Here is a 51484-nt window from a genome sequence, read left to right as displayed (position 1 = left end):
TCCTATCTGATCCAGGATGCTGGCCACCAGGCCCAGGTGGCCCAGGTCGTACACCTGTAGGTTGGGTGTGGTTTCCATCCCAAAATCCTAAGGCCAAGGGAGAGGGGTGCGGAATGTCGGTTACACTGCCGTCAGGGAGAAAAGGAATACCCCCGGAAGCATTTCCGGGGGTATTGCCGTGGCATTGAGGTCTACCAGGTGCACCGGGGGTTGGTAACCAGCTTTAAGGGAACGGGAATGAACTGGGTTTGTGCAGGTGCCCTACCCCCCCGAATTAGCTCAGCCGCTTTTTCCACCGCTATCCGCCCCATCTCCGCAGGTTGTTGGGCCACGGTGGCTGCCATCTCGCAAGCTTCTACTGCCTTCACCGCATCGGGGGTGGCGTCAAAACCGACCACGGGGATCTTGCGGCCACTAGCCTTAATGGCCTGAAGGGCGCCCAGCGCCATTTCATCATTGTGGGCGAAAACTGCATCGATCTCCCGTTGCGCCTGCAGGATGTTCTCCATCACCGTAAGCCCTTGAGCCCGGTCAAAGTTCGCCGTCTGCCGGGCCACCACCGCGATGCCGGGACACTTTTCCTTGAGATAGGCGTTGAAGCCCTGGCCCCGGTCCCGAGCCGCCGAGGTTCCAGGAATACCTTCAAGCTCCACAACCTTCCCTTTCCCCTTGAGCAGGTTGCAGATAAACTCCGCTGCCATTCTTCCCCCAGACACGTTATCCGAGGCGACGTGGTAAGCCACCCTCCCACCCGATGCTGCCCTGTCCACAGTAATGACGGGAATCCCCGCTTGGTTGGCCCGCTGGATGGCCGGAACCACGGCAGCGCTGTCGGTGGGGTTGACCAGGAGGACACGCACACGGCGCTGAACAAGGTCCTCAATGTCGGCAACCTGCTTATCCACCCGATCTTGGGCGTCCAGGACCACCAACTGGATCCCTGCCTTTTTCGCCGCCTCCAACGCCCCGTCCCTCAGGGTGACGAAGAAGGGGTTGTTAAGGGTGGAAAGCGAAAGCCCTACCACCGTCCCTTGGGCGAAGACCAAGCCCAACAGCCACACCGAAGCCAACAATCCGAAAACCCCGATCCGCCTTGCCATCTGCCTCACCTCCTTCTAACCAGCCGATCCACCAAAAGGGCTAGAACAATAACCACCCCCTTGGCAATCAGCTGGTAAAAGGCCGATACGTTGAGCAGGTTCATTCCGTTGTTCAGCACGCCGATAATGAGGGCTCCCAAAAAGGTTCCCCAGGCCGTTCCCCTCCCCCCCGCCAGCGAGGTTCCCCCAACCACCGCGGCAGCTATGGCGTCCAGCTCGAACCCCGTACCAGCGGTGGGCTGCGCAGAGTTGAGCCGCCCTGTGAGCACCAGGGCGGCTAGGCCTGCGGCCAGTCCCGAGTAGGCGTAGGCAAAGACCTTGATGCGGGCCACCGGCACCCCGGAGAGCCGGGCCGCCTCCTCGTTACCGCCGATGGCGTAAAGGTAACGCCCCCAGGCAGTGTAGCGGAGAAGGACATGTGTTAGGAAGAGGAAAAGGAGCATCACCAAAACCGGCACCGGAATCCCCAGTAGCGTGCCATTTCCCAGGAAAAGAAAGGGGTCAGGAAGTCCGGTGAGGGGCCTCCCGTCGGTATAAACCAGCGTGAGTCCCCGGAAAGCGGTCAGGCCAGCTAGGGTCACGATGAAGGGGGGAAGACCAGCGTAAGCCACAAGTAGGCCCTGCAATGCCCCCAAGATCACGGCTAACCCAACCCCCATCCCCATGGCCAAGGCTGGAGGGTAGCCCGAAAGGGCAAAGCCAGCCGCCACGGCTCCGGCGAGGGCCAAGAGGGAGCCTACGGAAAGGTCAATCCCCGCCTTGAGGATGACCACGGTCATTCCCAGGGCCAGAATGGCGTTAACCGACACTTGGCGCAGAATGTTCAGTAGGTTGGAGGGCGTTAAGAAATAAGGGGACAGAAGGCTCAGGGCTAGAATCAAAAGCCCAAGGGCCCAAAAAAGGCCATAACGGGAAAAGAGTTCAAGCCTGAGCCGCGCCCACCACATGGGAAACCACCTCCTCACGGCGGTAGGGAGGGCGAAACTCGGCCACTACCCGGCCTTTGCGGAAGACCAGGATACGGTGGCACAAGAGGAGAAGTTCCTCCGTGTCCCCGCTGGAAACGATCTGGGCCACTCCTTTCCTGGCCCATGCCGCCAGCTGGCCGTAGATCTCCTGGCGTGCAGCCACGTCCACACCCCGGGTGGGCTCCGCCAAAAGGAGGAGGCGGGGCCTAGTGGCCAAGGCTTTGGCCAGGACCAACTTCTGTTGGTTTCCCCCGGAGAAGGTGCCAGCAAGCCGCTCAGGGTCCTGTGGACGGATTCCCAGGGCTTGGAACCACCGCTGGGCCAAGGCGACTTCCTTAGGGGTGGATAGGAATCCCCTACTGGCGAGTTCGGATAGGACAGGAAGGCTGATGTTGGCCCGGGCGCTCAGGCTCAGGATGAGGCCCTGGGCTTTTCGGTCGGCGGGCACCAAGAATACGCCGCGCCGGATGGCGTCCAGAGGAGAGCGGATAGGCTCGCCGTTCACCCTTCCTTCCCCTCCCAGCCCGAAGAGGGCTTCCACCACCGCGCTCCGCCCCGAACCCACAACCCCCGCAAGCCCTAGAATCTCCCCGGGGTGGAGGTGAAGCGCTAAGGGCTCCATGCCCTTTCCGCTCACCTCCAGGTGTAGCGGAGGCCCGCTCCCCGGAGCCAAGAGGTTCAAATGCACTTCCTCTCGCCTCCCCACCATGAGCTCCACCAGAGTTTCGGGCTTTAGTTTTGAAAGGGGTACTGTGGTCACCCGCTGGCCATCCCGGAGAACGGTTACGCGGTCGGCCAGGCGGAAGATTTCCTCGAGTCGGTGACTGATCCAGACAACCCCCAACCCCCGACTCCGGAGTTCTGTCACCAGCCGGAATAGCCGCTCAGCTTCCCGGGCGCTCAGCGCAGCCGTGGGCTCATCGAACACCAAAACACGAGCATCCTGGCTTAACGCCTGGGCTACCGCCACCAGGGTCTGCTGCCCTACCTCCAAGGATCCCAAGGGAACCTCAGGGGGAATATCGAGGTCCAGGGCTTTTAGGAGCGCCCGGGCCTTGGCATACAGCTCTCGCCAATTTATGCGAAGGGGAAAGGTACCAAGGAAGAGGTTTTCCGCTACGGAAAGGTTCGGGACCAGGTTCAGCTCCTGATAGACCATAGCGATGCCCTGCTGCCTAGCTTCTTGGACGCTCCCTAAACGAAGGCGGTGCCCTGAAAGCCAGACTTCCCCTTCATCCGGGATTAGGGCCCCAGAAAGGATCTTCATCAGGGTGGATTTCCCCGCTCCATTTTCTCCCACGAGGGCGTGAACCTCCCCCTCCTCCACCGCGAGGTCCACCCCCTTGAGGGCTTCCACGCCCCCAAAGTGCTTACGGATCCCCCGCATCTCTAAGAGGGCCATTAGAACACCACCCCCGCCTGGAGAATGAGGTTGGCGTAGGGCGTAAACTCCCCTGTGCGCACTACGGCTTTTGCCTTTACCACAAGTTCTTTAAACCGCTCGTGGGATACGTAGGTAACCTCTGCTCCAGAGATTTCTCGGAGGGCCTTCTCCACACGATGGTGAAAATCCGAGCTTCTTTCCCGTAGCTCCTGGGCTAAGACCGCCCTTTCCACTTGAAGTTCCTGCAAAAGTACCTGAACAACATCCAGGAAAGGGGGCTTTCCCGGCGCGTAGGCCAAGTCGATGCGCAAGGGACCTTGGGGTATGGGAAGCCCTGCATCCGCTACCACAAGCAGGTCTCCGTGGCCGAGGGAGGCTACCACCTGGGCCAAAACGGGGTGGAGAATACCGCTCTTCTTCATCTTTCACCCTCCAAAAGAGCTTCCACCTCTTGCCGGAAAGGCAGGGAAGACTGGGCCCCGGGCCGGGTAGCGGCCAAAGCGCCCGCGGCGTTGGCGAAGCGGAGGGCGGCCCGCATTTCCCAGCCCTCGGCCATCGCCACGGCAAGGCCCCCCGCGAAGGCGTCTCCCGCCGCCGTGGTATCCACCACCCTAACAGAGAAGGCAGGGAGATGTCCCTCCTCGTCCCCCGACCAAACCGCCCCCTGAGCCCCCAGGGTAAGAACCACCTGAGCCCGGGGCACCAGGTGCCGAAGGTGGCGAGCAAGGACCAAGGCCTCCTCCGGGGTTCGGGGGGAAGGAAGTCCCGCCAATTGCGCCGCTTCCAGCTCGTTGACCAGAAGGAGGTCAATCTCCTGCCGTATTTCGGGCGGTAGAGCTTGAGCCGGAGCGGCGTTGAGGAGAATCCGGGCTCCAACCTTACGGCCCAAGGCTACTGCCCGGGCCACAGTTTGCAAGGGAACCTCCAGTTGGAGAAGAACCACTTTGGCTCCCTTAAAGGCCGTTTCGGGAAGGTCCTCCGGGGTCAGATGGGCGTTGGCTCCCGGCGCCACGGCGATCTGGTTTTGCCCTTTGGGGTCCACCAGGATGAAGGCGGTTCCGCTGGGTCCTGGAGTTTCCCGTACCCAAGCCGCATCCACACCCTCTTGGGCCAACCTCTCTCTCAACGCCTGGCCAAAAGCGTCTTCCCCCACCCGGCCAATCATCCGCACCCTTCCCCCGAGCCGGGCCGCAGCCACCGCTTGGTTGGCTCCTTTACCGCCGGGAAAGGCCTCATAAGCTTCCCCGAGAACAGTTTCCCCCGGGTAGGGCAGGTGGCTTACCCGTATGACGAGATCCATGTTCAGGCTACCTACCACTAGGATCATCACCGCACCTCCCGGGCGGACTCCCGAGGGATCAAGGTCACGGGCAGGACAACCCGTACCGCCTCAGCTGTTGGTTCCCGGAGACGGCGGAGCAGGAGAGCCACAGCGGCCTCGGCCATCTCTTTCACCGGCTGGCGGATGGTGGTGAGGGACGGAAAAGCCAGTGTGGACCAGGGGATATCGTCATAACCGATGAGGGAGACTTCCTCGGGTACCCGAATACCTGCCTCCCGCAGGACTCTTAGGGCGGTTACCGCTATGACGTCGTTGGCCGCTACTACCAGCGATACTTCATCCCGGGCTCTCCTCAAACGAGCCTGAGCACCGGAACTTAGCTCCAGTCCAAAGGGAACCTCTTCTTCCCAGACCACTTCCAGACCCCCTAGTTGGGCCTCAGCCAGAAACCCCTCCCGACGTAAACGAGCACTTCGTAGGCTCTGGGGACCTATGAGGAGGCCTACGCGTCGATGGCCCAGCGCTAGGGCGTGGCGAGCTTGCAGCCTTCCCCCAAGGTAATGGTCCGCCTCCACACCATCCGTTCCTTCCACAGTACGGTCCACCAGGACCACGGGAAAAGGAGGGGGCGTATAAACCCCGACAGGCACCCAGATCGCTCCTGCTACCTGTTCCTCAGCCAGACGGTGCAAACCCTCCTCTTGCACTCCCTCATCCCCGAGCGAATCCACCAGGGTAAGGGTGTACCCTGCCTTGCGCGCAGCCAAGCCGATAGCCTGAGCCAGGCCAGGGAAGAAGGGGTTGGTTAGGTCGGGTAGCACCAAGCCTAGGGTGTGGCTGTGGCCCCGGCGGAGGGCCTGGGCTTGACGGTTCAGGCGGTACCCAAGGGTCTCTACTGCCGCCCACACCCGGTCAGCCACCTCGGAACGGACTTGCTTGGTTCCGTTAAGCACGTGAGAAACCGTGGTGTGGGAAACCCCGGCCAGTCTGGCCACATCCCGTAAAGTAGGCATAGTTTAACGTTCAACCTCCGCTTGACTACAAAGCTAACATAGATTTCGATGGTTGTCAAGGCGTCAAGTCGCGATTTTTGTGGGTTCGCTTTCCGCGGCCCAGAGCAGGCCCATGTCCCTGTAACGCCTGAATGCCCAATCCTGAAGCCTCACCACCGTGTCCAGGTTGGCCAAGCGCTTTTTGTTCGGGAACACCCCTACCCCCTCGGTCCCGCAATTCACCTCCCTAGAAACCCACTCCAGCACATTCGTGCTCTTGAGGTGCCTCTGGTGGCCCCGGAGAAACTCTAGAACTCTAGGTGGGTCCAAGCCCCCCTCCGATTGCGGCACGTGGGCCAATCCCTTGCGCGCAACGTGCACCACGCACCGCTGCCACCCCACTCCGGAAAGCTCGGCCATCACCGCCGGGCGGAGGGAAGGGTGGTCGTGGGAAATCCCCTCTCTTACCCCGCGAAGCCCGCCTTCCCTCAATCCTTTGAGTCGGTTTCGCCAGGCCTCCTTCCGTTCCCCGCCCGCGGGTTCCACCGCCAGCACTTCCTGGTAGCCCCCTTGGTTCACCCCCACCGCCACCAAGAGGACCAAGTCCACTACCCGCCCGCCCCAGTTCACCTGGAAATCCCTCGCGTCCAGGTAGAGGTAGGGGTAAGCCAGCTTCAAGGGCCGTTCCCGCTAGGCGGAAAGTTCCTCTTCCAGACGCTGGGCAATCCGGGAAATCGTCTCCTTCCTGACGCGGATTCGAGAGAGCCCTTCCGTGATGGCTGCGATCTTGCGGGTGGAGACCCCCTGCAAGCAGATCTCCAGGACGGCCTCCTCCACCTCCCCCGTCCTTATCTTGTGGCGCTTGAAGACCTCGGTGAGGAAGACTCCCTCGCGATTGCGTGTCACTTTGAGTTGCTCAATCCTCCCTAACGGCGTAATCAGGTTCCGGGTATAGGCGTTCGGCCATCTCCTCCTCAAACACCTCCTCAATAGCAGGGATGGTATACTTCTCGTGGCAGTGCGCAACGCCGAGGCACTGTGCAAAGCGCAAAAGCTAGAACGCTTCAGTAAAGGCTTGCGCGGGGATCTTGACAAGCAAACTCCGGAATAGCTCCCTTTTAGATACTTAGAGGGGGGTCAGGCGGGGTTTTTAGCGTCCTGGTCAAGTGTAGTCCCCACACGCGTGGGGATGGACCGCCGTGGTCAGGGCGGCCACCCCCGCGATGGCCGTAGTCCCCACACGCGTGGGGATGGACCGACCGTGACCATCCCCATCCAGGTAGGGGAGCAGTAGTCCCCACACGCGTGGGGATGGACCGTGGCGGAACGGCTTGACGTTGCGGCCAACGCCGTAGTCCCCACACGCGTGGGGATGGACCGGAGCCGCCCGAAGTTGTTCTCCGCCAGGACGAGTAGTCCCCACACGCGTGGGGATGGACCTGGGGCATGGGCGCGGGCTCTTGTGGCCCTTGCGTAGTCCCCACACGCGTGGGGATGGACCTGGGGCATGGGCGCGGGCTCTTGTGGCCCTTGCGTAGTCCCCACACGCGTGGGGATGGACCGTCGGGGCGGGAAGCGAGGCCCTCGAGGGCCCCGTAGTCCCCACACGCGTGGGGATGGACCGGTAGTGGATCAAGGCTTGGTGCGCGAGGTCCTCGTACGAGTGAGGATGGACCCTGTTACAGGCCTCGTCCTCCCCTCTCTCAAACGTAGTATCACATTTCTGTAGAAACTTCATATTTTTCTAGAAAACCATAACCCACGGAGGAAGGTTTCCAAGGGAACCTACTCCCGGGAATGGGGGCTCCTTAAGACTAGAGGCCTACAACCCGGTCCTGCCCGCAAACCTCTGCGCCTACGGCCACGGGCTAGACGGCAAGGCTTAGAAGGAGAAAGATCGAGGTGGAGCATGGAGCCGATCCGAGGGTGGATTAAAGGGCGGTTTCCCGACCTGGTGGCCCTCCTGGTGGCCATGGGCTTTTTCCTCACCCTGTTGGAACTCCTCCTCCTAGGGCACACGGAAGGGATCCAGCTCCTGGCGCCCATGGTGGCGGGACTGGGGGTCCTCTTGGCCGCCTTGGGCCTCCTAAGCCCAAGCCTCCGCATGGGGGCGGCGGTGGCCCTCCTCCTCCTGGGAGGCGCTGGCCTCCTGGGGCTCGTGGAGCATATGGAGGAGGGACTTCCAGGGGAGGCCCTCCGCCCAGGTACCCTGGTTCTGGTGGACGAGGAAGGTGAGTATGGGGGCGAAGGGGAGCAAACGGAGGCCTCCCCCCCTCCCTTGGCTCCCCTAAGCCTCTCGGGCCTCGCCCTCCTTGGGGCCTTGGCCCTGTACGCAAAGGAGCCATGAGGGTACTGGTGGTGGAGGACGAAGAGGGCATCCTCGAGCCCGTGGTGGCCCTGCTGCACCGGGAACGGTACGAGGCCGTGGGGGCGCGGAGTCTAGAGGAGGCCTGGGCAAGGCTGGCCGAGGGGGAACCCGATGTCCTGGTCCTGGACGTGATGCTCCCCGAAGGGGAGGACGCCGGCTTTCGCTTCGCCGAGGCCCTGCGGGAAAGCGGCTACAAGGGGGGAATTCTCTTCCTCACCGCCCGGGACGCCCTCGAGGACCGCCTCACGGGTCTGGAGCTGGGCGGGGACGACTACCTGGTGAAGCCCTTCCACCTGGAGGAGCTCCTGGCCCGGGTCCGGGACCTGGCGCGGCACAACGCCGAGTTCAAGGGGCGGGTCCTGGTGCGGGGGCCCCTGGAGGTGGACCTGGCGGCGCGGCGGGTCACCTTCGGGGGGAAGGAGGTGCGCCTCTCCCCGAAAGCCTTCGCCCTCCTGGAGCTCCTCGCCCTCAACCCAGAGAAGACCTTTTCCCGAGAGGAGCTCCTGGTCCGGCTCTTCCCCGAGGCGGAAAGCGAGGCCGTTCTCCGGGTCTACGTGCAGAAGTTGAGGCGGCAACTCGCCCCCTGGGTGGTGGAGCGGGGGCCCGGGGGGTACCGTCTGGGTACGCCATGAGTCTGAAGAGCCGACTGGCCTGGGCCTTTTTCCTAGTGACCGCCGGCACCGGCCTCGTAACCCTCCTTGGAGGCTACGCCGTCTTCCGGAACCTGGTGGAGCGGGACATCGCCTTGGACCTCCAGGAGGCCTCCTCCCGGGTGCAACGGGCCTTGGCCCTCACCCCCTCGGGCCCCCGGCTGGTTTCCGCCGAAGCCTTCGGCGGGAGCCACTACACCTTTGGCTTCCGGCTCCTGCGAGGCGGGACAGTGGTCCTGGAAGGGGGCTTTGCGCCGCAACCCCAGGAAGCCTGGCGCACCGCTCGATTGCCGTGGGAAGGGTACCAGCTGGAGGTCTACCTGCGCACAGAGGAGTACGCCCGGGCCCTCAGGGCCTACCTGCGAAGCGGCGCTCTCCTCCTCCTTCCCTTCCTGGCCCTGGCGAGCCTCCTGGGGTACGCCTTCGCCACCCTCCTCCTGAAGCCCCTGGAAACCCTGGCGGAGGCGGTGGAGGCCCTCTCCGCCCTCCATTTCCCCCAACCCCTCGCCCCGGTACGGGAGCGGGAGATGAACCGCCTGGTCCAGGGCTTCAATCGCATGGCGGAGGCGGTGCGGGGGGCGCTGGAACGGGAAAGGCTGTTCACGCATCACGCCTCCCACGAGCTCCGAAGCCCCTTGGCCGTGGTCCGAAGCCAAGTGGAAGCCTTACAAGGCGGGCTGGTGCCCCTGGAGCGCGCCCTTCCCAGGATGGCCCAGGCGGTGAACCGCATGGAGGCAGTGCTGGAGGGCCTCCTGGCCCTGGCCCGGGCCGAGGCCACGGACCTGAAGCCCCTGGAGCTTTGCGCCTTTTTGCGGCAAAACCTGACGGGGTGGGCCGGGGTGGAAGCCGAAGTGCAAGGTCCCGCTTGGGTCCTGGCCCACCCGGGCCTTGTGGAGCGCATCCTGGACAATCTCCTGGAAAATGCCCTGCGATACGGCGCCCCGCCCGTGCAGGTTCGCCTCGCAACCTCGGGGGACGAGGTTCACCTCGAGGTGCGGGACCACGGGCCCGGGGTGGCCCCGGAGCTCTTGCCCAGGATCACGGAGCCCTTTTTCCGGGGCCAAAGGGGCGAGGGGCTCGGGCTCGGCCTGGCGCTGGCGGACCAGGCGGCCAAACGGCTTGGGGGGAGCCTCGAGGTGGAAAACGCCCACCCCGGGCTACGAGTGCGGGTGCGGTTGCCGAGGTGGAAGGATGACGCGGCGGCAACTCCTCGCTAGGCTTGCCCTCTGGCCCCTTGCGGCCCAAGGCCTGGCTGGGGCCTCCGGGGAGGGGGAAAAGCGGCGGGAGGAAGGCAAGGAAGCGCCGAAGAAGGAGGAGAAGGGTGAGAAAAGGGGCGAGCGCCCGGTGTACTACGGCCGGGTGGAGGCGGTGGAGGCAGGGACGTTGTGGGCCGGGGGCCGGGCCTTGCCCAGTTCCTCTCCCCTCCTCCCCTACCTGGCCCCAGGCATGGTGGTGGAGGTGGCCCCGGAAGGCCTCCAGGTCTTGGTGCCCGAGGGGTGGGCCTACTACGAGGGGCCAGGAAGCCTCTTCGGGCTCTCCCTGGCCTGGGCAAGGCTCTGGTGGGTAGAGGGCAAGGTATGGAAGGTCCTGCCGGGGGCCGGGCAAGAGGCCATCCTAGTGGCCCGCTACCACGAGGGGAAGTGGCGCGGGGTTCCCCCGGGCTTGAGCCTTCCCCGGCCACCGAAGGAGGGGTGGTGGCTCGTGCGGCTGGAGGGCCTAAAGGGTAGGCTCGAGCGCTTCCTCCAGTGAGGTGGTCAGCCAAGCCTCTGTGGACAATAGCCCCCACGCCCATACCCACCACGCCAAAAGGACACTGTGAAGACTAGGTTTAGCCGAGGGGCGTGTCTGCGAGGTTGGTTTACCCCCCTACCTTCATCCACCACCCCCAACCACACCTGGCCTCATAGGAGGGTGTGGGCGACTAAAACCCAGTTCCCTTGCACCAGCAAACCCACCGCAACTGGGCCCGGCATGAGCGAAGGAGAGCGTGGGCTGGGTGGCCTTGCACTTCGAGTAAGGGTTTAGGAGCGTGGGGGCTTTAACGCCCCAGACTGGAACTCGCGGAAAAAGAGACCCCCACAAGCTCCGAATGGGCCCAAATTTTGGAAAAGTCCCTAGGCATCTTGAAAGGCAAGGTAAGGGGCTTCGGCAACGAAGGGTTGACCTTGCGAAAGGTGGGGGACGTGCGGAATCGGGGAGTTAGCTAGGGGCGCCACTTTCCCAGTTGCACCGCAGGCACAAACTCTTCGAGAGCTCTTTCGGGCAGTCTAACCGTAGTCCCCGTTTCAGCGGACAAATAGGCAGCCATTAAAAGCTCGGTTACAGCTATCCCCTCCTCTAAGGTAGTTAATGGCCTCCTACCACTTAAGAAACATTCGACCATGTGCTGATCCTCATTCACATACCCGTAGGTGAAGGCTTCTTCGGCCAAGAACGGCATGAGCCCCTGTTCTGCATTTTGCTTTTCCACCAAGTCTTCCCCTGCTTCGCCTTGCACACGTCGGCTATAGAAGACCTTGGCTTCGCCCTCGAGCGTGTTGACCCATAAAGCGTATTCCGGACCCAAAAGCTCAAAGGTAAGCCGCAAACCAGGCCCCACAAAGCTCCAGGATGTGCTCGCCTCCACCAAGACCTTCTCTCCAGCGGGGGTTCGGAAAACCACCCGGGCCGCCGCATAGTCCTCAGCAGGGGCCTGGCGATAGTCCACTTGCCCCCCTGTAATCCGGAAAAGCTCCTCTGCGTAGGAGGGGCGAACCCACTTTAGACCAGCAACCTGTGCCGAAACTGCCTCAGGGCGCAGCCGGGCCATGGAGTCCCCGGGTGGGGTAAGGAGGAACCATCCCGCCGCCACACTGTGGCACATCATGTCCGAAAGCACACCACCTCCCTGGAGATCCCCTCGCCAGAACCACGGACGATGAGGCCCACTGTGCTCCTCAGCGGCTCGAGCCAGGTAAGGAGGGCCAGCCAGGGCTGCGCCTCGCTTCCAGATCAATTCCTTACCCCGGGTCAGGGAAGGGGCATAGATCTGGTTCTCCAAGTACCCGTGAGGGACGCCAGCTTCCTCCAAGGCCTGGAGGATCGCCCGCGCTTCCTTGAGGTTACGGGCCATGGGTTTCTCCCAGGCCACCCCGCGCAGGGAAGCACGCCCAGTCCGGACTTCATCCGCAATGGCTTCGGCCACCTCCAACCTCAGATGGTTAGGGATCCCAACCCACACAGCTTCTACCTGGGGATCCCGCAAAAAGGCCCGAAGGTCCGTGTAGACACGAGGCTCTCCAAGCCCCCAAGCACGGGCCTGCTCCGCCAAACGAGTAGCCCCCGCCTCTGTACGGCTACAGACTGCGGTGACTTCAGCCCCGCGCACATAGCGGAAAGCCTTGAGATGAAACTCATTGATGAAGCCGCTACCCAAAAGCCCGACCCCGAGAACCTCTGCCTCCTTGCGCATACCATTCACCCCCTCACTACCGAAACCCCTTCTCCCTCCCGTACACGGCCAAGAAGCCCAAAAGGATGAGTCCAAAGGCAACCTGACGGCCAAACTCCTCAATGCGGAGGGTCAGAAGAACACTTTGCAGGAGCGTGATCAGGAGAGCCCCTGCCATGGTCCCCCAGTACGAACCCACACCCCCCGTGAGAAGGGTTCCTCCAGCCACCACGGCTACCACCGTGGGGAGGGTATAGGCCTGACCTAGAGTAAGGTGCATAAGCTGTACATGCCCCAAAAGGACGACTCCACCCAGAGCGCTGAAGAACCCGCTCAGGGCATAAGTTAAAACCAGGTACCGCTCTAACCGAACGCCAGATAAGAAAGCGGCCCGCCTATTGCTTCCCAGGGCGTACAGGGCCTTGCCGTAATAGGTTCTGTGAAGCAAAAGCGCTACGCCCAAGGCCAGAACTGCCCATATGAAGAGAATTCCAGGGAGTCCAAACGCCCAAGTCCCTGAAACGGCCTCCACCAAAAGGGGCGGTACCGCTCCCCGTTCCCGACCACCAAGCCAAACAATAAGACCCTGCACCAATGTGCCTACTCCCAGGGTGGCCACCAACGGGGGAAGTCGGCTATAGACCACTAACCCTCCGTTGAGGCACCCAAGGATGAAGCCCACCGCCAAGGACAGGGCGAGGGCGAGGAGAAATCGGTCGTCCTGACCCCGCGTCAAGTTATACACCAACACAGCGCCGAAGGTTGCCACGGCTCCGACCGAGAGATCCACTCCCTCGTTACCAGAAAGGATCACTAAGGTTTGGCCGATGGCCAAAATCCCTAGAACAGCCGCAATCTTCATCAGGTTAGCCACCTGGGAAAGGGTGAGAAAGCCAGGCTGAGCCAACCCCTGGATCACCAAAAGAAGGGCGCAAAGAAACAGGATCATGCCGATGGCGCCTACTCGTGGCCCCGGAAACCGCTTCACGCCCCCCTCCGCAACACGTAACCTGACGTGGCAAGCGCCAACAGTACCACAAGGCCTTCCGCTAAGACCTGGAGGTCAGAAGGAACCCCTAGAAAGAACACCAGGTTTCGGAACAAGACGAGGAGCAAAGCGCCCAGGATCGATCCCTCCAAGCCACCCGTACCCCCGGAAAGCCGGGTCCCTCCCAAGACCACGGCCGTGATGCTCCCCAGCAACATCGGTTGCCCCACAAGCGGATCCCCTGTGCCCGTTTCCACCAACAAAAAAAGGGCCCCAAAGGCAGCGAGGAGGCCAGCTCCCATATAGCTGAGCACACGCACCCTGGCCACAGGAACCCCGTTGGCGTAAGCTGCACCCGCTTGGCCGCCTGTGGCGTATAGGAGTACCCCCCAGGGCCTCCTCCGGAGATAAACCCAAACGCCAAGGAGCAACAGATAGGGAATTAGAGGAGCCCACGGAGGGTCTAAGAGCTCCCGTAGCCCCGGAGGGACGGTCCCTCCGGGACGAGGAAGAACCCAAAGGGCTAAACCTCCGAAGAGAAAGCCTGTGGCAAATGTAGCCACAAGGGGCTGAAGGCGAAGGTAGGCCACGGCAACCCCGTTGATGGCGCCGCCGATGAGCCCTGCGACCAGCCCTGCGAGCAACCCGACTCCGACAGCAACCCCATCGAAAAGCACCACCATTACCACTAAGGTGAACGTGAGAAGGCTCCCCAGGGAGAGGTCTATGCCCCCACTAAGGACCACCAGAGTTTGACCTGCTGCAAGGAAAACCATCGGCAAGGCGCTGGCAAGCAAGCGGGACAGATTAAAGGGGTCTAGAAGTCCGGGGGCCAACCCTCCGCTGAGAAACAGGACCAACACGGTGAGCAAAAGGGCGGGTGCATAATAGGGCAAGGCGCGCTTAACCACGGTTTTCCCTCCCCACACCTAGACTCGCTGCCAGCAGAGCCTCCCGGGTAAGGGTGACTCCTTCCAAAACCGCAACCACCCGCCCTCGCAGCAACACCAGGACCCGGTGTGCGTGCCGCAAAATCTCCTCCTCATCGCTGCTATAGAGGAGGATGCCTAACCCTTGCCCAGCAAGTTCTTGTACCCGGGCATAAAAAGCTGCCCGAGTAGGGGGATCTACTCCCACAGTCGGATCGTCCAGGAGTAGAACAAGGGGATGAGCTAGGAGGGCCCGCCCTAGAAAGACCTTCTGCTGGTTCCCCCCTGAAAGGCCACTCAGGGGTGCATCCAGACCTGCATAAACGAGCCCAAGCCCGTCAGCCATGCGGAAGGCCTCCTGACGGGCTCTATGCAGGTCTAACCAGGCTCCCCCGCCACGGGCAAAGCGGGGCCAGGCAGCAATGAGCAGGTTTTCCGCTACCGATCGTGGGAGAAAAGCCATCTCCTGACGATCCCCACTCACCAAGGCGAGGCCCATACGCAGCGCCTCAGCAGGGCGCAAGGGCGGTAAAGGGCGTCCCCCAAGCCAGATACGCCCTTGAGCAGGGAGGGCCCCCGCAAGCGCCATAAGAAGCTCACGTTGTCCCTGCCCCTGGAGGCCACCCAATCCCACGACCTCCCCCTGGCGAACCACCAGGCTAACGTCGTGTACCCCCTTGGTACGAAGCCCTTCCACCCGTAAAAGCTCCTCACCTGTTGAGACGGGCAAAGTGCTCCGGACTCCGGCACCGAACCCCTCCACCATGCGGGCCAGAAGTTCCTCAAAGGGGGTTTTGGAGTTCGCCTCGTATACCACCCGCCCTCCCCGCAAGACGAGAATTCGGTGGCAAAGAGATCGCACCTCGCTTAGGCGATGGCTTACGAAAATACACCCCGTGCCCCGCGCTGCAAAAGCCCGTATCTGGGTAAAAAGCGCCTGCACTTGTTCGTGGTCTAGGGCAGCGGTGGGCTCGTCCAACAGGAGGAGGCGGGGCTCCCACAGCAAAGCTTTGGCCACTTCGGCGATCTGGCGCTCGGAAGCTGACAGTTGTCCCGCTTGAACTTCTAAGGGAACCGCAAGCGTTAAGCGATCCAGAAGTTCCCGGACACGAGCCTTGGCGGGCAGGGGCTTACCCAAAGAACGATGGGGAAGAGTTAGGTTCTCCCACAACGAGAGGGTGGGAATCAGGCTGGTCTCCTGGTGGGCCACAGCGATGCCCGCCCTCCACGCTGCTAGCGGGTTCGACGGCAAGAACGCCTTACCTTGCCATCGTACCTGCCCTCCATCGGGACGGACCAGACCAGCCACCACCCGGATCAGGGTGCTCTTCCCACTCCCGTTGGCGCCCACCAGACCAAGGATCTCCCCTGCCTCCAAGGAAAGCTCGGCCCCATCCAAGGCAACCGTGGGGCCGAACCGCTTGACAAGACTGCGGACCTCTAGGAGGAGCCCCATCCTACTCAAAGTAGGAATCCGCCTGCTGATCAGAGATAATCCCGTCCAGAACGTAGGTATCGGGCCGCCCTTGTATTTGCCGCAACGCTTGTTCTAATGTGGTATCGGAAACTTGGCAGGGGATAGGGACGTAAATGGTATTGTTGAAAGGTCCCCGGAGAACCCCATCTTTTAGCTTCCTGCCCTGGAGGAATCGGACCAGAACCTTGAGGCCACTGGCCCCTACCCCCGGAGGATTGCAAACACCGAAGGACTTAAAGTCAGCATAGCGCCGCTTAGCTTCGGCCCAAAGCCGCAGATACCCGGCCCGGGCCTCCCCCGCCATAATGGGAAGCCTAGGTAAGTTCGCCGCCAGGAGGGCCCGCAAGGCTCCCTCGGCCATGCCGTCCTGAGACCAAACGCCATCGATGTTGGGGTAGGAAGCGATCAGCCGGGACATAACCTCCTGGCCTTTAGCCTGGTCCCAGTCGGCGTTGGAAACATTGAGTACCCGCAGATTGGGGTACTGGGACAACACTTCCTTCACACCCTCGTAGCGCGCCTCGTTGGCCGGATGCCCGGCGATACCATTGATGATGACAATGTTCCCCCTACCTCCGAGGGCTTCGGCTAGCCAGCGCATGCTGATCTTGGCCCACTCCTTCTGGTCTATGGTTACGTTCACGGCCTCGGGAGCCGACACCTCCTGGTCCACGGAGATCACTCGAATCCCCGCCCGAACCGCGTCGCGGATGGCCCCATTCAGACCAGACTGGGAATTGGGGTTAATGATGATCCCCTGAACCCGCCGGAGCACCAGGTTGCGGATCTGGTTAATTTGGCCCGCCACGTCCACGTTAGCACTTTGAATAACCAGATCCCGGGTAAGCCCCTGCTTCTTATACTCGTCGTTAACCGTGCGCATGTTGTCCAGCATTTGAACACGCCACTCGCTCCCGATAAAGCCGTTGGAAACCCCTATGGTGTAGGGAGGCCTGGCACCGCTTTGCTGAGCCCACACGCCCAGGGCTGCTAGTGCACAAACCAAAGCCCAAAGCCCCATCGTGGTTCTTTTCATGCGACACCTCCAGCCACCTCGTCGGCTTCCGTGAGCGCACGTTGGAATGCACAGTCAAGCTATACCCGACAAAGATTTCCAGTCAAGAAAAAACTTTGTCTTCGTAAAGACAAACTTTGTTTTCTTATTCATTTGGTTTGTATAATAGAAGCATGGACTCACGACGTGGTATATGGGAGAACCTCTCCCCGGCAGAAGCCCGAGTCATGGACCTACTTCTCTGGAAAGGCCACCTTACCCGCCGGGAGATCGCCATCCAGACGGGTTTCTCTAGAAGTAAAGCCTATGAGGTCGTGGAGTCGCTCAAAGAGCGGGGCCTCGTTGAAGAAGCCGAAGTTCAAGCCTCCATAGGGGGGCGCCCGCCTATGGCATTGCGGCTCCGGGACGAACTCGGCGTACTTGTGGGCGTAGACCTGGGTGCCACAAGTCTGGATGTGGCCCTCCTTACGCCCAACCTTCGGGTTTTGGCTCACCACGGGGAAGATTTGGATGTCCGCCTGGGACCGGGCCCGGTCATGGCCCGGGTGCGCGGGGTTGTCCTCCAACTGTTGCAACGCGTCGGTAGAAGTCCAGAAGAAGTGGTAGGTATTGGGATGGGGGTGCCAGGCCCGGTGGAGTTCAAAAGCGGCCTACTCATCAATCCTCCCATCATGCCAGGGTGGGAGGGCTTTTCCATAAAAGAGTACCTATGGGAAACCTTCCCGTGCCCAGTTTTTGTGGACAACGACGTGAACGTGATGGCACTCGGTGAGCTGTGGCACGACCGCAAGGCGCACGCTAACTTTGTGGTGATCAAGGTAGGCACAGGCATTGGTGCTGGCATCGTCTGCCGAGGGGAGATCTACCGGGGAGCGGATGGCGCAGCCGGGGACGTGGGCCACATCTGCGTAGATCCCCAGGGCCCCATCTGCCACTGCGGCAACATAGGGTGTGTGGAAGCCATGGCAGGAGGCCCGGCCATTGCCCGGATGGCCCTTCAGGCGGCAGAACGCGGAGAAAGTCCCCTCCTTGCCAAACTTTTCGAGGAACGAGGCTTTCTTACCCCAATGGAAGTGGGCCAAGCTAGCCGCGAGGGAGATCCTGTGGCTAACCGCATCATCCAGCAGGCAGGACAGCTTATCGGCCAAATGATAGCGGCCCTAGTTAACTTCTTTAACCCTTCGCAAATCCTGGTAGGAGGCGGAGTGACCAAAATCGGCCCCCTACTCCTGGCCTCTATCCGACAAAGCGTCTACCAACGCTCGTTACCTCTATCCACCCGCCATCTATACATTGGGTATACTCGCCTAGGAGAGCTATCCGGCCTTTTGGGGGCAGGAGCCCTAGCCTTGGCGGAAATCATCCGGGACGCAGCGGGACCTAATGGACCCTACGAGGGCTCCCCTTCCGCAAACCACTCGCTGAGCCGCCGGTAAAGCTCCCGGTACCGGACATATCCCCGTCGGTACCCATCGCCCCCTTGCGGAAGAAACCGCCGCTGCTCCAGCTGGCCAAGCCACCCCGATAGGGCTTCGGGCTTTTCCATCCCTAGGCCCACCGCCGCTACCATGGCATCCCCAAACGCCGCTTCCCCTCCTTCTGGCATGGCCCGCACCGGGCGCCCCGACACATCGGCTAGGATCCGCATCCAAAGCTGGCTCCGCGCACCGCCCCCACGGCCCGCATCTCCCCCTCCACCGGGTATCCCGCTTGCACTGCGGTGTCCACGTTGTGGCGCAGGGCGTAGGCCAGCCCCTCCAACACCGCCCGGTAAAGATGGCCCCGGGTGTGGGTCAGGGAAAGCCCAGCCCACACGCCCCGCGCCTTGGGATCCCAAACCGGACTCCTCTCCCCCATGAGATAGGGCAGGAAAACCAAGCCCTCGCTACCCGGGGGGACACCCTCGGCCTCCTGCTCTAACGGTCCTAAGGAGAGTCCCTCCCCCACCAGGCCACGGAACCAAGCCACAGCCGCCCCCGAGGTAGCGGCCCCACCGAACCTCCATCTGGGCGTCACCTTGGCCCAGGCGAAGGCGGAAGGGAAAGAAGGGAAGGCCCTCCTAACCCTTCTGGAACGCCTTGGGGCCGAGGGCTTAGAGGGGAAGCTCTTGGTAGGGGACGCAGGGTACCTGTACCCGGAGGTGGCCGAGGCCATCCGGGAAAAGGGGGGGACTACCTCTTCGTCCTGAAGGGGAACCGGGGGGGCTGTTGAGGTGGGCGATGGAGGGGTTCAAGGGGATGGAGGCGAAGCGGCTTGGGGAGCTCCTCCTTTCCCGGTGGGCGATAGAGAAGCGGTCCTTTTGGGTGCGGGACGTTCTTTTCCGCGAGGACGCCTGCCGGGCGGGGGGGTGGGGGCGTGGGTCTTGGCAGCTCTAGAAACCTTCTCTTCCATCCCCTCTGCGTCCTCAGGTTCCTGGGGCTGCATGTGGAATAACGGTCAAGTCTAAGGCTTGCCCTCTTTGGAATACGAGAAGTAAGCGGCAATAGTGGTTATCCCCTGGACTTACGCGGCCTCCACCTGTAGCGATAACAAGGGGCTTAGGTCAAGGCATAGCGTCCCGCCATCCGTCTCCGTCGGCATTGGTAGAAGCTCAACTTCAGCCGCTCCCGCTGACCCTCCATGAGCCCATAGGCCACCAACCCCAAGGCCAGATGCGCCAGCAACTTCGCCCTCCGCCAGTGCCGATGCCCAACCCACCCCAACTCCTGCTGTAAACCCCGGAATATCTCCTCAATCCCCTGCCGCAACCGATAAACCTCCCCATCCTCTCGCCCCACCACCCCTCCCAATCCGTCCCGTAAAACTTCCCCCCCGCTTGAGCACCCCCACGGCAAAGCCAAAGCCCCGCAACCTCCCCGTCTTCACCCAACGGGTTCCCCCATGCCCGCGCAACTGGACACCCTCCAGCACACGGTTAGACCTGAGCCTCGTGACGAAAGGCCAGCCGTGGCCATGGAGCCACATCAGGACCCGCTTCGCCCCGTACCAAGCGTCAAACAACACCCCCTCCGGCTGAAACCCCTGTGCCTTGGCCCACGCCAACAGGGCCAAAGCCAGGTCCAGCTTGCTCTCCTCCTCCCCGAAGTAGGGCAGGAAGGCCAAGGGAACACGCCGCTTTCCATCCGTCCAGGCCAGCACCACCAGGGAGAGCCCGTACACCCAGGCCCCCGTGGCGGTGTCCCGGGTCTTCTTCAGGCCCAGCTTTCCCGAGCGGTAACGCTGGAGGAGCACGTCATCCAGGAGGAGGTAGCCCCGGTGGAGGCCCCCGAGGGTCTTGCAGAGTTCCAGGGCCAGGTCAAGGAAGGAGGCCAGGGGTTGCTGGAGGGCGCGGTAGACGGTGTCGTGGGCGAAGTCCTGGTTTTCCGCCATGGCCAGGGCTGAGGTGTTGATGGGGCTTTGGGCTAAAGCTTCTAGAGCGCGCGGGAGGGGCTGGGGTATCCTCTTCATCGGGCCTCCCTCGTTACCGGAGGCCCATTTTATCGCTACAAATTAGCACCGCGTAAGTCCAGACAAAGTAAGATGCCCTGCGATCCAAAGAGCGCACCTGCCACTATAACCAATAGCTCTGCAAAACGCCTTTCCAAACTTCCGGCCTTACCCGTCCCTCCTTCCGCATCATTCCGCCTCAACACCAATGCCTGACGGAGTTTGGGCTCCCAACATCAGGGAAGTATCAGCCACCCACACTTCCGCACCCTTTCCCTGAAGGAGCTTAAGTACCTCGGGATCCGCCGCGGAATCGGTGATGAGCACCGCCTCTGACAGGGAGGCAAACCGCGCCAGGGTGGGCCGATTGAGCTTGCTGGCATCGGCGAGGACAAAGGCTTTGCCAGCGGCCTCCAACATGGCCCGCTTCGTTTCCGCCTCCAGGGGGTTAGGGGTGGAGTACCCCCTCAGGTCCACCCCTGTGGCCCCCAAAAAGGCCTTGTCCACGCGGTACCAGGAAAGGGTGCGTACCGTGGCAGGGCCGATGAGGGCCAGGCTGTGGTGGCGCATCTGCCCTCCCAGTACGAGGACCTCGAATCCAGTCCCCTGAAGCTCGAGGGCCACGGGCAAGGAGTTGGTGAGGACGTAAAGCTTGCGAAATCGCCCCTTCAGTAAGCCCGCCAGGGTGAGGACCGTGCTCCCGGCATCCAGGATGAGCGCATCCCCTTCCCGAATCTCCTCCAAGGCCCTCAGGGCGATAGCCCGCTTGGCCTCAAGGCGGTGCCGCTTCTTTTCCTCAAAGGAGGGGTTGAAGAGGGCTTTACCCACGGGCACTGCTCCCCCGTAGGTCCGCTGCACCAGCCCGCGGGCCTCGAGGTCGGCCAGGTCGTTGCGGATGGTGACCTGGCTGACGCCGAAGAAACGGGCCAACTCCTCCACGCTTTTCTCCCCCTGGCTTTCCAGGAGGTCCAGGATGGCCCTTCTGCGCTCCGCTGGCTTCATTCTTCCTCCAGGGGAAGCCTGAGGGGCCTCCCCGCCCAGTCCCCTTTTACCCAAGCCCAGACCGGGTCGTCCACAGGGGGTGTTCTCCTGCCCTCCTCCCTGAGCTCCCCTGCCATGTAGTTCAGGTAGTAGACGTTGGCCCCAGGGGGCGCGGCCACGGGATGGTAGCCCCGCCGCACGAGGACAAGGTCCAGGTCACGGGCCAGGAAAAGCTCCTTCAGCCCAGCCTCGGGGTCATAGTTCACGTGGATGGCAAAGGCCTCCCTGGGCTCCACCCGATAAAGGTAGGTTTCCTCCATGTACGCAGAGCCCAAGAGGCCATCGTGACGATGGGGGGGCCAGCCGGAGAAGCGTCCCGAAGGGGTGTAGACCTCGTAGAGGAGAAGCCGCTCCGCGGGAAGTTCTGGCCCTAAGATGTGGTTCACCTGCCTCAGGGCGGAAGCGCCCCCCCTGAGCTCCCGCCGCATCTCCTCTGGCGGGATGAAGCGGGGGGAATAGCGGCCCTCCGCCGGGGCTCCACCCACGGCAAAGAGGAAATGCCCCCGGGGCAGGAGGCGGAAGGGCGCGCCGGGGGGCAAGTAGAGCACGTGGGGCAGGCTCCGAAAAACGCTCTCCCGGGAGAGGGTCTGGGCCAGATCCCCAGCCTCCACCCAGGCGGCCCCCTCGATGGGGACGAGGGCGAGTTCCAGCCCTTCCCCTACCCCCTCCAGCTCCCCCACCGCCTCGAGGAGACCGAAGTGGAGGTAGCGCCAGCCAGCCCCTAGGGGGTCCACCCAGCGCACCGTCTTAAAATCGCCCCATAACCGGATCATTCCACCTCCGCCACCTTCACGGGCCGCCCCTCCTTGAGGCTCCGCGTAGCCGCCAGGGCAAGGCGCAAGGTTTCCAAGGCGTCCTCGGGGCCCGGGCTCAAGGGTTTCCCCTCCAGGACGCCCCGGACAAAGGCCTGCAGCTCGTAGCGGTACGCCTCCCGGAAGCGGTCGGTGAAGTAATGGTAGTGGTCCACCCGCACCTCCTCCCCCGGGCCGTAACGGTACAGCGGCGTTTTGGGCGCCGCTTCCACCACCAGCTTACCCCGCTCCCCGAACACCTCTGTGCGGATGTCGTACCCGTAGACCGCCTGGCGGCTGTTCTCCACCACTCCCAAGGCCCCGCCCTGGAAGCGCAGGAGGATGGTCACCGTGTCCCAGTCCCCCACCTCGCCAATCCGGGGGTCCACCCGAACCGCTCCCCAGGCTAGCACCTCCTCCACCTCCCCCACCAGGAACCGGGCCAGGTCCAGGTCGTGGACGCTCATGTCCACCACGATGCCCCCGGAGGCTTGCAGGTAGGCCAGGGGTGGCGGGGCAGGATCCCGGCTCACAGCGCGAAACTGGTCCACCCGGCCCAGCTCCGCCGCCTCCAGGGATGCTTTTGCCCTGGCATACCCGGGGTCAAAGCGGCGTTGAAAACCGATTTGGAAAGGCACTCCCCGCGCCCTCACCTCAGCCAAGGCTTCCCGGGTGGAAGCCAGATCCAGAGCCACGGGCTTCTCGCAGAAGATGGCCTTGCCCCGCTGGGCCGCCTCCCGAATCAGGGGGGCGTGGGTGGGGGTGGGGGTCACAATGACCACCCCCTCCACCCCGGGGTCTTCCAGGGCCTCCAGGGGGTCTAGGTATACCCTGGAGGCCCGGGCCAAGAAGGCGCCCCGTTCTGCGTTTTCCCGCACCGGGTCTGCCACGGCCACCACGGCCGCCTCCGGAATGGAAGCCAAAAGCTCCGCATGCACCTGGCCCATCCGGCCCGCGCCTAAAAGGGCTATGCCCAGTCGCTTCATGCGTGTCCCTCCGCCCTGCTCCTACGGATGTACTCCGCCGCCACCGCCGTCAGCGCATCCTCCACTTCACGGTAAAACGCCCGGTGGTGGTCCCAGGAACGGCCCAGATGGGCCCGGAGGACCCGGTAAAGGGCTGTGCCCACGTTGACCTTGACCACCCCCAGGGCCACCGCCCCTTCCAGGTCTGCGGGGTGGATCCCGCTGCCCCCGTGAAGGGCCAAAGGTCCTCGAGCCGCTTCCTGGATACGGGCCAAAAGCCCAAGGTCCAAGCGGCTTTCCGCCCCGTGCCGCGAACCCACCGCCACCGCCACCACATCAGCCCCCACCTCAAAGAGGCGGGCCGCCTCCTCAGGACGGCTCCTCTCCTCCCCCGCGAACCCCTCCGCCGCCACCTCTAGCGCCGCCTCCATGGCGTGGACCAAAGGAGCGTGCGCCGCCACCCCCTCGAGGATCCCGGCGAGGTCCTGCCCCCCCGCATCCCACATGGCCGAACCGTACCCGGCCCTCAGCGCCCGAAGGATCTCCGGGAAACCCTCCCCGTGGTCCAGGTGGAGGAGGACGGGAACCCGCGCCTCCTCGGCCAGGGCGCGCACCATCCCCACGAAAACCCCCGGGCCCACCCGGCGCGCCTCCTCCCGGTAGGTTTGCAAAACTACCGGGGCCCTCAACGCCTCCGCCGCCCGCACGCAGGCTCGGGCCATCTCCAGGCTGGCGATGTTGAAGGCGGGGAGGGCGTACCCCTTACGGTAAGCGTCCCGGTAGAGCTCGCGACCGTCCTTAACCCACATGGACCCCCCGTTCCCGCAAAAAGGCCAGGACCTCCTCCCGGGTGGGGCTGAACTCCCCGCACCCTAGCCGGGTCACCACCACCGCCCCGCAAGCGTTGGCTACCTGCAAGGCCTCCTCCCAGGAATGGCCCCCAAGCCGAGCCCAGAGGAGGCCCGCCGCGAAGGCATCCCCAGCCCCCAGGGGGGTGAGGACCCGCACCGGGAAACCCGGGACCTCCAGGTACGTGCCGCCAGCGAGCCAGACCCCGGACCCCTGCGCCCCCCGCTTCACCACCAGAGCCTCCAGCCCCATCCCCAAGGCCTCGGCCACAGCCCCCTCCAGATCGCCCTCCACCTCCGGCTCGCTGGCTTGGTGCGCCACCAACCGCACCCGCTTCGGCCGCAAGGCCGCCACCTCCTTCTCGTTCCCGATGGCCACACGCACCCGGGGGAGAAGGCTCCGGAGAACCGGCCCGTAGGCCCGAGGATCGTGCCATTGGTCCGGGCGGAGGTCCAAGTCCAGGTACACGGGCACCCCCGCCGCCTGGGCCCTTTCCGCCAAGGCGTAGGCGCTGCTGCGGGAGGGCTCCCGGGCCAGGGCTGTCCCCGAGAGGAAAAGCGCCCGCGCCTCTTCCACGGGCACCTGAGCTACGTCATCCAGGGAGATCTCCCAGTCCGCCGCCCCCTCCCGGTAAAAGGTGAGGGGATAAGTGTTCCCCTCGCGGAAGAGGACCACTGCGGGGGTGCGCCGCCCAGGCTTGGAAAAGATGTACCGGGTGTCCACCCCTTCCCGCGCCAACCGTCCCAGGACGAACTCCCCCACCGGGTCCTCGCCCACTGCGCTAACCAGGGCCACCCTCATGCCCAAGCGCGCCGCACCCACCGCCACGTTGAGGGGGTTGCCCCCGATGAAGGCGCCGAAGGCTTGCGTGGACACCTTAGAGCCCTCCTCCAGGGCGTAGAGGTCAAGGGAAAGCCGGCCAAAGGTGATCAGGTCAAGGGCCGCCATGTTGCTGTAGCAGCTTTTCCACGTACGCGCGGTTCCTCCGGGCCACCGCCGTAGGGTCCTCAGGGGTGGTATCCTGCTCCACCACCACGGGCCCCGCGTAACCCAAGCCCCGGAGCAGGGCCACCACTTCCGAGACTCGGGCCACCCCCTCCCCCAGGGGGCAGAAGATGTAGCGCCGCAGGGCTTCCCGGAACCCCTTACCCCGCGTTTCCCGGAGCACCGCCGGGTCCACGTCCTTCAAGTGAACATAGCCCACTCGGTTCCCGTGGCGACGGAGGAGCTCCACGGGGTCGGTCCCCCCATAAACCAGGTGGCCCGTGTCCAGGCACAACCCCACCCACTCGGGCGCCGTGTTTTCCAGAAGGCCGTACACCTCCCCCTCCGTTTCCACGTAGGTGCCGGCATGGGGGTGAAAGACCAAGGCTAAGCCCAAATCCCCAAGGCGCCGCCCCAGCTCCTCGAGGCCGCGGGCCAAGTGGCGCAGGGCCTCCGGAGGGATCTCCTGGCCCCGGGGCACCGCCCCCGCCAGCCGCCGCCTCCCTTCATCCCCCGGATCCGCCGCCACCAGGTAGGAGGCGCCCACACCCTGGAGAAAGCGGGCCAGACGGAGAGCCTTCTCCCAAGCCTCCTCCCAGCGGTAGGGGTCCTTGAGCTCCAGGGCCACAAAGGCCCCCACCACTTCTAGGTCCCGGGCCTCGAGGTCCCGTCGTAGCGTGTCCGGATCCTCCGCGAGGCTCCGCGACCATTCCGTGGCCCGGTAGCCCGCAACCCTGATCTCGTCCAAGATCTGGGGATAGGGGACCCAGGGCCGGTACTCGGGCACATCCTCGTTGTTCCAGTTGATGGGGGAAGTGGCCAAGCGCATCCCCACCTCCTAAACGAGGAGCCTCCGCCGCTTGCGTCCCTCCTCGTACCGCCTGCGCGCCTCCTCTACCTCAGGCAAGGAGGAAACCTCCGCCACGGGCACATCCCAGAAGCCGTACGAGGGAAGGCGCTTCTCGGGGTCCACGTGGACCACCACCACCCGTACCCCCTCACGGGCGCGGGCTTCCTCCAGGGCCCTGGACAGCTCCTCGCGGCTCGATGCTTCGAAGACCTCCGCTCCTAAAGCGCGAGCGTGGGCGGCGAAATCCACAATGAAGGGTTTTCCCTGCCGATCCTTTAACTCGTTGCCGAACTCCGGAGAACCCAGGCTCCGCTGGAGCCCGTGAATGGACTGGAACCCTCGGTTCTCCACCAGGATGATCAGGAAGGACAGCCCGTAGGCCCTGGCGGTGACGATCTCCGAGTTCATCATGAGGTAACTCCCGTCCCCGATGAAAACCACCACTTCCCGCTTGGGATCGGCCAGGCGGACCCCAAGGCCAGCGGGGATCTCGTACCCCATGGTGGAGTAGCCGTACTCCACGTGGTAGCCCTTGGCCTCCCTGGCCCGCCAGAGCTTGAGCAGGTCCCCCGGCATGCTCCCCGCCGCGTTGATGGCCACCGCATCGGGAAAGGCGTCGTTAACCAGGGCGATGACCTCCGCCTGGGAAAGCGGCCCGTCCCCTGAGCGGAAGCGGTCCAACTCCGCCATCCAGGTTTGCCTCAAGCTCGCCACCTCTTCCCTGTAGGCGGGAGAGGTGAGGTGGTCGCCCAAGGCCAAATCCAAAGCTTCCAAAGCCAGTTTGGCATCGGCCACCAGAGCAAAGGCGCCCATCTTGTGGGCATCCCAGGAGGCCACGTTGACGCCGACGAAGCGCACCGCCGGGTTCTGGAAAAGCGTCTTAGAAGCGGTGGGAAAGTCCGTCAATCGGGTGCCCACGGCAAGGATCAGGTCCGCCCGCTCCGCCAAGGCGTTGGCGGCCAGGCCGCCGCTCACCCCTACGGGTCCCACGTTCCACGGGTGGTCCCAGGGCAAACTCCCCTTTCCCGCCTGGGTTTCGGCCACGGGAATCCCGTGGCGCTCTGCTAGGCGGGCCAGGGTCCCGGAAGCGCCGCTATACCGCACCCCGCCCCCGGCGATGATCAGAGGACGCTCCGCCCGCCTTAGGATCCCCGCCGCCTGCACCACCGCTTCGGGTTCGGCGGGCGGCCGTCTGACCCGCCAGACCCTCCTCTGGAAAAACTCCTCGGGCCAATCGTAAGCTTCTGTTTGTACATCCTCGGGTAGGGCCAACACCACCGCCCCTGTGTCCACCGGATCGGTAAGTACCCGCATGGCTTGGGGCAAGACGGCGAGAAGCTGTTCAGGGCGGGTAACGCGAGCGAAAAAGCGAGCCACGGGCTTGAAAACATCATTCACGCTCGCGTCGAAGTCCAGCGGGTGCTCTAGCTGTTGCAGAACAGGATCGGGAAAGCGATTGGCAAAGTAATCCGCCGGCAAAAGCAATACGGGAAGCCGATTTATGGTGGCCGCCGCCGCGCCCGTGACCATATTGGTGGCTCCAGGGCCAATAGAGGACGTGCAAGCGAAGGTGGAAAGGCGATCCATGTGCTTGGCGTACGCCACCGCCGCATGGACCATGGCCTGTTCGTTTTGGAACCGGTAGAAGGGCAGGCCGAGCTCCTCCCCACGCAGGAGGGCCTCCCCTAAGCCGGGAAGGTTCCCGTGGCCGAAAATCCCGAAGACCCCCCGGATCAGACGGACTCGGACGCCGTCCCGCTCGGCAAACTGCACCGACAGGTAGCGGACCAAAGCCTGGGCCACCGTTAACCTCATCCCTCCACCTCCTGAAGGAATTCCTGACCGCCCGCCATCAACTGCAAAAGCTCCTCCCGCCCAAGCGCCCCCCTGGTAAAGGTGCCCAAACTTTCCCCTTGGAAGAGGACGGTAAAGCGGTCGCCCACCGCCAGAGCATGCAGGGGATTGTGGGTGATGAAGACAACGCCCACCCCCCGCTCCTTAAGACGACGGATAATCTTCAGCACCTGAGCTGCCTGCCGCACCCCTAAGGCGGAGGTCGGCTCGTCCAGGATGACCAGTTTGGCCCCGGAGTAAACGGCGCGGGCGATGGCCACCGCTTGCCGCTGCCCTCCGGACAGGGTGCCGACAGGCCGATGGAGATCCGGCAACTCGATGCCCAAAGCCTCCAGGCTTTCCCGAACCTCAACTTCCGCCCGGCGTAGGTCCAGTTGCCCCAGGCGGTCACGCACGGGTTCCCTCCCAAGGATGAAGTTGCGCAAGACGCTCATCAAGGGGAGCAAGGCGAGGTCTTGATACACGGTAGCGATGCCAAGGGCCATGGCTTCGCGAGGGGAGCTCAGGCGCACGGGGCGGCCCTCGTAGAGGTACTCGCCCCGTGTAGGAGGGTAGACGCCGGAGAGAATCTTGATCAGGGTGGACTTACCCGCCCCGTTGTCCCCCAAAAGGCAGTGCACTTCCCCAGGAAGGACGGTGAAGGACACCCTCTTCAGGGCGGCCACCTCCCCGAAGTACTTCTCCACCTCTCTCAGCTCCGCCAAGGGCGTCACCGCCTCACCTCCAGAGCCTTGCGCCGCAGGTACTGGTTGAGGAGGACCGAGAAGAGGATCATGGCCCCCAAAAAGGTCAGATACCAATCGGTGTTGACCCCAGTGAAAAAGATGCCCTGTTGCACCATCCCCAAAGTCAGGGCGCCCACGCTTGCCCCAAGAACGGAACCGTAGCCCCCCGTGAGGAGGCACCCCCCGATCACCGCAGCGGCGATGGCCTCCAGCTCCTTGGTTTGCCCGCGGAGGACGTCTGCCGAGCCGGTGTTAAGCACCTGAATGAGGGAAAGAAGGGTAGCCAGCACGGCGGTCAAAACGAAGAGGGCCACTTTGACCCGGGCCACCGGCACCCCGGCGTTGCGGGCCGCCACGGGATCCCCACCCGCAGCGAAGATCCAGTTGCCGAAGCGGGTGCGGAGGAGCACGTAGGAAAACAGCGCCGTGAGAAGAAACCACCACCATATGGACACGGGCAAACCCAAGACCTCGCCCATGAAAAGCCGCGCCAATGGGTCCCCCAGGGCGGGCTCGGAGAGCCCGGAGAAGCGGGTGACGTTGGTCACCTCCCGGGTGATGGCGATGGTGGCCCCCCGTAGGATGTAAAGGGTAGAGAGGGTAACGATGAAAGAGGGGAGTCCGGTCAAGAGGACCAAATAGGCGTTTGCGAGGCCCACCAAAACCGCTAGGATAAAGGCCAAAAGAATGGAGGCCCATACAGGGAAGTTAAACACCTGGACTCCGAGGGCAAAGACCATCCCGGCAGCCCCGATCATGGAGCCCACGCTCAAGTCGAATTCCCCCCCGATCATGAGGAGGGCCACGCCCGCCGCTAAGATCCCAAGCTGCGCCGCCACCTCCAGGTAGTTAACCGTGCCCTGGTAGGTGAGAAAGCCCTGGTCCCCCGCCACGAGAGCGAAGAAGGAAAACACGGCCACCAAGCTGATGAGCGCCCCCAACTCTGGAGCGAGAAGCAGGCTTCGGAGCGGCCTAAGCCAAGACCATTGCGGCCTCACCACCTTTCCACCACCACCTTTCGTTGGGTGTAGAAGAGGAAGGCATCGGGCCCGTGGGGGTGGAGGTCGCCGAAGAAGGAGCTCCGCCAGCCGGAGAAGGGGTAGAAGGCGAAGGGCTGGGCCACCCCCACGTTCACCCCCACCATGCCCGCCTGCACCCCCTCCCGGAAGGCCCGCGCCGCCTTGCCGCTTTGGGTGAAGATGCAGGCCATGTTCCCGTAGGGCACGGCGTTGGCCTGGGCGATGGCCTCCTCCAGGGTCTTGGCGTAGGCAACGGAGAGCACCGGCCCGAAGATCTCCTCCCGCCCCACGGCCATCCTGGGGGAAACCCGGTCCAGGACCGTGGGCCCCAGGAAGAAGCCGGGGCCCTCCACCCCCCGTCCGTCCAGGGCCAAGCCCGCCCCCTCCTCCAGGCCCCTTTGGATGTAGCCCACCACCCGCCGGCGGTGCTCCTCCCGGATGAGGGGGCCCACCTGCACCCCCTCCTCCCACCCCGGGCCCACCTTGAGCCTGCGGGCCGCCGCCACCACCCGCTCCAGGAGCTCGGGCCCCACCTCCCCCACCCCCACGGCCACGCTCCCCGCCAGGCAGCGCTCCCCGGCGTTGCCGAAGGCGGAGTTGAGGATGGCGGGCACCGCCTGCGCCAGATCGGCGTCGGGCAGGACCACCAGGTGGTTTTTGGCCCCCCCGGCGGCGGAGACCCGCTTGCCGTGGGCGGCGGCCAGGGCGTAGATCCTGCGGGCCACGGGCTCGCTGCCCACAAACTGCACCGCCCGCACCCCGGGATGGGTGGCCAGGGCCTCGGCGGCCTCCTTCCCCCCGTGGACCAGGTTGAGGACGCCCTCGGGGAAGCCGGCTTCCAGGAAGAGCTCCGCCAGACGCACGGCTCCCAAGGGGGTGCGCTCGGAGGGCTTGAGGACGAAGGTGTTCCCCGCCACCACGGCGATGGGGAACATCCAGAGGGGGATCATGACGGGGAAGTTGAAGGGGGGGATGCCCGCCACCACCCCAAGGGGATAGGAGAAGAGGTTCTGGTCCACGCCCCCCGTGACCTCCCGCAGGGTCCTCCCCTGGAGGAGGGTGGGGGCGGAAAGGGCGAAGTCCACCACCTCGATGCCCCGCCGTACCTCGCCCCGGGCCTCCTCCAGGGTCTTGCCGTGGTGGAGGGTGACCAGGCGGGCCAGGTCCTCAAGGTGCCTTTCCAAGAGCTCCTTGAAGCGGAACATGAGGCGGACCCGCTCCAGGAGGGGTGTCTGGCTCCAGTGGGCGAAGGCCCGCTCCGCCGCCTGGACCGCCTGGTCCACCTCCTCGGGGCCCGAGAGGGGAACCTCCTCCAGCACCTCCCCCGTGGCGGGGTTCAGGACGGGAAGGGTGGGGCGGGAAACCACCCGCCAATCGCCGCCAATGAGGTTCTTGAGCATAAGGGCTCCTAGAAGGGAAAACGGGGCGGGAGTAGCTCCCGCCCCGTACCCGATCAACGAATGCCGCGCCGCGTCAGGTCCTTGACCCGAGCTGCGTTCTCGGGAGTCACAAAACCCGGCCCCGTGAGGACCACATCGTTAGCGGGAAGGAGGCCATAGCGGTTGTAGAGGGTGAGGAAAACTATGGGCAGATAGCCCTGGAGATACTGCTGCTGATCGATGGCGAAATCCATTTGCTTCTTCTCCAGGGCGTCGAGAACCGCGGAAGAAAGGTCAAAGGTAGCAAAGCGGATGCGGCCCAAACGGCCGATTTGTTGCAAAGCCTGAAGAGCCGGCTCCGCGCCTACCGGGCCGAGGGTCAACACCGCCTCTACGTTCGGGTTCCGTTGCAGGTAGTTGGCGATGGCGTTACGGGCTTCAGTAAAGTCCTGCTTGACCGCAAGGATCTCCACCCTACCCTGAAGGCCATCCGAGAATCCCTTGCACCGCTGATCCAGGCCCACATTACCCACTTCGTGGTTCACACAAACCGCAGTCTTCACACCCGCAGCCCTCATGCGCTCCCCTGCTGCCTTGCCAGCTATGTATTCCTCCTGACCCACGTGCATGAGGACGCCAAAGCGCTTGAACACGTCGGCCCCGGAATTGATGGAAATCACAGGGATGCCTGCCCGGACAGCGGCCTGGATGGAACGGCCCAGGGCATCTGCGTCAGGAATCGAAACAACCAAACCATTCGGCTTGGCCGCCACGGCGGCATCGATAAGCTGTGCCATGCGAACCATATCGAAGGTCGTTGGGGCCCGGTACTCAACCTGGACACCCATCTCCTTGGCCGCCTGATCAACCCCGTTCTTGACCACCGACCAGAACGGGTCACCCGCCTGACCATGGGTAACCACGATAAAGCGGAGTTGTTGGGCCTGCCCAAAGCCTAAAGCCAACACCAAAGCCAACAGACCACCAAAGAGCCGCCTCATATCAACCCCCTTTGGTTCTTTCAAATCATAAGACACGATTTTGCGTTTTGTCAAGCTCGGGGGGGTTTGAAACCCCAGTTTCCTGGCGGTATCCTCGTCGATGACCCCCCCGCCCTTGCACCGTACCTATGAGGGTTTGAAACCCCGCCCCACCTATGCGCGCGCCACTAGGCGGTACTGCCTTGCACCGTACCTATGAGGGTTTGAAACCTAAACCTCGCCAGCATATAGCTTCCGACCGCGCCCTAAGAACCTCGAGCCAACCCCTTCGGTTAGCTAGGGCTTGCGCAGGTAGTGGACCTAAAGGAGCGGCTCGTGGAGCTAGGTTCTAGGGTTCGAAGCCGGCCTCACGTGTGGGCCAGATGCCCATCAGTCCTGCCGATATAGCCCTGCCTGCGACCGCCAAAGCTCGGCGTAGGTTCCACCCCGTTGCAGCAGGGCCGCATGGGTTCCTTCCTCCACCAGACGGCCTTGGTGCAGGACCAAGATCCGGTCTGCCATCTGCACCGAGCCCAGGCGGTGGGTGATGAGGAGCACCGTCTTGCCCCGGGTCAGCTCGGCGAAGCGGCGGTAGAGGTGGGCCTCTTCCTTGGGGTCCAAGGAGGCGGTGGGCTCGTCCAGCACCAGAAGCTCCGCCCGGTGGAAAAAGGCCCGGGCGAGGGCCACCCGTTGCCACTGCCCTAAGGACAGCTCGGTGCCCCCGAAGGAGCGGGACAGGAGGGCCTCCCAGCCGAGCGTTTCCACCAGCTCCCAAGCCCCGCCGGCCCGGGCCGCCGCTTCTAGGCGGGCTGGGTCGTGGGGGCCCGTGGGGTCGGAAAGGAGGATGTTCTCCTTGAGGGTTAGGGCGTACCGGCCGAAGTCCTGAAACACGGCGGCGATGTGAGCACGCCAAGCCTCTAGGTCCAACTCCCTTAGGCCCACGCCATCCACCAGGATGCGGCCCTCTGTGGGGTCGTAGAAGCGAAGGAGGAGCTTGACCAGGGTGGTCTTTCCCGCGCCGTTTTCGCCCACCAGGGCCAGACGCTCCCCTTTGCGGAGGGTGAAGGAGAGGCCCTCCAGAGCCCGCCGGCCATCGGGGTAGCAAAACCCCACCCCCTCAAAGCGGATCTCGGCAAAGGAGACCACAGGCCTTGCCAAGGCCTTCTCCTCCACCGCCGAGGGGGCGGCCAGAAAACCCTCCAGCCGCTCAAAGTACAGCAGGCTCTCGTAGAGCATGCCGGTATCCTGCACCAAGCCGTACAGGTTTTGTTGCAGGCTGCCCACGGACTGAAGGAGGAGGACCAGGCCCCCGAGCCCCCCTGCCCCCAGAAGGGCCTGCCGCAACCCCAGGAAGAGGGCCAGGGCGGTGAAGAGAGCGCTCAGGAGCACCAGCAGGCTGGCTCCCAGGGCTTGGCGGGTTCGGGCCCGCCGCAGGGTCTGGTAGAGGGTTTGGAAGGCCTCGAGGTAGCGGCCACGGAAAAAGGGCAGCAGTCCGAAGAGCCGCACCTCCTTGGCCGCCTCGGGCGTCAGGAGAACCTCGGCAAAGTAGCGCATCCGCCGGGCTTCGGGTGCCCCGAAGAGCAGGGCCTCCCAAACCCCCTTCTGGAGCCGGAAGGTGAGAAGCGCTTGGGGCAGGGTGGCCAGGAGCAGGAGCAAAGGGAACAAGGGGGCCAGGGTGAAGAGCAAGAAGAGCACCCCCGCCACGGTGAGCCCTCCCCGAAAGGCATTGTCCAGGAAGACCAGCAGGTTGAGAGGCTGGTAGGGGGCCTGGTCCCGCAGCACCTGGAGTGCGTCGTGGAAGCGGGGGTCTTCAAAAGGGGTCAGGTCGGGTGTGCGGCCCACCTTCTCCATCAGGAGCACGTGCACCCGGGCCGTGAGCTTTTCGTTCACCGCACCCTGAAGGTAGGCCACCCAAGGCGTGAGTAGAAAATCCAGGCTAAAGGCCAAGGCCAACCCTGCCAGCGGCCAGAGGAGGGCTGGGGTAAAGGAGCCGTCCCCTAGGGAAGCCGCCAGGTTATCTACGAGAAGGCGGGTGAGGCTAAGGACGGCTACCGGTACCAGCCCCCCCAGGGCCAATAGCCCCAACAGCAGGAGGCTCTCCCCAGGGGCCGCGCGGAAGATGTGCCGCAGGGCTGGGAGCAACAGGGGCCAGAGGGGGCTTTTTCTAGCCAACCGTGACCACCTCCTGCCCCTCAAGATACGTTTGCCAGCGCTTGGGGTTCATGAAGTTGGCTCCGCCCTACCACCCCTGCACGATGGAGCCCCTACCCGGTGTAGCCCCAAGAACCGCCCTCACGCTGAAAGGCGTTTCCATCCCGTTCCTCGCCCGCTTCATCTCACCCCTGCCAACCTCTTGTCCTGGCCCAAGGGGCGTACCGTGGCCGTGGGGGTACCCTGAGGGGCCCCGCTAGAGGGGTGAAAAAAGGGAGGATAGCCCAGGCGGCGAATGTGTTGACCGACTGCTGGAGGTCGCGTATCCTCCAACGGAGGTGTATCCGGTCTATCTTTGGGAACCTCCCTGCGCCGTGGCTGCGGGAAGAACCTCTTTGAAACGCCGGAGAGAAACCAAAGGGGGCCCTTGGAGCGCTCTTCACAACCCGCTTGCGCCCCTTTTGACCGCCCGGCGGCTTTTCAAGGTGTTTATGGTTTCATCTGAGGACGGGGGACCGTCATGAGCCACTTGCTTTTCAAAAAGGTGGATTACACGGTGGGCAAGCTCCTGGACGACATTGACCTGGGCGAGATCGGCCTTCCCGACATCCAGCGCCCCTTTGTATGGGACACGGCGCGGGTGCGGGACCTCTTTGACTCCATGTATCGGGGCTACCCCATCGGGACCCTCCTCTTCTGGGAAAACGGCCTCTCCGGGGAGCACCGCACCATTGGCGTGGGCTCTAAGCAAAAACCACCCCGCCTCCTTATCGTGGATGGCCAACAGCGGCTCACTGCCCTGTACGCTGCGATACGGGGCGTGCCCATTTTGGACAACAACTTTCAGCAACGCCACCTGCGCATCGCCTTTAACCCCGCCGAGGAACGCTTTGAGGTGAGCAACAAGGCCATCGAGCGGAGCCCGGAATGGGTTGCCGACATCAGCCTGCTTTGGAAGCCGGACTTTGACCAGTACGCTTTTATCTCCAAGTTCCTGGAGGAGCTCGCCCAACGCCGGGACCTCGGTCCGGAGGAACGGAAGCGCATCCCCAACGCCATCCAGCGGGTAGTGAACCTGGTCAACTACCCGTTGACGGCCCTCGAGATCTCGGCTAACGCCACGGAGGAGCAGGTGGCCGAGATTTTCGTGCGCATCAACAGCCGGGGCCGGGCCCTCAACCAGGCGGATTTCATTCTCACCCTGATGTCGGTTTTCTGGGACGAGGGCCGCAAGGAACTGGAACGCTTTGCCCGGGAGGCGCAACACCCGCCAACGGAGAACCGCCCTTCCCCCTTCAACCCCTATTTCCATCCAACCCCGGACCAGTTGCTTCGGGTGGACGTGGCGCTGGCGTTCCGCCGCGCCCGCCTCGAGCACGTCTACTCCATCCTGCGGGGCAAGGACCTACAGACAGGACAGTTCTCGGAGGAGAAGCGGGACGAGCAGTTCGCCCGGCTGCGAGAGGCCCAGGAGTATGTGCTCAACCTGCTAAACTGGCATGAGTTTCTCAAAATCCTCAACCGGGCTGGGTACATCCACCCCAGCATGATCACTTCCGAAACGGCCTTGGTGTACACGTATGCCCTTTGGCTCATCGGCAAGAGGGATTTCGGGCTGGATCCCCACGCCCTGCGCAACCTCATGGCCCGCTGGTTCTTCATGAGCGCCCTCACGGGCCGCTACTCGGGTTCTCCCGAAACCCGAATGGACCAGGACCTGGCCCTCTTGCGTGGCAGCGCGCGGCCCGAGGAGTTCGTGCGGGTTCTGGAGCAGGAAATGGCTGCGGTCCTTACCCCGGATTACTGGGAAGTGACGCTACCCAACGAGCTGGCCACGGCCCCAGCCCGCAGCCCGGGACAGGCGGCCTATTTCGCCGCCCTTGTGCTCTTGGATGCCCCCGTGCTGTACTCCTCCATGAAGGTGCGGGACCTGCTCCACCCCACCCTACAAGCCCAAAAAACGGCCCTGGAGCGCCACCACCTCTTTCCACGGAAGTACCTGGAGCGAAAGGGCATCACCGACCGCCGCGACGTCAACCAGGTGGCGAACTTCGCCCTGGTGGAGTGGCACGACAACATCCGCATCAGCGACCAGGCTCCGGCTGCCTACGCCCTCGAGTACGAGCGGAGGTTCCCGCCTGAGCGCTTGCGGGAGATGTACCGCTACCACGCCCTTCCCGAAAGGTGGTACGAAATGGAGTATGGGGCCTTCCTGGAGGAGCGCCGTCGCCGTATAGCGGCGGTCATTCGTGAGGGCTTTGAGAAACTGAAGGAAGGCTGACGCCTTTCCACGCAAGACCTTCCCCTCCCAAAGACCCCGCATCCGCCCACCTAGCCCCGCTTCTGCCCTGTTCGCCTTCCCTCAGGGAAAAGCCCGGCGGCCACAGCCCAAGGCGCCAAAGACTGGGGCATAACCCCTTACCCGGGCCAGGACCAGGCGCCTCGTTGCGTAGCGCCACCCGTGTGCCCATCCAGGGGCTTCCGATCAACGTTTGGCCAAAAATTCCAACACTCTCCTGAGCAGGAGGGCAGTAGCTTCCGCATCGTAGGAGGGAAGCGAGGGGTCCATAAAGAGGTGTTGGTCCCCAGGGTAGAGGAAAAGCTCACCGTTCGCCGCCTGGGCCATAAGTTCTTGAGCCGCATCCAGATCGCCTTCGTCAACAAACATGGGATCGGCCTCCATGGCATGAACCTGCACAGGGACTTCGCTCGGCCACGCCTGCGCGAATGCGGTGGCCGGCGCGCAGGAAGACACCAAGATAGCCCCCCTGGCACCCGGGCGAGTTTGGGCTAACTTCTGGGCCGGTAGCACACCCAGGGACAACCCGGCATATACCAAGTTGGCAGGTAAATTCTCTACCGCCCGTTCGCCCCGCTCGATGACCTCACCAAAGCCCAGTTCATGGACAAACCTCAGAGCCTGTTCAAGGTCGTTAAAAACTTGGCCGCCCAATAGGTCTGGCGTGTGCACGATGTGCCCTGCCCTACGTAGTTCTTCGGCCAGCGCTTTCACGCCCGTGGTTAACCCGAGGGCATGATGGAATAGCACAATCTCTGCCATGGGAGCTTCTCCAATACGCCGCCGCTCTGACTAGCTTACCCCAAGTGGCCGGTACGAGAGGGCAGCCGCTACGCTCCTAGAGACCACACACCCCTGGGTCGCACATAGGATGCCCTGCTCCAAGAGAGCCCCTAGGAGCGTTCTCCGGGTGCCCCTCGAGGGGAAGCCGCACGAACTCAAGGCACCAGGCCGTGCTCTAGGGGTGGGGAACGGTCTTCTTCGCCGATGGCTTTCCCGGGGCAAGCGGAAGAAGCAGGCCCGTTTGGCGGTGGCCCACAAGCTTTTGCGGCGGATGATGGGGCGGCTCGGCTCAGGGCCTACTACGCCGGTCGGCTGGACCAGATGGCTTGACAAAGCAGACCGTATCATTCCCCTTGGGCGTCGTCCTAGCCCACCACCGGCGCCGTGCCCGGTGCGGGCGATTTCCTTCCAGAAGATGCCCTCCTTCGCAGGGTCGCGGCGAGCCGAGGAGCTTTTGGGCTCACCCCAGATGGCCTCCTTCTGGATGAAGAGCCCCAAGGTGTTCCTGGAGGGAAATACTTCTCTCCATTACTGGATACCGAGCCGGGCTTCCAAGCCGTGCAACGCTCGTTGGGCCGCTTGGAGGACAGCCTGGTCACGTGAGGGCCTGGCAGATCAGCTCACGTAAGGAGGACTACGTGCTCCATCCCCTCAAGCTGAACGCAGAGAACGGTCCATCCCCACGCGTGTGGGGACTACCATTTGCTCGGAGTTTACTCCTCCGACCTTCGCGGTCCATCCCCACGCGTGTGGGGACTACTAAGCCTCCACTTCCTCACTCCCACCCCCTTCCGGTCCATCCCCACGCGTGTGGGGACTACGAAGACCCTCCGCCCCACGATGCGGGGCCCCCCGGTCCATCCCCACGCGTGTGGGGACTACGGGGCCGGGTCCTTTTCGCTAGTGGCGTTGGCGGTCCATCCCCACGCGTGTGGGGACTACAACTGGCGCGTGCACAAGGGTTCCCGTGGGCGCGGTCCATCCCCACGCGTGTGGGGACTACTTCCCAGGGGAAGCGAAGCGTTCGGCGGGGAACGGTCCATCCCCACGCGTGTGGGGACTACGGGCGGTAGAAGTTGAGGAAAGGCTCGATGCACGGTCCATCCCCACGCGTGTGGGGACTACACTTGACCAGGACGCTAAAAACCCCGCCTGACCCCCCTCTAAGTATCTAAAAGGGAGCTATTCCGGAGTTTGCTTGTCAAGATCCCCGCGCAAGCCTTTGCTGAGGCGTTCTAGCTTTTGCGCTTTGCGCATTGCCTCGGCATTGCGCACCGTCACTAGAAGTATACCATCAAAATCCCGCAGGTGCCGGTCCACATACCCGTGCAGCCTTAACGTAAAGCCCTGCTCCGTATTGGTCCTCCAGGCCATGGCGCATCGCCCATCCCCGGCTCCTTCCACCACCTTGGCCCATAGGAGTTCCCGCACCGTAGCGTTTACACGGCCAACAAAAACGCCTGTATCCACCTCCAAGAGCCAACGGGTCAACTCTCCCCTAAGGCTCCTCGGTACTCTCTCCAACACCATCACCACCATAGGCCACGCCCCCCTCCACCGCACCTTCCGGATCCCAAAGGCCCCCTGGGTGAGTAGGGTCCTCTTCCTCCCACCTTAGTTCTTCTGGGCCAAGTCCGGAGAAAAGGTCTAAGAGGTCCTCCACCATGCGTTCCAGGAGCCTTTCCTCCTCAATGCGCTCTCGGAGTGCGCGGCGAACGCGGCGCTCCACTTCCGCTTCAGACTCAGCTACGGTGCGGAAGGCAGCGGGTATAAGAAACTCGGTCTTATAGAGGTCGGCAACGTCGTACACGAAGGACAGTAGCTTACCCGTGTGGATAAACCCAAGGGAGGGGCTAAACCCTGCGCTGACGATAGCGGCATGGGCCAGGCCGTAGAGATAGGCGGCGCCGGAGGACAAAGCCCTGTTCACCGGGTCTGAGGCTACCCAGTTGCGGCGGTCATAGCTTCGGCCCTTCCAGGGAACGCCCGTTTCCTGGCTCCACCGGGCGTATGCGCTACGCACCCGCACCCCCTCGAGGCCCCGCACCTGTTCCAAGCTCAAGTCTCGGGGAAGGGGATCGGAAAAGCGCTTCTCGTAAAGGCGGTACACCACCTCCAGGTGCAGATTCGGGTCCGCCCAGGCTCGGGCTTGTCGCTCCAAGCGCAGGGCGCTTCGGGTGTCGCCAAGCCCTTGCGCGTAAAAGCGGGCCACCCCCTCCCCCACCCAACACACAGTGCATCCATTCCCGGTAAGGGCCCGTATGGCGGCATGGGTGATGCGGGTTCCGGGCCCCAGGAAGAGCACCCCCAAAGCGGCCGCCGGGACGAGGGTCAAGCCCTCCTTGTCGTAGATGCCGATGCCTTGGGCCTCTTGCTCCACAAAGGCGTGTTCCACGTAAAGATAGGAAAGCCCATCCCGAAACTTCGGGAGTTCCTTCAGGTTCCGGGTGTTGGGCACTGGAGGCATGGATCCTCCTCACGGAGCCACGGAAAGGAGACCGAGGCCCAAGGCTTTGCCCGGGCCGATGCCCCGTGCCAAGGTGGCGCGGGCCCGCTCCGGGTCCACCACCTCGAGGCGCCCCTCAAAAAGCACCGCTTGAACCTGCATCCTTCCACCTTCCCCTTCCCGCTTGCCCCGGGGAACCTCCAAAAAGGTGTCCTGGAGGATGCGCACGGCAAGCCCCTCTTCCCCTTCCACCAGACGGAAGCCCCCTTCGGCCAATCGCTTCTGGAGCCAGGCCACCTTCTCCCAGTAAGTCTTCAGAGCCACCCGCTTACCGCTACCCGCCAGCCGCTTACTGGGGTTGGCGCGCAAGCGGAAGCGGAGGAGTTGGCCAGGGTGGAAGACGGGGTTAAAGGGTTTCGGGGGATAGATTTCGGCGTAGCCTTCTTCCAGAACGCCCCAGTCCGGCTCGGTGAGGGTCTGCACCAAGACCACGGGGCGTTCGTGCGTCCGTGTGGGTTCCTGACGCCAAAGCAGGCGCTCCCTCCCCGCCTCGAGGGCCTGGGACACGGCCCGGGAGAGGGTGCGGTGCATCTCATAGGGGTTCGCCAGGTCGCGCCGGGCGGCCCTCGACCGGGGGTCCAAGACCAACTTGCTAATCCACATGGGCTTCCTCCCACACTGGAGGCCCTTTAGGAATTTCCTCCTTAGGAAGCACCTTTTCCAGCACGTAGCGGGCGCCGAAGCGGCGCTGGCTAAAGGGAGCCACGGGTTGGTCGTAGACCAAGCGGCCTTGGGGCGCCTCGAGGGCTAAAAGGAGGTCCTCTCGAGGTTCCCCTTTCCCCAAGTAGGGGTAGCGGCGCAGGGCTTCCTCCAAAGGCTCGTCCCGCAAGCCGTCGGGAAGGTAGGGGGGTGGGCTTGGGAGATACCCCTTCCGCCCCAAATAGAGGGGAAAGCGGGGATTAAGGAGAGCCCGGTGCAAGCTTTGCAAAAGGAACCTGTCCCCCTCCAACCCCACCAGGAAGGCGGCATCGGAAAGAAAGTAGCGCCAGCTCTGGACATCTCGCAGGCGCTTTAGGTCGGCGGCCACCACGCTTTGAGCGGTCTGGTAATCCACCTTCAACACACCCCTCCGGTCCACCCGCACCCCGAGCCGCAAAGCGGCGAGGTCAGAGATGTCCTCCGTCCGGTCCCGGCCCAAAGCGGCGGCGAGAAGTCCCACCACCCCGCTTTTGGTGGGGTACGGCCAGGTGTCCCGGTAATCAAAGCGGCTTCGGGTCCCCCAGGACTGCAAGGGCCCTTGAAGCCGCAGAAGGAGGGTGGGCACGCTACACCTCCAGAAGCTTCTTGATGGCCTCTTCAATCCGCCCGCGCAGGGTGGGCCAGTCCTCCACCAAGGGCAATGTCCCCGTCTCCGCCTCCGTGAGGTTTATGGCCCCTTTCCATTCGGGTTGCAGGGGGCCAAAGGCCCGGTCAAACCGCTCCCACTCCCGGACCAAGGCCTCCACGGACAAGGCGGAAAGTGCCCGGTCCTCTCTCGGACGTATCGGCCGCTCGAACGCCGTGGCCAAGTTGCGGGGAAGCCCTTCCCCCGCCCGGAAGGCCACGAATAAGGGAGGATTATGGGCGGCAAAGCTGTTTTGCTTGCCCGAGGGCAAGGTGCTGGCGAAGGCCGCAAAAAAAGCCAAAGCCCCTTTCAGGGCAAGCTCCTTGTCGCCCTGGAGGTTTTCCAGGAGCGTTTGCAGGTCCACCACGGCGTAACGGTAGAGGGTGGCGGAGTAGAACTCCACATCCCCCATCATCCCAGCCCCGGTTTCCTCCTTGGGGTTCAGGTCGTCCACAGCGGTGTAAAAGTCAAACTCCCGGTCCACCTTGTGGGTGGACAGGGCGTGGGCCACCTGGGCTGCCGCGTCCACCCCAAGCTCTGGCCGGTCCGCCAGCATCCGACCGAAAAGGGCCAGGTCTACCGCCTTCCCCCCGTCCAAGACCTTCTCTAGGGCCTTCTTAACCTCGGGGCTCACGTCCGTCTTCTTCTTCCCCTTCACCTCGCCCGAGAGGGCCTCGAGGTTAGCCCGGATTGCCTCAGCCAAGCGGTCTAGCTCCCTATTCCCCAGAAAGAGGAGATACTCGCTCGCCCCTCCCTCCTTGACACCAAAACCCAAGCTGTTGAGCGCATTCTCGATGGCTGGGCGGGCCCGGTCCTCGGGGAGGTCCGAAAGCCGCGTCAAAAGGGCTTCCAGCAAGCGCTTGGTGCGCACCGCCCGCTCAGACGGCTCCAGGAGAGGCCAATCCCGGAAGGCCACCCGCACCGCCCGCTTCTGCGCCTGGCTAGAGATGCGGGCGCGACGAAAGCCGCCGAAGAGGGCATCCTTAGGGCTTCCCGTGTCGTCCCGGTTGAGGTTGCTGGGAACCACCGTTTGGAGCACGTGCACTTCCAAAAGTTTCATTCTGCCACCTCCTCTTCCTTTATCCCCTCTTTAGCGCCGTAAAACTCTCGAGCCCAACGGGCTTGGACCCGCCGATTGGGATGGAACCAGTCCAACAGGTCCTCCAGAAGCTGAGCGAAGTCGAGGCCTCCTTCCACCAAGCCCACGGCTTGGCGAAGCCGAAAGGCAATCTGGTCGCGGTCTGCGTCCAGAAGAGCCAGGAAGCGCTTTTCTACACTTTTGGAGTCCCGCTCCTTCCCGGCAGCCCAAAGAGCCTGGGCCAGGCTTCGCCCGCTCTGGTGAGCGCCGTCCGTCAGGGCGAAGAGCCCCGCCACCAGGTAGTGGGCTTCCCTGGCCCAGCCCTCCTGCCGCACGAAGGGCTCCACGTAGGGCATGGCGGGAGGGTAGGCCCCCAAGGGAAAAGCCAGGCTCCGGCGCAAAGCCGCCCGGGCCGGGGTCCAGATGGTCCCTGTTTGCAGGGACATAAGCCAGTTCAAAAACGCCGCTCCCTTCACGCGCTCACCTCCTCAAGCTCCTTCAAGGCAAAGGTCAAGGCCCTTTCACCCTCCGCCAAGGCGGCCAGGTGCCGGCCTTCGGTCCCTACGAAGAGTCGTGTTTCCTCCCAAGCGCGGAGCGCCGCCTGGCGAAGCCGCAGGCGCCACGTGTCCAGGGCGTTGGGCTGGCTCAGGGCCTCGAGGAGCTCCGGGAAAGCCAAGTCCAGGCTTGCCCAGTAGCTTCGCAGTAGCGGCAAAGAGCGGACAAAGGCCTCCAGCTCCTTGGCGTCCTTATCCCCCAAGACGCCCCGCGCCACCCTCCAGGCCACGGAGCGAAGCGCCTCGCCCAGCCGTTCCGCCTTCCCCAAAGCCGCCTCCAGGGCAAGGGCACCTTGGGGCAGAAGGAGGGCCGAGGGCAAGGGGTAAACCTCCCGCCTCGCGTCCAAAACCTTGGCTTGGTCCGACACCTGGCCCAAAACCCTTAGCCGATGCGCCCTCCCCACCTCGAGGCCTACGGCGCCCGCATGGCGGAGCGTTCCCGGTAGGGTCCCTCCCGCAGAGGGAAGCATGGTCCCGAAGTCGCGCCAAAAGCTACGCTCCTCGCTTAAGCGCAAGGGGAAGATAGTGCCCTTGGCGTCCGTGCGGTAGGCCACCATGGGGTCACGAAAGATTACGGGTAGCGGCTCCACCCCGGGGCCGTAGCCCATGTACCGGACCCCATCTCCTTCGTCCAGAAGGCGTACTCCCCGACTTGGCCAGGTATAGACCCGGGTGACGCCGGAAAGGGCCCACTTGGTGGCCCCGTTTTCCACGTCCTTTTGCTTTAGAGGGGGCACTTCCCAAAGGGGTTTGTCGTCCTCACCCTCGTAAGGCACCAAGTTCAGAACCAGGGTTTCAAACAGGGTCTCACCCGTAGGAAGGAACACGGCGGCACGGGCCAAGGGCGCGTCCTTGCCCGAAGTAACCCCAAGCCGCCTGAGAAGACCGCCCAGGGCGAAGCTTTGGTGGACCACCAGGGCCCGGGCCGCTTCGGCGTAGGGGATTTTTACCGGGCTCTCGTCCGTGCTGTGGTCAAAGAGGGTGGGGTTGTTGCCGCCAGCCAGCTCCGGACGGAGCTTGGTCCAGGGAACGGGCTCCTCCTCGGGGAGGTCTGCAATTTGGAAAAAAGGAGCCTCCGGATGGAACAGCCAAAAGCGGGGGTGATAGCGGTCCAGATAGCTCTGAAGGGCGCCCTGGTCAAATTGCCCCCCGTCCAGGAGGTCGGCGGCGTCTTGCTCGTCCCGCACCGGGGGCAGGGCGCGGTGGAGAAGGGCCAGGAGGAGGCGGTGAAGGGCCGCCTCCTCCAAGGGGGAAGCGGTTTCTATGCGGGCGATGGTGTGGGCCTCGAGGAGCGCCTCCCCCAGGCTCACCTGGTACACCTGCCCATCCTTTAGCACGGGGATCCACGGCTCTTCCAGGAGGTTGAACTTTTCCACGCTCTCACCTGATCCCAGGGTAATACCTAAACCCGTCATTCCCTGACGGGAACGTACACCACCCCGAGTTCCGGGTCCAGATCCACCCGGAAGGCCCCCTTACCCTCACCGAATACGCTACCCACCTCCAAGGGGCGCAAACTCCGGAGGAGGCCGCTTTTTCCCCAGGCGGGAGGAGGCTCGCTCTTGAGGAGTTCATGGGGTATCGGGTAGCGCGAAAGCCGCACCGCTCGCCGCCAAAGGGATACCGCCTCACCCTTGGAAAGCTCGCCTTTGAGCCGCGCGGGCCGCCGCCCTTCGGGGTCCAGGTAGAGGCCTTGGCCCACCCGATAGAGGGGCACCACGGGCACGCTGGCCTCCCCTAAACGGGTAAGAAGGCGCTGGGTGTGGGGGTCTTCCACCTCGTCGTCCAGGCGCAAATCGGAGGCCAAGTGGGCGGCGTCCCCTTCCCTTAGGAGCCTTTCCGGTTCCCATAGGGCCAGGTTTTGGGCCGTCTTCTCCTCCTTGGCCCGGCGTTCTTCCATGCGTTTATAACTCTTCTCGGCCTGGTCCCGGAGGGCTTCGGGGAACCCAAGGGGCTCCCGGGCGTAGACCTCTTCCAGAAGGGCCTCGAGGTCGTCCGGCACCCGCAAATCCCCCCTGTCCTTCAAGGCGAGCCAGGTAGAGAGGAGAACGTATTCCTCATATACCTTGTCCCAGTAAAGCTCCCCCCAAGCCTCGGTTTCCTCCAGGCCGCCCACCCAAAGCCGGGCCTCGTGGTGCCCCGGCGGGCGGGGCCTTGGGTGGCGGTGAAGCCTGCCCGCCCGCTGGAAGAGGAGGTCAATGGGGGCGAGATCGCTGTAGAGGAGGTCAAAGTCTAGGTCCAGGCTCTGCTCCGCCACCTGGGTGGCCACCAGGATGGCCCGCTCGGGCCTCGGGCCCTTTTTGCCGAAAAGCGCTAGGGCCACGGACTCCCTGAGGGCTCGGTCCTCGGCGGGAAAGCGGGCATGGAGAAGGAACACCAAGGTTCCGTCCCCCAGGACCTTCCCCACCACTTGACTCCCCTTTTCCTCCCGCATCTCGAGGAGCTCCGCCCACGGGCCCTCATGGGGACCATGGGGGAAGCGGTGGAGAAGGCCAGCGAGGGTGAGGGGCTCACCCTTTCCCAGGGCCCGGTATAGGGTTTGGGCCCGGTCCACGGTGTTCACCACAGCGCCCAGGGCTCCAGGCAGGGCGGCAAGGAGCTTGGCTGCTAGACCTTCGGGTTCTACTGGGGCCCGGTCCAGGCGGATTTGCCGCGAGGGAACGGGCAGGCTAACCGCACCTATTAACGCTTTGCCGAAGGCGGCCAACCGGGGATAGGGAGGGAGCTCCCCCTGCGACACCCCCCAGGCCCGAAGAAGGGCGGCCCGCTTGGCCTTGGGGAGCGTGGCCGTCATGAGGACCACGCTGGAGCCCAGGGACCTGAGCCACCGGAGGAGGGCCTCGAGGAGGCTCGAGGTGTAGGTATCGTAAGCGTGGACTTCGTCCAGCACCACCACCCGGTTCATGAGCCCCCAAAGCCGCACGAAGTGATGCTTCACCGTGAGGACACCCAGTAGCGCCTGGTCTAACGTGCCAACCCCGTGAGGGGAGAGCATGGCCCGCTTCTTGGCGGAAAACCAGGCGGAGGCGGATACCGCCCCCTCTTCCTTCTCCACGCTCCCGTCAAAAACTTGGGCGGGATGGGTCCTCTCCAACAAGTCCTCGTAAAGCGGGTTGAGTATGGCCGCCCCGTGTTGCAGCTGAAGGTCCAGGACACCAAGGGCCAAAACCTTCAAGAAATCCCGTACCCTAGGGAAGAGGCCGTTGGCCGTGGCTTGGGTGGGTAGGGCCACGTAAAGACCCCGATGCTTCAGGCGCTCCGCCAGCAGGTGGTAGGCGTACAAGGCCGCTTCCGTCTTGCCCATCCCCATGGGGGCCTCCACCAGGAGAAGGAGGGGCTCCTGGGCGTGGTCCAGAAGGGGCGGGATGGCCCTTTGTAAATTGTTAGGGGGAAAGGGAAAGATTTGGGAAAACTCCCTCAGGGGCTGGGGCTCGCGTTTGCGCCAGCCCACCCGATCCAAAGCCTTCTCTGCTAAGGCCAGGGCTTCCTCCAGGTACTCTGGCCTAAGAGGGTCGCGCCCGTAAGGAAAGAAGCTCGGGTCGGAAGCGATCCAGTCAGCAAAGGAGGCCAGGGCCATAACCCGAAGCACCGCTTCCGGGGAAACTTCCTGAAGGGGGGGTACTGGGGCTCCCGTGGCTTGGCGCAGGCGCTCCACCAACCAAGCCCGCACCTCCCGCCACCCATGGGGCTCGCTCTGGACATGAAGGGTTGCCCGCTGAAGCTCGCTGCCCTGGGCGGAAAACCCGTGGTGGGCCCCTAGGGCCCTTGCCAAGCGGGAAGCGGCCCTACGTCCTAACCCCAGGGCCCGCAAAGCGTCTTTAACGTAAAGCTCGGTAAGGACGCCGTGCGCTACCCACGAGTCGTCATCCTCAACGATTTTGTCCCAGGTGAGCCCGGCGTTCCTAACCCTTTCCGCCCCCTCTTTCCAGGCGGCTTGGAAAACCGGGCTGGCTTTGCCGAGGTCGTGAAGGCCCACCAGAAAGGCAACCCACTTTATCGCGTCCTCCCAGCTCAGGCCAGAGTCCAAAGCGTAAAGGGCCAGGGACCGAGTGGGCTCGCGAAAGAGGATGGCCTGCGCCACGGCAGCGCTATCCAGCATGTGCGCCAAGAGGGGGTGAAATGGATCTCCGCTCTTGGCCCAAAGTACACGGGCGGCCTCGGTAATGTTCACTCGCACCGCCCCCCTTTTACCCCGTAAAGGCGACAGGAGATGACGCCTTCTCCAGAACCCTCCGGGCTTCCTCTAACCAAAGCGCGCGAAGCTCCTCCGGGGCCAATACTTCCACTCGAGGGCCAAAACTTTGGATCCAGGCTAGGGCCTCCCACGGCACGCCCCCTTTAAAAGGGGCGGCTTTTAGGCGGGCCAGGAGCCCACCATCGGGCAGTTCCCGCTCAATTTCCAGGCCTGGGTAATCCCCCTCCAATACCCGCCACGCCGCCTCGGGAGCGAAGCGAAGGCGGATGTCCACAGCTTCTTGACGCACCCCCACCACGCCCCAGGCTTGGCGGAAGTATTGGTTGGGGTCAAAGTCCTTGGGAAGCTCGTAGTCCTCGTCTAGAAGCCGGGCGTTGCGCATGCGGGAAAGCTTGAAAGTGAGGACGGAACGGTGGTAGCTACGCTCGTACCCCACGGCGTAAAGCCCCAGGTTGGTTCGGTTTGCTTCCAGAAAGTACACCAATAGCTCCTTGGGCCGCCAGTTCTTCGACCCACCAGATCGGTACTCAAAAGCTAGCACCCTTCGCTCTAGAAGGGCTCGCGCCACCATTTCCAGGTTCCGGCTATCGCCCCTGCGCTCGGCCAAGCCTTGCGTGCTCCGAAGGAGGAGGTCCCGCAGGGGTTCGGGGAGCATACGGGCCAGTTTTTCCAGGGCCGCCCCGTATTGCCGAGTCGGAGCCTGGTGGTACAGCAAGCGGCCAGCGGCGAAGAGGGCCAAAGCCTCCACAGGGTGGAGGGGCGGAGGACGGTCTGGGATCCGGTACAGGCCACGGCTCACCCGCTCCAGGGGATAGCCTTGGAGGACAAGGGCCTCGAGGTCCCTTTCTACTGTACGCTCGCTTATGCCGAACTGGCGCGCCAGTTCACTCACCCGATGCGGCCTGAGACTAAGCCTCTCAATTAGTTGCAATAGGCGAGCAGCTTTGGGCAGGTTCGCCATCTCTTAGCAAGTCTAAACCCAGAGGGGCTTGCAAGCGTGGTATTATAAACCCAACTAGGCCTTGGGTCGCTTGGCTGCGCATAAGAAAGGGGCCTAGTGGGGATCTTGAAAGCCTACTTCCAATAGCCCTTCTTGCATTAAGTCCACTTTAGATACTTAGCAGGGGGGGAGCAGGAATTTTTGCCGTCTAGGCCATGTGTAGTCCCCACGCACGTGGGGATGGACCGAGGGTCTGAAGAGGTTTGAGCCCATTATCCGCGTAGTCCCCACGCACGTGGGGATGGACCGCCTCCTCGAGGGTAGGCCATTCATGGGCGGTCGTAGTCCCCACGCACGTGGGGATGGACCGGATACCGTGGGCAATATGCGGGGTAGTGAACTGTAGTCCCCACGCACGTGGGGATGGACCGACGAAGTACGGCACGTGGGAGATTGTCGCCCCCGTAGTCCCCACGCACGTGGGGATGGACCGGTTCGCTCCGTGGAGGACCTCGCAAATATGAGGTAGTCCCCACGCACGTGGGGATGGACCGAACCGGACCCCCAAACCCCGCTAGCCCTAACCGTAGTCCCCACGCACGTGGGGATGGACCGCTCACCACCCCTACGGCTACTAATGGCCCCCCGTAGTCCCCACGCACGTGGGGATGGACCGCCCCCCCCTACCCAGTCTGCAGACTAGCTATAGTAGTCCCCACGCACGTGGGGATGGACCGGGGGCGTGATGGCTAGGGACCCTTGGGCGCCGGTAGTCCCCACGCACGTGGGGATGGACCGTCCACAAACATTTCTCCCATCAGGCCCTGGCCGTAGTCCCCACGCACGTGGGGATGGACCGATGCGGGCCATTTCACCGGCGGGTCCCTCAATGTAGTCCCCACGCACGTGGGGATGGACCGGCTAGGGGGGGCTCATGGTGAGCCCCCCCCTAGTAGTCCCCACGCACGTGGGGATGGACCGGCCTCAATATAAGAGGCAGAAACTGCCTCACCGTAGTCCCCACGCACGTGGGGATGGACCGTCTTTGTAGCCCATGCGGGACAGGGCGGCTAAGTAGTCCCCACGCACGTGGGGATGGACCGTACAACCCTCCACAACGGTCGCCCATACGAACGTAGTCCCCACGCACGTGGGTATCAACCAATAACGAGTATTGCCCAGAAGTTTACACTCCATCGCTTTCCTCCCTTTTACAGGCCCTTACCAGGGACACAGTAGCTTTTAGATAGTTCAGTGACTCATTCTGTGCCACCCATGGTAAACCTGGTCGAACCGGGGCCTGGGTCTGTGGGAGTGCAGGAGTGCGTATTTGGCACGGATACCGTACTGACCAGCAACCTTGCGAAGGTTCCGGTCACGGTGTTCGTTGGACAGGGGCAGGGAGTGTATAGGGGGAGCGAAAACGCCTATATGAGAGGTGCTTACCTCGTAAGGTTGGGGACTTGGCCCAAAACCTCCCGCAGGGGCATGTGGCGATGTCTTCCCCAAAGGGCGTATACCGGTCAGGTCCGATCTCCCCTCCTCAGGCCTCCCAGGGGTTGACCAGGCGCAGGCCCGGGATTCCCGAGAAGTCGGCGACGTTTCGCGTGGCCAGCGTCATCCGGTGGGCCAAGGCGATGGCGGCGATCTGGGCATCCTCCACGCTGATGGGCCTGCCCTTCCGTTGCCGGGCCGCCACGATGCCCCCGTAGTGGACGGCGGCCGCCTCGTCAAAGGGAAGGCACCGGCCGGCGAAGTCCTCCTCAAACATGGCCCGGATGGCCTCCCTCAATGCCCTTTTCCGTTTACCCTCCGGCATTAGGGCCAACCCGAGCTCCATCTCAGCGCGGCTGATGGCAGACACCCAAACCCTCTCGGGGCTTTGCCGGTCTAGCCAAGCCACCACCCGCTCCGATGGCTGGGGCCGGATAAACTCCGAGAGCACGTTGGTGTCCAGGAGGATCATGGGCGCTTACGCTAGCTGGGGCGGTTTGCGAGGTCTCCGGCGGGGGGGCACTTGGAAGGTCTCGTCGGCCACACCTTGGAACCGCTGGCGCAGGTGGGTGCCGAGCCCTTGGGGAAAGGGAGTGCCCAGGAGAACGGCCCGGAGGATGCGCCGGGCTTCCTCCTCCATGGAAACCCCATGGAGGGCCGCCCGAAGCCGCAGGGCCCGCTTGGTGGCCTCGTCCAGGTTGCGGATGGTCAGGGTGGCCATGCCCATCACCCCCTAGGGTTATTTCGCTAGCATCTTAAGCTTCGCCATCATTGCTGTCAAGCCGCTGTGGTCAGTCAAGGCATTTGAGGCTCCGGGGAAACCGACTCCTGGGGTAGGGTACCTAGAAACCTCGCTGATCCCGCGACAGGTAGAGAGCGGACGTATGGGGAATATCGGCCAAAACTGCTTCGCGGGTACGTGGACCAGCACCTGTGGGGTTTTGATAGTATACTTTTCGTGACGGTGCGCAACGCCGAGGCACTACGCAAAGCGCAAAAGCTAGAACGCCTCAGCAAAGGCTTGCGCGGGGATCTTGACAAGCAAACTCCGGAATAGCTCCCTTTTAGATACTTAGAGGGGGGTCAGGCGGGGTTTTTAGCGTCCTGGTCAAGTGTAGTCCCCACACGCGTGGGGATGGACCGCTCAGGCGTGGCCTCCCCGGGGTGCGCTTCCAGTAGTCCCCACACGCGTGGGGATGGACCGGAGGTTAGGATGGTCAAGAAGGAGGGGTACGGTAGTCCCCACACGCGTGGGGATGGACCGAACCCGTACATTCGCCTCATGATGCCCATTCAGTAGTCCCCACACGCGTGGGGATGGACCGTTTGCCCCTGGCCACCGCCGCCTTTGCCATTGTAGTCCCCACACGCGTGGGGATGGACCGGCCCTTTGGTAATCGTGGTTTCCGGGTACTATGTAGTCCCCACACGCGTGGGGATGGACCTGCGGCGTATATGCCCCGCAAGCGCTTGATGGGGTAGTCCCCACACGCGTGGGGATGGACCGAGCGCGGGGCAAGCGCCCCGCAAACCGGAAAGTAGTCCCCACACGCGTGGGGATGGACCGTTGCCCACGGCGGCCATCGTGTATAACGCCCCGTAGTCCCCACACGCGTGGGGATGGACCGTCTAACCTAACCACGTCGCACCTCCCGTGTACGTAGTCCCCACACGCGTGGGGATGGACCGCGTTAGTTGGCCCGTGGGAACAGGCGTATGCCGTAGTCCCCACACGCGTGGGGATGGACCGTGATTTCCTCGGCCATAGCCGCTATCCTAGCCGTAGTCCCCACACGCGTGGGGATGGACCGGCCGATGTACATCGCCTTGGTGTGCCCAAGGGTAGTCCCCACACGCGTGGGGATGGACCGAACCCCGTGTTGAGGTGGAATGCACCCTTAGCGTAGTCCCCACACGCGTGGGGATGGACCTAGACCAGGTAGTGGTAGCCGATATGCGGCCACGTAGTCCCCACACGCGTGGGGATGGACCAGTAATGGTGCGGGAAGCGCTCAAGGGAGCTTTACTAGACGTCAAGATCCACATCGCCTCTGCCCAAGAAACGGCAAATGCATCGAAAAGTAGTCTCCAGAAATATGTACCCCAGTGTCTGAAGACCAAGAACCAAAATAAGCAAACAACTTAGAGGGGCTCCACCATAGGTCTCAATCCGATAAGGAAGACACGGGCATGCGGGGGCTGGCTCAGGGCGAAAATCACCGCCTCCGCCACTTCCTCCGGGCGCAGGAAGGCGTTTAGGCGGGGGTCTCCTGGGGTTCTCCCGGTACCCCAAGCAAACTCGGTGTTCACCCCGCCGGGAGCCACTACGCTTACCCGAATGCCCTTGGGCCTAAGCTCGTGGTCAAGGGCCTGGGCGAAGCCCACCTGGGCGAACTTGCTGGCACAGTAAACAGCCTCCTGGGGCAAGCCTCTGAGGCCCGCCACGGAGGCTATGAAGACCAGGTCCCCGGATCCCTTTTGCAGGAGAGGGGGTAGAAAGGCCCGGGTAACGAGAAAACTGGTTCGCATGTTGGTGTCCATGATCCAGTCGTAATCCGCAGGGGTGAAATCCAAGATAGGTCCGTACTTACCCGACATTCCGCACCCCTCTCCCTTGGCCTTAGGATTTTGGGATGGAAACCACACCCAACCTACAGGTGTACGACCTGGGCCACCTGGGCCTGGTGGCCAGCATCCTGGATCAGATAGGACTG

46 protein-coding genes, 3 pseudogenes and 4 CRISPR repeat arrays are annotated in these 51484 nt (G+C 63.5%); of the genes and pseudogenes, 9 read left to right on the top strand and 40 right to left on the bottom strand.

The window, feature by feature from the left end; genetic code table 11:
* Positions 1-191: 191 nt before the first annotated feature.
* The 7 genes and pseudogenes from ABXG85_RS10185 to ABXG85_RS10155 all read right to left on the bottom strand — a co-directional run bounded on the left by ABXG85_RS10185 (position 192) and on the right by ABXG85_RS10155 (position 6704).
* Complete coding sequence (locus ABXG85_RS10185; protein ID WP_353513522.1) at positions 192-1100, bottom strand: D-ribose ABC transporter substrate-binding protein; 909 nt, start codon at positions 1098-1100, stop codon at positions 192-194.
* 5 nt (positions 1101-1105) lie between these two features.
* Positions 1106-2047, bottom strand: coding sequence for an ABC transporter permease (locus ABXG85_RS10180; RefSeq protein WP_353513521.1), 942 nt, complete (start codon positions 2045-2047; stop codon positions 1106-1108).
* Positions 2022-3455, bottom strand: coding sequence for a sugar ABC transporter ATP-binding protein (locus ABXG85_RS10175; RefSeq protein ID WP_353513520.1), 1434 nt, complete (start codon positions 3453-3455; stop codon positions 2022-2024). Before ABXG85_RS10175 ends, ABXG85_RS10180 begins: the two co-directional genes overlap by 26 nt.
* Positions 3456-3469: 14 nt before the next feature.
* Positions 3470-3835 carry a D-ribose pyranase gene (gene rbsD, locus ABXG85_RS10170; RefSeq protein ID WP_353513523.1) on the bottom strand — a complete coding sequence of 122 codons (366 nt, stop codon included), beginning with the start codon at positions 3833-3835 and terminating at the stop codon, positions 3470-3472.
* 35 nt (positions 3836-3870) lie between these two features.
* Positions 3871-4779 (bottom strand): ribokinase, encoded by a 909-nt coding sequence (rbsK, locus tag ABXG85_RS10165; RefSeq protein ID WP_353513519.1) that lies wholly within the window; start codon positions 4777-4779, stop codon positions 3871-3873.
* Complete coding sequence (locus tag ABXG85_RS10160) at positions 4779-5747, bottom strand: LacI family DNA-binding transcriptional regulator (RefSeq protein ID WP_353513518.1); 969 nt, start codon at positions 5745-5747, stop codon at positions 4779-4781. Before ABXG85_RS10160 ends, rbsK begins: the two co-directional genes overlap by 1 nt.
* Before the next feature lie 63 nt (positions 5748-5810).
* Positions 5811-6704: pseudogene (locus ABXG85_RS10155) on the bottom strand (IS256 family transposase).
* 190 nt (positions 6705-6894) lie between these two features.
* A CRISPR array of direct repeats spans positions 6895-7350; the repeat unit is 29 nt; unit sequence GTAGTCCCCACACGCGTGGGGATGGACCG.
* A 285-nt stretch (positions 7351-7635) separates the two neighbouring features.
* On the opposite strand from ABXG85_RS10155, the gene ABXG85_RS10150 reads away from it, so the two are divergent.
* Genes ABXG85_RS10150 through ABXG85_RS10135 form a run of 4 tightly spaced genes read left to right on the top strand, consistent with a single transcriptional unit; the run spans position 7636 to position 10493 of the window.
* Positions 7636-8073 carry a hypothetical protein gene (locus ABXG85_RS10150; protein WP_353513517.1) on the top strand — a complete coding sequence of 146 codons (438 nt, stop codon included), beginning with the start codon at positions 7636-7638 and terminating at the stop codon, positions 8071-8073.
* The gene (locus ABXG85_RS10145) at positions 8070-8726 is read left to right on the top strand and encodes a response regulator transcription factor (protein ID WP_353513516.1); all 657 of its coding nucleotides are present in this window, start codon (positions 8070-8072) and stop codon (positions 8724-8726) included. Before ABXG85_RS10150 ends, ABXG85_RS10145 begins: the two co-directional genes overlap by 4 nt.
* Entirely contained in the window at positions 8723-9961 is a 1239-nt protein-coding gene (locus ABXG85_RS10140; RefSeq protein WP_353513515.1) for a sensor histidine kinase, read from the top strand. Before ABXG85_RS10145 ends, ABXG85_RS10140 begins: the two co-directional genes overlap by 4 nt.
* Positions 9936-10493, top strand: coding sequence for a hypothetical protein (locus ABXG85_RS10135; RefSeq protein ID WP_353513514.1), 558 nt, complete (start codon positions 9936-9938; stop codon positions 10491-10493). Before ABXG85_RS10140 ends, ABXG85_RS10135 begins: the two co-directional genes overlap by 26 nt.
* A gap of 454 nt (positions 10494-10947) precedes the next feature.
* Here ABXG85_RS10135 and ABXG85_RS10130 read toward each other — a convergent pair whose 3' ends face one another.
* The 5 genes from ABXG85_RS10130 to ABXG85_RS10110 are packed head-to-tail and all read right to left on the bottom strand — an operon-like array spanning position 10948 to position 16604.
* Entirely contained in the window at positions 10948-12195 is a 1248-nt protein-coding gene (locus tag ABXG85_RS10130) for a Gfo/Idh/MocA family protein (RefSeq protein WP_353513513.1), read from the bottom strand.
* 16 nt (positions 12196-12211) lie between these two features.
* Positions 12212-13123: an ABC transporter permease gene (locus tag ABXG85_RS10125; protein WP_353513512.1), complete on the bottom strand. Its 912-nt coding sequence runs from the start codon at positions 13121-13123 to the stop codon at positions 12212-12214.
* A gap of 35 nt (positions 13124-13158) precedes the next feature.
* Positions 13159-14073: an ABC transporter permease gene (locus ABXG85_RS10120; RefSeq protein ID WP_353513511.1), complete on the bottom strand. Its 915-nt coding sequence runs from the start codon at positions 14071-14073 to the stop codon at positions 13159-13161.
* Entirely contained in the window at positions 14066-15547 is a 1482-nt protein-coding gene (locus ABXG85_RS10115) for a sugar ABC transporter ATP-binding protein (RefSeq protein ID WP_353513510.1), read from the bottom strand. The genes ABXG85_RS10120 and ABXG85_RS10115 overlap by 8 nt, the downstream gene beginning before the upstream one ends.
* Before the next feature lies 1 nt (position 15548).
* A complete protein-coding gene (locus tag ABXG85_RS10110; RefSeq protein ID WP_353513509.1) occupies positions 15549-16604 on the bottom strand; it encodes a substrate-binding domain-containing protein in 1056 nt (351 codons plus the stop codon).
* Between the two features lie 152 nt (positions 16605-16756).
* On the opposite strand from ABXG85_RS10110, the gene ABXG85_RS10105 reads away from it, so the two are divergent.
* Positions 16757-18019, top strand: a complete 1263-nt coding sequence (locus tag ABXG85_RS10105; RefSeq protein WP_353513508.1) for an ROK family transcriptional regulator — start codon at positions 16757-16759, stop codon at positions 18017-18019.
* Here ABXG85_RS10105 and ABXG85_RS10100 read toward each other — a convergent pair.
* Both ABXG85_RS10100 and ABXG85_RS10095 read right to left on the bottom strand, forming a co-directional pair.
* Positions 17974-18231, bottom strand: a complete 258-nt coding sequence (locus ABXG85_RS10100) for a hypothetical protein (RefSeq protein WP_353513507.1) — start codon at positions 18229-18231, stop codon at positions 17974-17976. The two genes, ABXG85_RS10105 and ABXG85_RS10100, sit on opposite strands and share 46 nt — an antisense overlap.
* On the bottom strand, positions 18219-18551 hold the full coding sequence (locus tag ABXG85_RS10095; protein WP_353513506.1) for an FGGY-family carbohydrate kinase: 333 nt from the start codon (positions 18549-18551) through the stop codon (positions 18219-18221). The genes ABXG85_RS10100 and ABXG85_RS10095 overlap by 13 nt, the downstream gene beginning before the upstream one ends.
* 49 nt (positions 18552-18600) lie before the next feature.
* Between ABXG85_RS10095 and ABXG85_RS10090 the strand changes: the two genes are divergently transcribed.
* On the top strand, positions 18601-18771 hold the full coding sequence (locus ABXG85_RS10090) for a transposase (RefSeq protein ID WP_353513505.1): 171 nt from the start codon (positions 18601-18603) through the stop codon (positions 18769-18771).
* A gap of 31 nt (positions 18772-18802) precedes the next feature.
* Positions 18803-18958: a hypothetical protein gene (locus ABXG85_RS10085; protein ID WP_353513504.1), complete on the top strand. Its 156-nt coding sequence runs from the start codon at positions 18803-18805 to the stop codon at positions 18956-18958.
* Positions 18959-19085: 127 nt separating this feature from the next.
* Here the strand turns inward: ABXG85_RS10085 and ABXG85_RS10080 are convergent.
* The 13 genes and pseudogenes from ABXG85_RS10080 to ABXG85_RS10020 form a co-directional block, all read right to left on the bottom strand.
* Positions 19086-20030: pseudogene (locus ABXG85_RS10080) on the bottom strand (transposase).
* 168 nt (positions 20031-20198) lie between these two features.
* Positions 20199-21011 carry a DeoR/GlpR family DNA-binding transcription regulator gene (locus ABXG85_RS10075; protein WP_353513503.1) on the bottom strand — a complete coding sequence of 271 codons (813 nt, stop codon included), beginning with the start codon at positions 21009-21011 and terminating at the stop codon, positions 20199-20201.
* The gene (locus tag ABXG85_RS10070; RefSeq protein ID WP_353513502.1) at positions 21008-21823 is read right to left on the bottom strand and encodes a 5-deoxy-glucuronate isomerase; all 816 of its coding nucleotides are present in this window, start codon (positions 21821-21823) and stop codon (positions 21008-21010) included. Before ABXG85_RS10070 ends, ABXG85_RS10075 begins: the two co-directional genes overlap by 4 nt.
* Positions 21820-22827, bottom strand: coding sequence for an inositol 2-dehydrogenase (gene iolG / locus ABXG85_RS10065; RefSeq protein WP_353513501.1), 1008 nt, complete (start codon positions 22825-22827; stop codon positions 21820-21822). Before iolG ends, ABXG85_RS10070 begins: the two co-directional genes overlap by 4 nt.
* The gene (locus ABXG85_RS10060; protein ID WP_353513500.1) at positions 22824-23615 is read right to left on the bottom strand and encodes a class II fructose-bisphosphate aldolase; all 792 of its coding nucleotides are present in this window, start codon (positions 23613-23615) and stop codon (positions 22824-22826) included. Before ABXG85_RS10060 ends, iolG begins: the two co-directional genes overlap by 4 nt.
* Positions 23605-24603, bottom strand: coding sequence for a 5-dehydro-2-deoxygluconokinase (iolC, locus tag ABXG85_RS10055; RefSeq protein ID WP_353513499.1), 999 nt, complete (start codon positions 24601-24603; stop codon positions 23605-23607). The genes ABXG85_RS10060 and iolC overlap by 11 nt, the downstream gene beginning before the upstream one ends.
* Positions 24590-25468, bottom strand: coding sequence for a TIM barrel protein (locus ABXG85_RS10050; RefSeq protein ID WP_353513498.1), 879 nt, complete (start codon positions 25466-25468; stop codon positions 24590-24592). Before ABXG85_RS10050 ends, iolC begins: the two co-directional genes overlap by 14 nt.
* A 9-nt stretch (positions 25469-25477) precedes the next feature.
* Complete coding sequence (gene iolD / locus ABXG85_RS10045) at positions 25478-27304, bottom strand: 3D-(3,5/4)-trihydroxycyclohexane-1,2-dione acylhydrolase (decyclizing) (RefSeq protein ID WP_353513497.1); 1827 nt, start codon at positions 27302-27304, stop codon at positions 25478-25480.
* Complete coding sequence (locus ABXG85_RS10040; RefSeq protein ID WP_353513496.1) at positions 27301-28056, bottom strand: ATP-binding cassette domain-containing protein; 756 nt, start codon at positions 28054-28056, stop codon at positions 27301-27303. Before ABXG85_RS10040 ends, iolD begins: the two co-directional genes overlap by 4 nt.
* A complete protein-coding gene (locus ABXG85_RS10035) occupies positions 28053-28988 on the bottom strand; it encodes an ABC transporter permease (protein WP_353513495.1) in 936 nt (311 codons plus the stop codon). The genes ABXG85_RS10040 and ABXG85_RS10035 overlap by 4 nt, the downstream gene beginning before the upstream one ends.
* 74 nt (positions 28989-29062) lie before the next feature.
* On the bottom strand, positions 29063-30487 hold the full coding sequence (locus tag ABXG85_RS10030) for a CoA-acylating methylmalonate-semialdehyde dehydrogenase (protein ID WP_353513494.1): 1425 nt from the start codon (positions 30485-30487) through the stop codon (positions 29063-29065).
* Between the two features lie 53 nt (positions 30488-30540).
* A complete protein-coding gene (locus ABXG85_RS10025; RefSeq protein WP_353513493.1) occupies positions 30541-31467 on the bottom strand; it encodes a sugar ABC transporter substrate-binding protein in 927 nt (308 codons plus the stop codon).
* A 369-nt stretch (positions 31468-31836) separates the two neighbouring features.
* Positions 31837-33618, bottom strand: a complete 1782-nt coding sequence (locus ABXG85_RS10020) for an ABC transporter ATP-binding protein (protein ID WP_353513492.1) — start codon at positions 33616-33618, stop codon at positions 31837-31839.
* Between the two features lie 499 nt (positions 33619-34117).
* On the opposite strand from ABXG85_RS10020, the gene ABXG85_RS10015 reads away from it, so the two are divergent.
* Positions 34118-35878: a GmrSD restriction endonuclease domain-containing protein gene (locus tag ABXG85_RS10015; RefSeq protein WP_353513491.1), complete on the top strand. Its 1761-nt coding sequence runs from the start codon at positions 34118-34120 to the stop codon at positions 35876-35878.
* Between the two features lie 204 nt (positions 35879-36082).
* Here ABXG85_RS10015 and ABXG85_RS10010 read toward each other — a convergent pair whose 3' ends face one another.
* On the bottom strand, positions 36083-36658 hold the full coding sequence (locus ABXG85_RS10010; RefSeq protein WP_353513490.1) for a dienelactone hydrolase family protein: 576 nt from the start codon (positions 36656-36658) through the stop codon (positions 36083-36085).
* 223 nt (positions 36659-36881) lie between these two features.
* Between ABXG85_RS10010 and ABXG85_RS10005 the strand changes: the two are divergent.
* Positions 36882-37009: pseudogene (locus ABXG85_RS10005) on the top strand (IS110 family transposase); the annotation flags it as partial.
* A gap of 340 nt (positions 37010-37349) precedes the next feature.
* Positions 37350-37804: direct repeats of the CRISPR family, unit length 29 nt; unit sequence CGGTCCATCCCCACGCGTGTGGGGACTAC.
* A gap of 57 nt (positions 37805-37861) precedes the next feature.
* Here ABXG85_RS10005 and cas2e read toward each other — a convergent pair.
* The 12 genes from cas2e to ABXG85_RS09945 form a co-directional block, all read right to left on the bottom strand.
* On the bottom strand, positions 37862-38218 hold the full coding sequence (gene cas2e / locus ABXG85_RS10000) for a type I-E CRISPR-associated endoribonuclease Cas2e (protein ID WP_353513489.1): 357 nt from the start codon (positions 38216-38218) through the stop codon (positions 37862-37864).
* Complete coding sequence (cas1e, locus tag ABXG85_RS09995) at positions 38178-39146, bottom strand: type I-E CRISPR-associated endonuclease Cas1e (RefSeq protein ID WP_353513488.1); 969 nt, start codon at positions 39144-39146, stop codon at positions 38178-38180. The genes cas2e and cas1e overlap by 41 nt, the downstream gene beginning before the upstream one ends.
* A gap of 9 nt (positions 39147-39155) precedes the next feature.
* Positions 39156-39788: a type I-E CRISPR-associated protein Cas6/Cse3/CasE gene (gene cas6e, locus ABXG85_RS09990; RefSeq protein WP_353513487.1), complete on the bottom strand. Its 633-nt coding sequence runs from the start codon at positions 39786-39788 to the stop codon at positions 39156-39158.
* The gene (gene cas5e, locus ABXG85_RS09985; RefSeq protein ID WP_353513486.1) at positions 39778-40449 is read right to left on the bottom strand and encodes a type I-E CRISPR-associated protein Cas5/CasD; all 672 of its coding nucleotides are present in this window, start codon (positions 40447-40449) and stop codon (positions 39778-39780) included. The genes cas6e and cas5e overlap by 11 nt, the downstream gene beginning before the upstream one ends.
* A gap of 1 nt (position 40450) precedes the next feature.
* The gene (cas7e, locus tag ABXG85_RS09980) at positions 40451-41569 is read right to left on the bottom strand and encodes a type I-E CRISPR-associated protein Cas7/Cse4/CasC (RefSeq protein WP_353513485.1); all 1119 of its coding nucleotides are present in this window, start codon (positions 41567-41569) and stop codon (positions 40451-40453) included.
* Positions 41566-42063, bottom strand: coding sequence for a type I-E CRISPR-associated protein Cse2/CasB (gene casB, locus ABXG85_RS09975; protein WP_353513484.1), 498 nt, complete (start codon positions 42061-42063; stop codon positions 41566-41568). The genes cas7e and casB overlap by 4 nt, the downstream gene beginning before the upstream one ends.
* Positions 42060-43517, bottom strand: coding sequence for a type I-E CRISPR-associated protein Cse1/CasA (gene casA / locus ABXG85_RS09970; RefSeq protein WP_353513483.1), 1458 nt, complete (start codon positions 43515-43517; stop codon positions 42060-42062). Before casA ends, casB begins: the two co-directional genes overlap by 4 nt.
* Before the next feature lie 35 nt (positions 43518-43552).
* A complete protein-coding gene (gene cas3 / locus ABXG85_RS09965) occupies positions 43553-46312 on the bottom strand; it encodes a CRISPR-associated helicase Cas3' (RefSeq protein WP_353513482.1) in 2760 nt (919 codons plus the stop codon).
* A gap of 16 nt (positions 46313-46328) precedes the next feature.
* Entirely contained in the window at positions 46329-47297 is a 969-nt protein-coding gene (locus tag ABXG85_RS09960) for a helix-turn-helix transcriptional regulator (RefSeq protein ID WP_353513481.1), read from the bottom strand.
* Positions 47298-47495: 198 nt separating this feature from the next.
* Positions 47496-48440: direct repeats of the CRISPR family, unit length 29 nt; unit sequence GTAGTCCCCACGCACGTGGGGATGGACCG.
* Between the two features lie 379 nt (positions 48441-48819).
* Positions 48820-49242: a type II toxin-antitoxin system VapC family toxin gene (locus tag ABXG85_RS09955; protein ID WP_353513480.1), complete on the bottom strand. Its 423-nt coding sequence runs from the start codon at positions 49240-49242 to the stop codon at positions 48820-48822.
* 6 nt (positions 49243-49248) lie between these two features.
* Positions 49249-49491, bottom strand: a complete 243-nt coding sequence (locus ABXG85_RS09950; protein WP_353513479.1) for a FitA-like ribbon-helix-helix domain-containing protein — start codon at positions 49489-49491, stop codon at positions 49249-49251.
* A gap of 393 nt (positions 49492-49884) precedes the next feature.
* Positions 49885-50763: direct repeats of the CRISPR family, unit length 29 nt; unit sequence GTAGTCCCCACACGCGTGGGGATGGACCG.
* Between the two features lie 149 nt (positions 50764-50912).
* Positions 50913-51368 carry an SDR family oxidoreductase gene (locus ABXG85_RS09945; RefSeq protein WP_353513478.1) on the bottom strand — a complete coding sequence of 152 codons (456 nt, stop codon included), beginning with the start codon at positions 51366-51368 and terminating at the stop codon, positions 50913-50915.
* Positions 51369-51484 lie beyond the last annotated feature (116 nt).

The sequence above is a fragment of the Thermus sp. LT1-2-5 genome (assembly GCF_040363165.1).
In the GTDB taxonomy this organism is placed as follows: domain Bacteria; phylum Deinococcota; class Deinococci; order Deinococcales; family Thermaceae; genus Thermus.
The sequence above is the reverse complement of the archived record's forward strand: the minus strand, read 5'-3'. Positions and strand labels throughout refer to the sequence as shown.

Excerpts from the sequence above, each read along its gene's own strand:
- iolC (WP_353513499.1), bottom strand. The coding sequence starts at position 24,603 with ATGGCGGCCCTTGACCTGATCACCTTTGGCCGGCTTTCCCTTGACCTC.
- ABXG85_RS10135 (WP_353513514.1), top strand. The coding sequence starts at position 9,936 with ATGACGCGGCGGCAACTCCTCGCTAGGCTTGCCCTCTGGCCCCTTGCG.
- cas2e (WP_353513489.1), bottom strand. The coding sequence starts at position 38,218 with ATGGTGGTGATGGTGTTGGAGAGAGTACCGAGGAGCCTTAGGGGAGAG.
- ABXG85_RS10145 (WP_353513516.1), top strand. The coding sequence starts at position 8,070 with ATGAGGGTACTGGTGGTGGAGGACGAAGAGGGCATCCTCGAGCCCGTG.
- ABXG85_RS10125 (WP_353513512.1), bottom strand. The coding sequence starts at position 13,123 with ATGATCCTGTTTCTTTGCGCCCTTCTTTTGGTGATCCAGGGGTTGGCT.
- iolD (WP_353513497.1), bottom strand. The coding sequence starts at position 27,304 with ATGAGGTTAACGGTGGCCCAGGCTTTGGTCCGCTACCTGTCGGTGCAG.
- ABXG85_RS10140 (WP_353513515.1), top strand. The coding sequence starts at position 8,723 with ATGAGTCTGAAGAGCCGACTGGCCTGGGCCTTTTTCCTAGTGACCGCC.
- iolG (WP_353513501.1), bottom strand. The coding sequence starts at position 22,827 with ATGAAGCGACTGGGCATAGCCCTTTTAGGCGCGGGCCGGATGGGCCAG.
- ABXG85_RS10160 (WP_353513518.1), bottom strand. The coding sequence starts at position 5,747 with ATGCCTACTTTACGGGATGTGGCCAGACTGGCCGGGGTTTCCCACACC.
- ABXG85_RS10070 (WP_353513502.1), bottom strand. The coding sequence starts at position 21,823 with ATGATCCGGTTATGGGGCGATTTTAAGACGGTGCGCTGGGTGGACCCC.
- ABXG85_RS09960 (WP_353513481.1), bottom strand. The coding sequence starts at position 47,297 with ATGGCGAACCTGCCCAAAGCTGCTCGCCTATTGCAACTAATTGAGAGG.
- ABXG85_RS10175 (WP_353513520.1), bottom strand. The coding sequence starts at position 3,455 with ATGCGGGGGATCCGTAAGCACTTTGGGGGCGTGGAAGCCCTCAAGGGG.
- ABXG85_RS10110 (WP_353513509.1), bottom strand. The coding sequence starts at position 16,604 with ATGAAAAGAACCACGATGGGGCTTTGGGCTTTGGTTTGTGCACTAGCA.
- ABXG85_RS10085 (WP_353513504.1), top strand. The coding sequence starts at position 18,803 with ATGGAGGGGTTCAAGGGGATGGAGGCGAAGCGGCTTGGGGAGCTCCTC.
- ABXG85_RS10185 (WP_353513522.1), bottom strand. The coding sequence starts at position 1,100 with ATGGCAAGGCGGATCGGGGTTTTCGGATTGTTGGCTTCGGTGTGGCTG.
- cas1e (WP_353513488.1), bottom strand. The coding sequence starts at position 39,146 with ATGCCTCCAGTGCCCAACACCCGGAACCTGAAGGAACTCCCGAAGTTT.
- ABXG85_RS09950 (WP_353513479.1), bottom strand. The coding sequence starts at position 49,491 with ATGGCCACCCTGACCATCCGCAACCTGGACGAGGCCACCAAGCGGGCC.
- ABXG85_RS10130 (WP_353513513.1), bottom strand. The coding sequence starts at position 12,195 with ATGCGCAAGGAGGCAGAGGTTCTCGGGGTCGGGCTTTTGGGTAGCGGC.
- ABXG85_RS10100 (WP_353513507.1), bottom strand. The coding sequence starts at position 18,231 with ATGCGGATCCTAGCCGATGTGTCGGGGCGCCCGGTGCGGGCCATGCCA.
- ABXG85_RS10115 (WP_353513510.1), bottom strand. The coding sequence starts at position 15,547 with ATGGGGCTCCTCCTAGAGGTCCGCAGTCTTGTCAAGCGGTTCGGCCCC.
- ABXG85_RS09945 (WP_353513478.1), bottom strand. The coding sequence starts at position 51,368 with ATGTCGGGTAAGTACGGACCTATCTTGGATTTCACCCCTGCGGATTAC.
- ABXG85_RS10150 (WP_353513517.1), top strand. The coding sequence starts at position 7,636 with ATGGAGCCGATCCGAGGGTGGATTAAAGGGCGGTTTCCCGACCTGGTG.
- ABXG85_RS10015 (WP_353513491.1), top strand. The coding sequence starts at position 34,118 with ATGAGCCACTTGCTTTTCAAAAAGGTGGATTACACGGTGGGCAAGCTC.
- ABXG85_RS10075 (WP_353513503.1), bottom strand. The coding sequence starts at position 21,011 with ATGAAGCCAGCGGAGCGCAGAAGGGCCATCCTGGACCTCCTGGAAAGC.
- ABXG85_RS10060 (WP_353513500.1), bottom strand. The coding sequence starts at position 23,615 with ATGTGGGTTAAGGACGGTCGCGAGCTCTACCGGGACGCTTACCGTAAG.
- rbsK (WP_353513519.1), bottom strand. The coding sequence starts at position 4,779 with ATGATCCTAGTGGTAGGTAGCCTGAACATGGATCTCGTCATACGGGTA.
- ABXG85_RS09955 (WP_353513480.1), bottom strand. The coding sequence starts at position 49,242 with ATGATCCTCCTGGACACCAACGTGCTCTCGGAGTTTATCCGGCCCCAG.
- ABXG85_RS10010 (WP_353513490.1), bottom strand. The coding sequence starts at position 36,658 with ATGGCAGAGATTGTGCTATTCCATCATGCCCTCGGGTTAACCACGGGC.
- cas6e (WP_353513487.1), bottom strand. The coding sequence starts at position 39,788 with ATGTGGATTAGCAAGTTGGTCTTGGACCCCCGGTCGAGGGCCGCCCGG.
- ABXG85_RS10030 (WP_353513494.1), bottom strand. The coding sequence starts at position 30,487 with ATGCTCAAGAACCTCATTGGCGGCGATTGGCGGGTGGTTTCCCGCCCC.
- ABXG85_RS10105 (WP_353513508.1), top strand. The coding sequence starts at position 16,757 with ATGGACTCACGACGTGGTATATGGGAGAACCTCTCCCCGGCAGAAGCC.
- ABXG85_RS10025 (WP_353513493.1), bottom strand. The coding sequence starts at position 31,467 with ATGAGGCGGCTCTTTGGTGGTCTGTTGGCTTTGGTGTTGGCTTTAGGC.
- cas7e (WP_353513485.1), bottom strand. The coding sequence starts at position 41,569 with ATGAAACTTTTGGAAGTGCACGTGCTCCAAACGGTGGTTCCCAGCAAC.
- ABXG85_RS10050 (WP_353513498.1), bottom strand. The coding sequence starts at position 25,468 with ATGCGCTTGGCCACTTCCCCCATCAACTGGAACAACGAGGATGTGCCC.
- ABXG85_RS10180 (WP_353513521.1), bottom strand. The coding sequence starts at position 2,047 with ATGTGGTGGGCGCGGCTCAGGCTTGAACTCTTTTCCCGTTATGGCCTT.